At 66.3% G+C, this 56147-nt stretch carries 51 protein-coding genes and 2 pseudogenes (1 of these 53 running past the window's edge); 23 read left to right on the forward strand and 30 right to left on the reverse strand.

Annotated elements, in window-relative coordinates; all coding sequences use genetic code 11:
• Positions 1-276 precede the first annotated feature (276 nt).
• From hpaR to C9J49_RS15265, 8 genes are all read right to left on the reverse strand, one after another.
• The gene (gene hpaR, locus C9J49_RS15230; RefSeq protein ID WP_106488078.1) at positions 277-711 is read right to left on the reverse strand and encodes a homoprotocatechuate degradation operon regulator HpaR; all 435 of its coding nucleotides are present in this window, start codon (positions 709-711) and stop codon (positions 277-279) included.
• A gap of 68 nt (positions 712-779) precedes the next feature.
• Positions 780-2231, reverse strand: a complete 1452-nt coding sequence (gene gabD, locus C9J49_RS15235) for an NADP-dependent succinate-semialdehyde dehydrogenase (RefSeq protein WP_107180934.1) — start codon at positions 2229-2231, stop codon at positions 780-782.
• 13 nt (positions 2232-2244) lie between these two features.
• Positions 2245-3051, reverse strand: coding sequence for a 4-hydroxy-2-oxoheptanedioate aldolase (gene hpaI, locus C9J49_RS15240; RefSeq protein ID WP_107180935.1), 807 nt, complete (start codon positions 3049-3051; stop codon positions 2245-2247).
• 66 nt (positions 3052-3117) lie between these two features.
• Positions 3118-3981, reverse strand: a complete 864-nt coding sequence (gene hpaD / locus C9J49_RS15245) for a 3,4-dihydroxyphenylacetate 2,3-dioxygenase (RefSeq protein WP_106488075.1) — start codon at positions 3979-3981, stop codon at positions 3118-3120.
• Positions 3982-4017: 36 nt separating this feature from the next.
• Positions 4018-4824 (reverse strand): 2-oxo-hept-4-ene-1,7-dioate hydratase, encoded by an 807-nt coding sequence (gene hpaH / locus C9J49_RS15250; protein ID WP_258394083.1) that lies wholly within the window; start codon positions 4822-4824, stop codon positions 4018-4020.
• Complete coding sequence (locus C9J49_RS15255) at positions 4821-5696, reverse strand: fumarylacetoacetate hydrolase family protein (protein ID WP_046079002.1); 876 nt, start codon at positions 5694-5696, stop codon at positions 4821-4823. The genes hpaH and C9J49_RS15255 overlap by 4 nt, the downstream gene beginning before the upstream one ends.
• Before the next feature lie 130 nt (positions 5697-5826).
• On the reverse strand, positions 5827-7335 hold the full coding sequence (hpaE, locus tag C9J49_RS15260; protein WP_046079003.1) for a 5-carboxymethyl-2-hydroxymuconate semialdehyde dehydrogenase: 1509 nt from the start codon (positions 7333-7335) through the stop codon (positions 5827-5829).
• 13 nt (positions 7336-7348) lie between these two features.
• On the reverse strand, positions 7349-7738 hold the full coding sequence (locus C9J49_RS15265; protein WP_046079004.1) for a 5-carboxymethyl-2-hydroxymuconate Delta-isomerase: 390 nt from the start codon (positions 7736-7738) through the stop codon (positions 7349-7351).
• A gap of 165 nt (positions 7739-7903) precedes the next feature.
• On the opposite strand from C9J49_RS15265, the gene hpaA reads away from it, so the two are divergent.
• From hpaA to C9J49_RS15280, 3 genes are all read left to right on the forward strand, one after another.
• The gene (gene hpaA, locus C9J49_RS15270) at positions 7904-8800 is read left to right on the forward strand and encodes a 4-hydroxyphenylacetate catabolism regulatory protein HpaA (protein ID WP_046079005.1); all 897 of its coding nucleotides are present in this window, start codon (positions 7904-7906) and stop codon (positions 8798-8800) included.
• A gap of 84 nt (positions 8801-8884) precedes the next feature.
• Positions 8885-10114, forward strand: coding sequence for a Bcr/CflA family multidrug efflux MFS transporter (locus tag C9J49_RS15275; RefSeq protein WP_046079006.1), 1230 nt, complete (start codon positions 8885-8887; stop codon positions 10112-10114).
• A gap of 208 nt (positions 10115-10322) precedes the next feature.
• Positions 10323-11108, forward strand: a complete 786-nt coding sequence (locus C9J49_RS15280) for a helix-turn-helix transcriptional regulator (protein WP_107180936.1) — start codon at positions 10323-10325, stop codon at positions 11106-11108.
• A gap of 142 nt (positions 11109-11250) precedes the next feature.
• On the opposite strand, the gene C9J49_RS15285 is transcribed toward C9J49_RS15280, so the two are convergent.
• The 5 genes and pseudogenes from C9J49_RS15285 to C9J49_RS15300 form a co-directional block, all read right to left on the reverse strand.
• A complete protein-coding gene (locus C9J49_RS15285) occupies positions 11251-12471 on the reverse strand; it encodes a DcaP family trimeric outer membrane transporter (RefSeq protein ID WP_107180937.1) in 1221 nt (406 codons plus the stop codon).
• 100 nt (positions 12472-12571) lie between these two features.
• A pseudogene (locus C9J49_RS17450) lies at positions 12572-13165 on the reverse strand (aromatic ring-hydroxylating dioxygenase subunit alpha); the annotation flags it as partial.
• A 189-nt stretch (positions 13166-13354) separates the two neighbouring features.
• Positions 13355-13675 (reverse strand): annotated as a pseudogene (locus tag C9J49_RS17455) (Rieske 2Fe-2S domain-containing protein); the annotation flags it as partial.
• A 25-nt stretch (positions 13676-13700) separates the two neighbouring features.
• Positions 13701-14690: a PDR/VanB family oxidoreductase gene (locus C9J49_RS15295; protein ID WP_107180998.1), complete on the reverse strand. Its 990-nt coding sequence runs from the start codon at positions 14688-14690 to the stop codon at positions 13701-13703.
• Between the two features lie 356 nt (positions 14691-15046).
• A complete protein-coding gene (locus C9J49_RS15300; protein WP_107180938.1) occupies positions 15047-16942 on the reverse strand; it encodes an FAD-binding monooxygenase in 1896 nt (631 codons plus the stop codon).
• 515 nt (positions 16943-17457) lie between these two features.
• Between C9J49_RS15300 and C9J49_RS15305 the strand changes: the two genes are divergently transcribed.
• The 4 genes from C9J49_RS15305 (at position 17458) to C9J49_RS15320 (ending at position 21158) form a co-directional block, all read left to right on the forward strand.
• Positions 17458-18510: a TRAP transporter substrate-binding protein gene (locus C9J49_RS15305; protein ID WP_046080355.1), complete on the forward strand. Its 1053-nt coding sequence runs from the start codon at positions 17458-17460 to the stop codon at positions 18508-18510.
• A gap of 44 nt (positions 18511-18554) precedes the next feature.
• Complete coding sequence (locus C9J49_RS15310) at positions 18555-19055, forward strand: TRAP transporter small permease (RefSeq protein ID WP_082090872.1); 501 nt, start codon at positions 18555-18557, stop codon at positions 19053-19055.
• Positions 19052-20368 carry a TRAP transporter large permease gene (locus C9J49_RS15315; protein ID WP_046079012.1) on the forward strand — a complete coding sequence of 439 codons (1317 nt, stop codon included), beginning with the start codon at positions 19052-19054 and terminating at the stop codon, positions 20366-20368. The genes C9J49_RS15310 and C9J49_RS15315 overlap by 4 nt, the downstream gene beginning before the upstream one ends.
• Positions 20369-20444: 76 nt before the next feature.
• Positions 20445-21158 (forward strand): helix-turn-helix transcriptional regulator, encoded by a 714-nt coding sequence (locus C9J49_RS15320; RefSeq protein ID WP_046079013.1) that lies wholly within the window; start codon positions 20445-20447, stop codon positions 21156-21158.
• Positions 21159-21212: 54 nt separating this feature from the next.
• Here the strand turns inward: C9J49_RS15320 and C9J49_RS15325 are convergent, their stop codons facing one another.
• The 6 genes from C9J49_RS15325 to hmgA all read right to left on the reverse strand — a co-directional run bounded on the left by C9J49_RS15325 (position 21213) and on the right by hmgA (position 28240).
• Positions 21213-21572 carry a cupin domain-containing protein gene (locus C9J49_RS15325; RefSeq protein ID WP_046079014.1) on the reverse strand — a complete coding sequence of 120 codons (360 nt, stop codon included), beginning with the start codon at positions 21570-21572 and terminating at the stop codon, positions 21213-21215.
• A gap of 73 nt (positions 21573-21645) precedes the next feature.
• Positions 21646-23148 carry an FAD-binding oxidoreductase gene (locus tag C9J49_RS15330; protein WP_107180939.1) on the reverse strand — a complete coding sequence of 501 codons (1503 nt, stop codon included), beginning with the start codon at positions 23146-23148 and terminating at the stop codon, positions 21646-21648.
• Between the two features lie 28 nt (positions 23149-23176).
• Complete coding sequence (locus C9J49_RS15335) at positions 23177-24823, reverse strand: GMC family oxidoreductase (protein WP_046079016.1); 1647 nt, start codon at positions 24821-24823, stop codon at positions 23177-23179.
• A 372-nt stretch (positions 24824-25195) separates the two neighbouring features.
• On the reverse strand, positions 25196-25840 hold the full coding sequence (maiA, locus tag C9J49_RS15340; protein ID WP_046079017.1) for a maleylacetoacetate isomerase: 645 nt from the start codon (positions 25838-25840) through the stop codon (positions 25196-25198).
• Between the two features lie 11 nt (positions 25841-25851).
• On the reverse strand, positions 25852-26871 hold the full coding sequence (locus tag C9J49_RS15345) for a fumarylacetoacetate hydrolase family protein (RefSeq protein ID WP_107180940.1): 1020 nt from the start codon (positions 26869-26871) through the stop codon (positions 25852-25854).
• A gap of 61 nt (positions 26872-26932) precedes the next feature.
• Positions 26933-28240, reverse strand: coding sequence for a homogentisate 1,2-dioxygenase (gene hmgA, locus C9J49_RS15350; protein WP_107180941.1), 1308 nt, complete (start codon positions 28238-28240; stop codon positions 26933-26935).
• A gap of 124 nt (positions 28241-28364) precedes the next feature.
• Between hmgA and C9J49_RS15355 the strand changes: the two genes are divergently transcribed.
• Positions 28365-28829: a MarR family winged helix-turn-helix transcriptional regulator gene (locus tag C9J49_RS15355; RefSeq protein ID WP_107180942.1), complete on the forward strand. Its 465-nt coding sequence runs from the start codon at positions 28365-28367 to the stop codon at positions 28827-28829.
• Between the two features lie 173 nt (positions 28830-29002).
• Here C9J49_RS15355 and C9J49_RS15360 read toward each other — a convergent pair whose 3' ends face one another.
• The 5 genes from C9J49_RS15360 to serA form a co-directional block, all read right to left on the reverse strand.
• Positions 29003-29839 (reverse strand): IclR family transcriptional regulator, encoded by an 837-nt coding sequence (locus C9J49_RS15360; RefSeq protein WP_046079021.1) that lies wholly within the window; start codon positions 29837-29839, stop codon positions 29003-29005.
• Positions 29840-30027: 188 nt separating this feature from the next.
• Positions 30028-31374: a uracil-xanthine permease family protein gene (locus C9J49_RS15365; RefSeq protein ID WP_052719338.1), complete on the reverse strand. Its 1347-nt coding sequence runs from the start codon at positions 31372-31374 to the stop codon at positions 30028-30030.
• A gap of 74 nt (positions 31375-31448) precedes the next feature.
• The gene (locus tag C9J49_RS15370) at positions 31449-32798 is read right to left on the reverse strand and encodes an 8-oxoguanine deaminase (RefSeq protein ID WP_046079022.1); all 1350 of its coding nucleotides are present in this window, start codon (positions 32796-32798) and stop codon (positions 31449-31451) included.
• Between the two features lie 286 nt (positions 32799-33084).
• Positions 33085-34065 carry a rhodanese-related sulfurtransferase gene (locus tag C9J49_RS15375; protein WP_107180943.1) on the reverse strand — a complete coding sequence of 327 codons (981 nt, stop codon included), beginning with the start codon at positions 34063-34065 and terminating at the stop codon, positions 33085-33087.
• 153 nt (positions 34066-34218) lie between these two features.
• Positions 34219-35469, reverse strand: a complete 1251-nt coding sequence (gene serA / locus C9J49_RS15380; RefSeq protein WP_107180944.1) for a phosphoglycerate dehydrogenase — start codon at positions 35467-35469, stop codon at positions 34219-34221.
• A gap of 282 nt (positions 35470-35751) precedes the next feature.
• Here serA and C9J49_RS15385 point away from each other — a divergent pair, with 282 nt between their 5' ends.
• The 5 genes from C9J49_RS15385 to C9J49_RS15405 all read left to right on the forward strand — a co-directional run bounded on the left by C9J49_RS15385 (position 35752) and on the right by C9J49_RS15405 (position 41025).
• On the forward strand, positions 35752-36054 hold the full coding sequence (locus C9J49_RS15385) for an exodeoxyribonuclease VII small subunit (RefSeq protein WP_035599268.1): 303 nt from the start codon (positions 35752-35754) through the stop codon (positions 36052-36054).
• On the forward strand, positions 36041-36928 hold the full coding sequence (gene ispA, locus C9J49_RS15390) for a (2E,6E)-farnesyl diphosphate synthase (RefSeq protein WP_107180945.1): 888 nt from the start codon (positions 36041-36043) through the stop codon (positions 36926-36928). Before C9J49_RS15385 ends, ispA begins: the two co-directional genes overlap by 14 nt.
• 35 nt (positions 36929-36963) lie before the next feature.
• Positions 36964-38940 carry a 1-deoxy-D-xylulose-5-phosphate synthase gene (gene dxs / locus C9J49_RS15395; protein ID WP_107180946.1) on the forward strand — a complete coding sequence of 659 codons (1977 nt, stop codon included), beginning with the start codon at positions 36964-36966 and terminating at the stop codon, positions 38938-38940.
• On the forward strand, positions 38937-39704 hold the full coding sequence (gene djlA / locus C9J49_RS15400; protein ID WP_046079027.1) for a co-chaperone DjlA: 768 nt from the start codon (positions 38937-38939) through the stop codon (positions 39702-39704). Before dxs ends, djlA begins: the two co-directional genes overlap by 4 nt.
• Before the next feature lie 172 nt (positions 39705-39876).
• On the forward strand, positions 39877-41025 hold the full coding sequence (locus C9J49_RS15405; protein ID WP_107180947.1) for a Na+/H+ antiporter NhaC family protein: 1149 nt from the start codon (positions 39877-39879) through the stop codon (positions 41023-41025).
• Positions 41026-41107: 82 nt separating this feature from the next.
• On the opposite strand, the gene uraH is transcribed toward C9J49_RS15405, so the two are convergent.
• Positions 41108-41515, reverse strand: coding sequence for a hydroxyisourate hydrolase (gene uraH, locus C9J49_RS15410; RefSeq protein WP_046079029.1), 408 nt, complete (start codon positions 41513-41515; stop codon positions 41108-41110).
• A 141-nt stretch (positions 41516-41656) separates the two neighbouring features.
• Here uraH and C9J49_RS15415 point away from each other — a divergent pair, with 141 nt between their 5' ends.
• Together C9J49_RS15415 and C9J49_RS15420 are read left to right on the forward strand one after the other, a co-directional pair.
• Positions 41657-42328, forward strand: coding sequence for a heavy metal response regulator transcription factor (locus C9J49_RS15415; RefSeq protein ID WP_107180948.1), 672 nt, complete (start codon positions 41657-41659; stop codon positions 42326-42328).
• On the forward strand, positions 42328-43707 hold the full coding sequence (locus C9J49_RS15420; RefSeq protein WP_220084877.1) for a heavy metal sensor histidine kinase: 1380 nt from the start codon (positions 42328-42330) through the stop codon (positions 43705-43707). Before C9J49_RS15415 ends, C9J49_RS15420 begins: the two co-directional genes overlap by 1 nt.
• Positions 43708-43832: 125 nt before the next feature.
• Here the strand turns inward: C9J49_RS15420 and C9J49_RS15425 are convergent, their stop codons facing one another.
• From C9J49_RS15425 to ribA, 3 genes are all read right to left on the reverse strand, one after another.
• Complete coding sequence (locus C9J49_RS15425; RefSeq protein WP_046079032.1) at positions 43833-44123, reverse strand: hypothetical protein; 291 nt, start codon at positions 44121-44123, stop codon at positions 43833-43835.
• Between the two features lie 164 nt (positions 44124-44287).
• A complete protein-coding gene (locus tag C9J49_RS15430) occupies positions 44288-44959 on the reverse strand; it encodes a hemolysin III family protein (protein ID WP_046079033.1) in 672 nt (223 codons plus the stop codon).
• A gap of 115 nt (positions 44960-45074) precedes the next feature.
• A complete protein-coding gene (gene ribA, locus C9J49_RS15435; RefSeq protein WP_035599739.1) occupies positions 45075-45710 on the reverse strand; it encodes a GTP cyclohydrolase II in 636 nt (211 codons plus the stop codon).
• Between the two features lie 137 nt (positions 45711-45847).
• Between ribA and hemE the strand changes: the two genes are divergently transcribed.
• The 3 genes from hemE to speE all read left to right on the forward strand — a co-directional run bounded on the left by hemE (position 45848) and on the right by speE (position 48290).
• The gene (gene hemE, locus C9J49_RS15440; protein WP_035599742.1) at positions 45848-46924 is read left to right on the forward strand and encodes a uroporphyrinogen decarboxylase; all 1077 of its coding nucleotides are present in this window, start codon (positions 45848-45850) and stop codon (positions 46922-46924) included.
• Positions 46917-47300, forward strand: coding sequence for a hypothetical protein (locus tag C9J49_RS15445; protein WP_107180950.1), 384 nt, complete (start codon positions 46917-46919; stop codon positions 47298-47300). Before hemE ends, C9J49_RS15445 begins: the two co-directional genes overlap by 8 nt.
• Positions 47301-47369: 69 nt before the next feature.
• Entirely contained in the window at positions 47370-48290 is a 921-nt protein-coding gene (gene speE / locus C9J49_RS15450; RefSeq protein ID WP_107180951.1) for a polyamine aminopropyltransferase, read from the forward strand.
• A 91-nt stretch (positions 48291-48381) separates the two neighbouring features.
• Here the strand turns inward: speE and C9J49_RS15455 are convergent, their stop codons facing one another.
• The gene (locus tag C9J49_RS15455) at positions 48382-48870 is read right to left on the reverse strand and encodes a hypothetical protein (RefSeq protein WP_107180952.1); all 489 of its coding nucleotides are present in this window, start codon (positions 48868-48870) and stop codon (positions 48382-48384) included.
• Positions 48871-49169: 299 nt separating this feature from the next.
• On the opposite strand from C9J49_RS15455, the gene C9J49_RS15460 reads away from it, so the two are divergent.
• Together C9J49_RS15460 and C9J49_RS15465 are read left to right on the forward strand one after the other, a co-directional pair.
• A complete protein-coding gene (locus C9J49_RS15460; RefSeq protein ID WP_046079037.1) occupies positions 49170-49598 on the forward strand; it encodes a host attachment protein in 429 nt (142 codons plus the stop codon).
• A 275-nt stretch (positions 49599-49873) separates the two neighbouring features.
• On the forward strand, positions 49874-52021 hold the full coding sequence (locus C9J49_RS15465) for a methyl-accepting chemotaxis protein (protein ID WP_107180953.1): 2148 nt from the start codon (positions 49874-49876) through the stop codon (positions 52019-52021).
• A gap of 91 nt (positions 52022-52112) precedes the next feature.
• On the opposite strand, the gene C9J49_RS15470 is transcribed toward C9J49_RS15465, so the two are convergent.
• The gene (locus C9J49_RS15470) at positions 52113-52442 is read right to left on the reverse strand and encodes a hypothetical protein (protein ID WP_146613018.1); all 330 of its coding nucleotides are present in this window, start codon (positions 52440-52442) and stop codon (positions 52113-52115) included.
• A gap of 199 nt (positions 52443-52641) precedes the next feature.
• Here C9J49_RS15470 and fliD point away from each other — a divergent pair, with 199 nt between their 5' ends.
• The 3 genes from fliD to C9J49_RS15485 form a co-directional block, all read left to right on the forward strand.
• Positions 52642-53994 carry a flagellar filament capping protein FliD gene (gene fliD, locus C9J49_RS15475; protein ID WP_107180955.1) on the forward strand — a complete coding sequence of 451 codons (1353 nt, stop codon included), beginning with the start codon at positions 52642-52644 and terminating at the stop codon, positions 53992-53994.
• Positions 53995-54217: 223 nt separating this feature from the next.
• Complete coding sequence (locus C9J49_RS15480; protein WP_107180956.1) at positions 54218-55057, forward strand: flagellin; 840 nt, start codon at positions 54218-54220, stop codon at positions 55055-55057.
• Between the two features lie 202 nt (positions 55058-55259).
• Positions 55260-56147, forward strand: partial view of a TDP-N-acetylfucosamine:lipid II N-acetylfucosaminyltransferase gene (locus C9J49_RS15485; RefSeq protein ID WP_107180957.1) — the 5' end (the start) only. Its footprint extends 3081 nt past the window's final position; the window shows 888 of its 3969 coding nt (coding positions 1-888); its start codon is at positions 55260-55262; the stop codon falls past the right edge of the window.

The raw sequence follows: 56147 nt of genomic DNA on the forward strand, positions 1-56147 counted from the left end.
TAGACCGTTGTTTACGTGCCGACTTTTCAGACAGAACCTAGGCCACGCTGCATGTGTTTTCGCGTCGCTGTTGCTATCTCGGATAGACGACCCTTTCCAAGCTCTGACCGCAGCACCGGAACGGGTCTTTCGGTGCTGCCATCCCCATGGAGGCCGACGGATTGAGCCGCAGGGGGCGACGTGGAGGGCGAGCTCCCGTCCTGCCTTTGTCACCCGGCACTGGAAGGCCGCGGCGACTCGAGGCAACGGCGGGGTGGGCGCTAAGCGTGGGAGCGACTATTCCTCGGGATGCAGGTCCTGCACCTTGCGCAGCAGCTGCATCAGCGTCTTGTAGTTGTCGGGGCCCAGCTCCTGCTGGATGCGCTTGTACTGACGCACCATCTCGTCACTCATCTCGTCGAACAGGGCTTCGCCCTGGTCGGTGAGCGTGACGCACAGCCGGCGCTGGTCGGTTTCCGGCTTCCAGCGTCGGACCAGGCCGTTTCTTTCCAGGCGTACCAGCACCCCGGTCAGGCTCGGGCGCAGGATGCAGGCCAGATCGGCCAGTTCACGGCTCTCCAGGGTGCTCTCCGGCGATTGCTTGAGCATGCGGATGACGCGCCACTGCTGCTCGGTCAGGCCGTAGTGGTTGAGCAGGGGGCGAAAGAACCCCATGGCGGATTCCCGGGCCTGGAGCAGGGCGAGGGTCAGCGAGGGAGCGGGTCTGGGCATGGGTGTTGCGGAATCCTTGCGATGAGAGCGGAGCCGGCGATCGCGCCGGCTCCGATGAGCCAAGGGGGTCAGTGGATACCCAGGCACATGTACTTCACTTCGAGATAGTCCTCGATGCCGTAGTGGGAGCCCTCGCGGCCGAGGCCTGACTCCTTGATCCCCCCGAAGGGCGCGACTTCCGTCGAGATGATGCCCTCGTTGATGCCGACCATACCATATTCGAGGGCCTCGCCGACGCGCCAGGCGCGGCCGAGGTTCTGGGTATAGACGTAGGAGGCCAGCCCGAACGGGGTGTCGTTGGCCAGGCGGACGGCCTCTTCCTCGGTGGAGAAGCGGAAGACCGGCGCCAGCGGGCCGAAGGTTTCCTCGTCGGCGACCAGCATCTCGGGGGTGACCTCGCCCAGCACGGTGGGCTCGAAGAAGCCGCCGCCCAGGGCGTGCGAGTCGCCACCGCACAGCAGGCGGGCGCCCTTGTTCATGGCGTCGTCGATGTGCTGACGCACCTTGTCGACCGCCTTGGCGTTGATCAGCGGCCCCTGCTGGGCCGACTCGTCCTCGGCAGCGGCGACCTTGAGGCGCTTCACGGCCGAGACCAGACGCTCGCAGAAGGCCTCGTAGACGCCGTCCTGGACCAGGAGACGGTTGGTGCAGACGCAGGTCTGGCCGCTGTTGCGGAACTTGGAGGCCAGCGCTCCCTCGACGGCGGCGTCGAGATCGGCGTCGTCGAAGACGACGAAGGGCGCGTTGCCGCCGAGCTCCATGCTCAGCTTCTTGATGTCGCCGGCGCACTCGGCCATGAGCCGCTTGCCGATATCGGTCGAGCCGGTGAACGACAGCTTGCGCACGGTGGTGTTACCGGTCAGCTCGCCGCCGATCTCGCTGGCGCGGCCGGTGACCACGTTGAACACGCCGGCGGGCAGGCCGGCGCGCTCGCCCAGTTCGGCCAGCGCCAGTGCCGACAGCGGGGTCTCGGAGGCGGGCTTGAGCACCATGGTGCAGCCGGCGGCCAGTGCCGGGCCCGCCTTGCGGGTGATCATGGCGACCGGGAAGTTCCACGGGGTGATGGCCGCGACCACGCCGATGGGCTGCTTGATCACCACCAGCCGGCGGCCGGCCTTGTCGTGGGGGATCACGTCGCCGTAGACCCGCTTGGCCTCCTCGGCGTACCACTCGATGAAGCTGGCACCGTAGGCGATCTCGCCGCGGCTCTCGGTGAGGGGCTTGCCCTGTTCCCAGCTGAGCAGGCGGGCGAGGTCCTCCTGATGCTCCATGATCAGCTCGAACCAGCGGCGCAGCACGGCCGCGCGCGCCTTGGCGGTCTGGTCGCGCCAGGCCGGCAGGGCGGCGTTGGCCGCGTCGATGGCCTGGCGGGTCTCGGTGGCGCCCAGCCGGGCGACCTCGGTGATGGTGGCGCCATCGGCGGGATTGGTCACCGCGAAGCGCTCGCCGTTCTCGGCGTCGACCCAGCGGCCGTCGACGTAGGCCTGGTGACGCAGCAGAGAGGAATCGTTGAGTTGCACGGTCGGGGTTCCTTCAGTAAACGCTATCGCGAGAGGGGGTGTCGGGCGCCGCAGTGTCCTTGAAGGCGCCGGCGAGCTCCTTGAGCGCGCCCATGAGCAGGCTGGTATCCACGCCCACGGCGACGAACAGGCAGCCCAGATCCAGGTAGCGCTGCGCGAGCTCGCGGTTGGCGGAGAGGATGCCGGCGGCCTTGCCGGCCCGCTGGATGCGGGCGATGCCGTCCTCGATGGCGGCCTGTACGTCCGGGTGGCCCGGGTTGCCGCGATGGCCGAGAGAGGCGCTCAGGTCGGCCGGGCCGATGAACACGCCGTCGACGCCGTCCACGGCGGCGATCTCATCCAGGTTCTCGAGCCCCTCGCGGCTCTCGATCTGCACCAGCAGGCACATCTGTTCGTCGGCCTGGTCCAGGTAGCCGGGGATGCTGTTCCAGCGCGAGGCCCGGGCCAGGGCGCTGCCCACGCCGCGCACGCCCTCGGGCGGATAGCGCATGGCGCGCACCAGCTCCCGGGCCTGGTCGGCGCTGTCGACCATCGGCACCAGCAGGGTCTGGACGCCGAGATCGAGGTACTGCTTGATCAGGGCGGTGTCGCCCACCGGCGGGCGCACGATGGGCTGGACCGGGTAGGCGGCCACGGCCTGGAGCTGGGCGAGCAGGCTGTTCAGGTCGTTGGGGGCGTGCTCGCCGTCGAGCAGCAGCCAGTCGAAGCCGGCGTTGGCGGCCAGCTCGGCGCAGTAGCCGTTGGCCAGGCCAAGCCACAGGCCGATCTGGGGATGCTGTTCGGCGATCGCCTGCTTGAAGCGATTGGCGGGAATCTGCATCACGAACTCCTGGTGGCGCCTGACGGGCCTAGAGACCATCAGGCGCGGTGTCGAGGGGTGAGAGGGTTACCGGGGCAGCGGGAAGATGGCGTTGATCTGGCCGGTACCGGAGCTGCCGAACGGTTCGGTGAGCACTTCCACCGGCTGGTCGTAGTCCTCGCCGCCGAGCAGGCCGAGCAGCATGGCGGTGTCGTGCATGCCGCCCTCGCCGTAACAGTGCTGGGCGTATTCCGGCAGCATGGCGCAGAACTCCTTGAAGCGCCCCTGCTTCCACAGCTCGACGACATGCATGTCGACCTGGCGGTCGAACTCGCGCGTCCAGTTGTGGAGGTTATCGCTGGCATCGCGATCGTCGGAGAAGCGATGCGACAGCGAGCCGGAGGCCAGCACCAGCACCTTGCGGTCGCTCTTCTCGATGGCGCGGCGCACAGCGGCGCCGAAGGTGAAGCTGTCTTCCAGGCGGTGCCAGGCGTTCCAGGCCGCCACGGAGACCACCTTGAAGCGCTGGTCCTCGGGCACGTCCATGTGCATGTAGCGCATCGGGACCAGGGTGCCGTACTCCAGCTCGAGGCTGGGGATGTTGTGCGACAGGGTGCGCACGTCGGCGGCGTTGGCCTCGGCGGCGATCGCCTCGCCCAGCGCCGGGCAGCCCGGATACTGGTATTCCATGTCCTTGATGAAATGCGGCAGCTCGTTGCTGGTGTAGATGCCCTCGAAGCTTTCGCCGGCGTTGACATGGAACCCGCTGTTGACCAGCCAGTGGACGTCGAACACGACGGCGGTATCCGCCCCCAGCTCGCGGGCGCGGCGGCCGATCTCCTTGTGCCCGTCGATGGCGGCCTGACGGCAGCCCTGGTGCTTCCCGGGCAGCTCCGAGAGATACATCGACGGCACGTGTGTGATTTTTGCTGCCAGAACGACTTCACCCATGGTGTGTCTCCAAGGTTGTGGCTTGAGCGGCCGCGGTCACGCGAAGTGCAGGCGCACCGATCCGAAGGGGCCGTAGTCGGCATGAATGTCCGTGCCCGGGGGGCACTCGATGGGGCCGATGAAGGAGCCCGACAGCACCACCTGGCCGGCCTCGATCCGCTGGCCATAGGTGGCCATGCGCCGGGCCAGCCAGATCAGACCGGTGACCGGGTCGTCCAGCACGCCGGCGCCCAGGCCGGTCGCCGCCACCGCCTCGTTCTGCTTGACGATGGTGCCGACCCAGCGCAGGTCGAAGGCATCGGGGGCGTGGCGCTCCTGGCCCATGACGATGCCGGCGTTGGCGGCGTTGTCCGATACCGTGTCGAAGATGGCGCGGGGCCGGCCGGTGTCGGGATCCTTGCGCAGGACCCGGGTATCGAGGATCTCGATCGCCGGCGCCACGTAGTCGGTGGCGGCGAGCACGTCCTCGCGGGTGACCTCGCCTTCCAGCGGCGCCTTCATGACGAAGGCGATCTCGGCCTCGATGCGCGGCTGGATGAAGCGCGTCTCGGGGATGGTGGCGCCGTCGTCGAAACGCATGTCGTCGTAGAGCACCCCGCTGTCGGGGGTGTCGATGCCGAGCGCATCCTGCATCACCTTGGAGGTCAGGCCGATCTTCCAGCCGATGATCTCCCGCCCCTGGGCGAGCTTCTGCTCCATCTGGGCGGCCTGGATGGCATAGGCGTCATCCAGGGTCATGCCCGGGTGGGCGAGCGACAGCAGGCCGATCTGTTCGCGCGTCGCCTCGGCGGCGAGCAGCGCCTCGGCGGCCGAGGCGACCTGATCGGGCGTCAGGGTCATCATTCGTCCTCCACGCCGTTGACCAGCTTGCCGATGCCTTCGGCCTCGACCTCGACCATGTCGCCGGGCTTCAGCCAGATCGGCGGCTCGAAACGGGCGCCGGCGCCGGTGGGCGTGCCGCAGACGATGACGTCACCCGGCACCAGGGTGGTGAAGGTGGAGACGTAGCTGACGATGTAGCGGAAGTCGAACATCATCCGCGAGGTGCGGTCCTGCTGGCGCACTTCGCCGTTGACCCGGGTGGTCAGTTCGATGTCGTCCAGCTGGTCGGCCGAGCGGAAGGGCACCAGCCACGGACCGATGGCGCCGGTGGCATCGAAGTTCTTGCCCTGGGTGACGTTGAACTTGGCATGACGCACCCAGTCGCGAATCGTGCCTTCGTTGCACAGCGTCAGGGCGGCGATGTGCTCGTAGGCCTTCTCGCGGGCGATGCGGCGGCCGCCCTTGCCGATCACGATGGTCACCTCGCCTTCATAGTCGAGCTGTTCGCTCTCGGGCGGGCGCACGATGTTCTCGTTGTGGCCGACGAAGCTGCGCGGGAAACGGATGAACAGCGACGGCTTGCTCGGGGCGGCCTGGCCGTCCTTGTATTCCTCGTTGCGCGAGGGGAAGTTGACGCCGACGCAGAGCAGCTTCTCCGGGTTGGCGATCGGGATCAGGAAGGTCACGTCCTCCTCGCGATAGGAGGGGGCGCGGCCTTCGGCGGCGTGGAGCAGTTCGTCCAGGGCGCCGGCCTCGATGACGTCCTTGAGGCCCGGGAAGCGCTGGCCGAATTCCGGCGTCAGGTCGATGATGCCGTCATCGGTGACCACGCCGTAGCGGTCGGCGCCGTTGGCGTGGAAGGCCGCGAGACGGGCGGGGATGGAGCGGGTCATGAGCATTCTCCTGGCGATCCGTCGAAGCCGGAGTCGCCGCTGTCAGTATTGCCGAGATCGCTGCCTTCGGGCAGCGGCCTGTCGGATCGGGGCGCTGTGCCCCGGGCGTCTGCCCGGGGCTCGCGGGGCATCAGCCGAGCTTCGGCACCTGGTGGACCTGGCGCGGGAAGGCGACGTTGACGGTTTCCATGTAGAAGTCGAAGGACCAGTCACCGCCGTCGCGGCCGATACCGGAGGCCTTGACGCCGCCGAACGGGGCCGGCAGGTGGCGGACGTTCTCCGAGTTCACCCACATCATTCCGGCTTCCAGCTCGTCGGTCATGCGCATGGCCCGGTTCAGGTCGTTGGTCCACAGGTAGGCGGACAGGCCGTACTGGGTGTCGTTGGCCAGGCGCAGGGCCTCGTCCTCGTCCTTGAACGGGATGGCGGTCAGCACCGGCCCGAAGATCTCTTCCTGGGCGACGGTCATGTCGTTGGTGGCATCGGTGAACAGGGTCGGGCGCACGAAGCAGCCTTCCTCGCCGACCTTCTCGCCGCCGGCGGCGATGGTGGCGCCTTCTTCACGCGCCTTGGCGAAGTACGACAGCACCTTTTCCTCGTGCTCGGGGTGGATCAGCGGGCCGACCACGGTCTCGGGGTCGAGCGGGTGGCCGACCTTGATGTTGTTGGCCACCTCGGCGACGCGACGGGTAAAGTCCTCGTAGATCGAGTCCTGAACCAGCAGCCGGGAAGAAGAGGTGCAGCGCTCGCCGTTGAGCGAGTAGATCATGAAGCTGGCGGCGTCGACGGCGCGCTCCAGGTCGGCGTCGTCGAACACGATGACCGGGTTCTTGCCGCCCAGCTCGAAGTGGAAGCGCTTCAGGGTGGGCGCGGCCTGGGCCATGATCATCTGACCGGTGCGGCTCTCGCCGACGAAGGCGATCGCCTTGATGTCCGGATGCTCGGTCAGCGCCTTGCCGGCGTCCTCGCCGAAGCCGTTGACCAGGTTGAGCACGCCCTTGGGCAGGCCGGCTTCCTCGGCGATCTCGACCAGCAGCTTGGCGGTCATCGGCGAGAACTCGGCGGGCTTGTGGACCACGGTGCAGCCGGAGGCCAGCGCCGGGGCGATCTTCCAGGTCGACAGCATGAACGGGGTGTTCCAGGGCGTGATGACGCCCACCGGCCCCAGCGGACGACGCGAGGTCACGTTCATCTGGTTGGCGTTGCGCAGCGCCTGACCGTCCTCGGCCTCCGGCGCCTTGTCGGCGAAGAAGCGGAAGTTGGCGGCACCGCGAATCGCGGCCTTCTCCATGAAGCGCAGGGCCTGGCCGGTGTCCAGGCACTCGGTGAAGGCGATCTCCTCGGCGCGCGCCTCGATCGCCTCGGCGACCCGGATCAGGATGGCGCGACGCTCCTTGCCTGGCATCTTGCTCCAGGTCTTGAAGGCCTTGTTGGCGGCCGCGACGGCGCGGTCGATGTCGCCGGCATCGCCGCGGGTGACCGTGGCCAGGGGCTTGAGGTCGACCGGAGACAGCGTCTCGAAGGTCTTGCCGGAGGCGGACGGCACGGACTCGCCGTCGATGTGGTTCAACACGCCCTCTTCGCGGAAACGTGTCAGGTAGGCTTCGGCGCGTGACAGATTGTCGTTCAGCGTACTCATGGTGTTCCTTCCTTTATTGATGGTTCGAGAGTCGGGCGTGAATCGGGGTGTCCTTCCAGCTCAGGTCCGGGTCGATGACGCGGATCTCCAGCGACAGGGCGAAGTGAGGCGTCGCCAGCGGCGTCGCCAGGGTGGCCTGGACGGCCGTGAAGATGCGATCGCCGGCGGCCTGCAGGGCCGGCTTGTCGCGTCCGGCGCCCACCGACAGGGTCAGGGCGGCGAAGTCGTTGTCGGCCAGATCGTCGGCGACGATGCAGTGGTCGGCGGCGAAGGCGCGCACGCGGATGCCGGCCAGCGGAAAGATGCCCGCCTCCTTCATCGCCGTGTAGGCGGCCCGGCAGACGGCATCGATATCGGCGCGTTCGGCCAGCCCGGGCGAGTATTCGATTCTCAGATGCGGCAAGACCTGGCTCCTCCTGACAGTTGGGGACGGCGACTTAGACGAAAGCAGGAGACGCGGCGATCGCTAAGTCGTTAACATATTCACGTTATAGGTTAACATATTCATGAAGTCAACGGCGCTTTTCACCTCGCGCCAGACGGCTTCGGACGCGAAGGAGGGAGTGCCATGCCGGGTTCGTCGATACCCAACATCGATATCGGTGAGGTCTATGACCAGCGCTACGCTGATGCGGAGGTGCACTACGATGCGCTGGGGCGCATGGCGGAGTTTTTCGGCCACAATTCGCCGGCGCATCGCCACGACCGCTTCTTCCAGGTGCACTACGTCAAGAGTGGCATGGTGCGGGGGTATCTGGACGAGCGGCAGTTCCATCTGCAGGCGCCGATGTTCTTCCTCACCCCGCCGACGGTGACCCACGCCTTCGTCATCGAGGAGGGCTGCGATGGCCATGTGCTGACCGTTCGCCAGCAGCTGGTCTGGGACCTGCTGGAAGAGAGCGGCGAGCTTGGCGACGTGCACGCGGTGACACCGCTGTGCGTGGCCACGGGCCGGCTCGGCGGGCGCCATGCCGCCGAGGTGGCACGCGTGGAGATGCTGTTCGACGAGCTGCGCCGCGAGTTCGACGAGGCGCGGCCCGGTCGCGCCCTGGCCATGCAGACGCTGACCCGGCTGATCTTCATCGGCCTGTTCCGGCTGGCGAGCAGTGCCTTGCCCGCACAGCCGGTGCGTCATGAGGACCTCGCCGTGTTCCAGCGCTTCCAGAGGTTGATAGAAGAGCACTTTGCGCAGCACTGGGTGCTGGCCCGCTATGCCGATGCCCTGGGGGTCACCGAGAGCCGGCTGAACGAGATCTGTCGGCGTACCGCCGGCAAGCCCAGCAAATGGCTGGTCCACGATCGCCTGATGCAGGAGGCGCGGCGGCTGCTGATCTTCACCACGGCCTCAGTCAACGAGATCGGCTACCGGTTAGGTTTCAACGACCCCGGCTATTTCAGCCGGTTCTTTGCCCGCCATGCCGGAGTGACGCCGTCCCGCTACCGGCAAGGCAGCTCGACGCATTGAACGAGTGCCTGCGCCGACGTCACGGGGGCTGGCCACGGGTGCCGAGCCCCGTCTTTCCCGACCCGCAAGGAGCCGAAGGCCCTCATGACCACCTCGAGATATCAAGCTTCTCCCCCGCGTTTTCTCATCGTGCTGCTGGCCGGGCTCGTGGCCTTCGGCCCGCTGTCGATCGACATGTACCTGCCCAGCCTGCCGGTGATCGCCGAGGCCCTGGCAGATAGCGAGGCCCGGGTCCAGAGAACCATCAGCTTTTTCCTGATCGGCTTCAGCGTCGGCATGCTGCTTTACGGCCCCTTGTCCGATCGCCTGGGGCGTCGCCGGCCGCTGCTCTTCGGCATCGGGCTGTATGTGCTGGCGACTCTGGGCTGCTTCCTGAGCCAGTCCGTGGATCAGCTCTTGTTCTGGCGGGCCTTCCAGGCCCTGGGAGGTGCGGCGGCGTCGGTGCTGGCGCGGGCGATAGTCCGTGACCTGTTTCCCGTCGAAGCCGCTGCGGGGACGCTGTCACTGATGCACCTGGTCACGATGCTGGCGACCCTGGTGGCACCCCTGCTCGGCAGCCTGCTGATGGAAGTGGGCGACTGGCGAAGCATCTTTGCCTTCCTGGCGGTATACGCGATACTCAGCGGTCTGGCGGTGATGCTCTGGTTGCCCGAGAGCCATGACGGCCGCTCGCAGGCCTCTCGTCCGGGCGGCTTCCTCAACGGGTATCTGGCCGTGCTGGGCAGCCGCCGCGCCGTCGGTTACATGCTGTGCATGGGACTGTCCTTCGCCGGCATGTTCGCTTACCTGACGGCCTCTCCCTTCGTTTACATCGATTTCTTCGGCGTCAGCCCGCGGCAGTATGCCGGGCTGTTCGGGCTCAACATCGTATCGGTCATCCTCTTCACGTCGCTCAACGCCAGGCTGGTGACACGCATCGGTGCCCAGCGATTGCTGGCCTTGGGCGTCGGCGTTGCGGCCGTGTCGGGAGGGGCGCTGGGAGTGATCACCTTCCATGATTGGGGGGGGCTGCCCGCCATCGTGGTCGGGTTGTTCTTCTTCATCGGCGTGACCGGCCTGCTGGGTGCCAACAGCATCGCCAGCCTGATGGGGCTCTACCCTTCGCTGGCCGGTACCGCCGCCGGGCTGGCCGTCGCCGGCCAGTTTGGTCTGGGGGCACTGATGAGTGCGCTGACCAGTGTGCTGCATGACGGCACGCCACTGGCCATGGGCGTGGTCGTGGCCGGCTGCGGGCTGGGTAGCCTGGTGGGGTTGCTGTTGACCCTGCCTGGCGGAGCCGCGCGACAAGGTGCCATTATCAGTGGTGACGGATGAGTTCGCCGAAGCCCCATCCCGGCGCTGCCGCAGCCGCGTACATGAGGTATCAAGAGAAAGCGATTGGCCGGGCACGCCATGGCAGCCAATGCGTTTGATGGAGGGCAGGGCCGGTGAAGCCCTTGCGCTGACGAGCGGCTGCTTTCAGCCGGTCAAGTCGAAAAGACCGACATAAAAGAATAAAGACACGACGACCCTGAGGCTAGCGATGAGTGATCTGTGGAACAGCGACCCTGGCAGGGCGCAAGATCTGCAACCCTTGACAAGATTGATTGCGAACATGGGGGACGAGTTCTTTTCGTCGTCATTGCTGGAGTGCCTGGAGCATTGGGTTCAGTCCCAGCATTTCTCCATGATCCGGCTGGACAGGCCCCACCCCACGCTGCTGATGGCTGGCACACGGCATCATGATGCCGACCTGGTCTGGCGATGCTGGCAAGCCTATCACCATTACGACTATCAGAATCATGACCCTCTGCTCTTGCGCATGCATGAGGATCACTTGAGAGTGAACCAGCTCCAGGTGGGACACATGCTGGCGGAAGACATTGACTTTCTGCCTTATCGGAAAGCCATTTACCACGACAATGGCATGAACGCGAGGCTGTCGGCACTGAGCCTGGATGCTCAAGGCACCCCCGTGTTGTTCAACCTCTATCGGCATGCCGAAAGCGGATTCTTCAGGGATCAGGAGGTCGAGGCCTTCGAGGGCCTGGCGCCGGCCCTGCTCCAGCTTGTGAAGGGGCACATGGCCATACGCGGTGAAGCGTCCCAGAGTGAACACAATGCGGCAGCGATGCTGCGACAACGGTGTCCGGACCTGACCGACAAGGAGCTGGAAGTCTGTCTGTTGATGCTGAAAGGGATGACGTATGCGGGTATTGCTGCGGAGAGGGGCGTCAAGGAATCGACGGTCAAGACACTACGCAATCGCGCCTTCTCCAAGTTGGGAATCAACTACAGGAATCAGCTGTTTGCCATGATGAGCCATTGACATCCCGGGAACACCCGCTCAGCAGGGAGCGCCCCTCTCGAGGAGAGGGGCTCAGCATGACACGGCATGTCCAGGAAAGCTCCGGAAGGGCTCGCTAGCCCCTTCCTCGGACCCTTCCTTGTCGGGTGGCTATGGCTAGCGGCTACAGTCCAAAGCTGTATTTTGCCGAGAACTGCAAGCGAGACTGGCTGCCGCTTTCCCCATTAACCAGCGTCCTCTCGCCATGCTTGATTTCGGCTCCCAGGGTCAGATCCCGTACCGGCGAGTAAAGGAGGTTGGCCGTTCCACTCCATGAGCTATCCGACAGCTTCTCACCGCTGAGGTCGGCGTGCTCCATGCCAAAACCAACATTCGTTCTCCATTGGCTGTTGAGACGATGTGCGAGGCCGATGTTGAAGCCGACATGATCGACGGCATTCATGCTCGATCCATCATCCGAGATCTCCACATCCGGAGTAAACGCGAGCCCCGTGTACCGGCCGACGCCACTGCCGCCCAGCACCATGAATTTCAGGTCTGTCTCATCTCCGAGGCCGATGTTGCCGGCGGCGCCGAGACCGTAACCCAACTCAGTGTCATCGACCGTTGCCGGGCCAGCAGAAAAGGCATTGTTTACGCTTCCATCGACCTGAAGTTGACGCAAGATGCCAACGAAGGCGAGCTGATAACTTGGATCCATGATGGAGTATCGTGCAACGACATCCGGAAGCAGGCTGTCTGTCGCGTCATCCTTTAGGCTCGCCACCGAGGTGTCCGTTCCTGTCAGCTGGGCTGTTGTAGTAGGGCTTTCCAGGCCAATGGCCCAGGACGCATTTTCATAGCGGACTTGGGGCGTGCGTTGAGAAGGAGTCCCTTCTGATAGAGCGAAGAAGTTCAGCGTCTCCATCATCGCGGGGCCGAACAAGGCCGTGCTCCATGTCTGCCCAAATCCCCAGTTGCCATATTGGAAAAAGGCATGGCGAAGGTTGACGGAAGAACGGTTGGTTGTTGCGGTGCCGTTCAGAACTTCTCTGCCTGGGCCAAAGTCCATTTCCAGAAGTCCGGTAATGGGCGTCCCGGTTCCCACATCTGTTTTGGTGCGAAAAGAAAAGCGCGACTCCTTCGCATGCATGTTCAGGCTTTCGCTGGAATCATCGCCACCGACGGGGGTCGTGGACGGGACATAGAGATCCCGCAGTTCGTCGGCCGCGAACTCGCCGCTACCCGTACGAGTGGCAATGGCATCCAGCTTGACAAAACCTTGCATGGAGATAGTCGTGTTTCCTACCTGGAATCCGTCTTCTTGCTCCATAGCTTGAGCAGGAAGACAGATTCCGAGCCCGGAAATGGCGGCTAACAGTCCGCTGGTCAGTTTCTTGTGCATTGTTCTATTCATGCCTGTCTTGTTGTTGAATTTTAGCTCGAGGCTGTAGCTTGTCGGTTCAGTGATGCCGATGGGGTATCTCGGCACCAAGGTTTACGCTTTATGAAGTTGCCTCGAAATCATTCTCTTCCATGGCGCGCTTCTTGAGGTACGTCCTGGTGGCGATGGCAGGGGCGTCACTGGCGACCGATACCTCGTATACGGATTCGTCGTGCTCTACCAGCCTCTCTTCCAGAATCCCCAGTCCGACGACATCTTCGTGGAAGGCAGCGAAGAGCTGTTCATGCATGAACTCCGTGACCTCCTCATCCTGGGTCGCGAAATCCCGGCCATGAACCAGGAAGTAATGCATGGTGCCGTGGGTTTCGGGTGTCAGGATGTGGGCCGTGCAAATCTGGAATTCCTCCCGCTCCTCCTCCGGGAGCGCCGAGTCATAGAACTTCCCGCTGACACGGTGCAGTGCAGGAGAGATGAACTCGGAGGTGATGATCCGGGCGGCGGTATCGCGATCATCGAGTCCGGTGCTCTTTCCCCAGACAGGTGACAGCGTGGTGGGCACCACATTCCGTGTCAGCTTGTAATTGCCCTCGTCAAGCTGGACTTCATACGGTGCACGCGCATAGTCCGGCGTGCCAATGGTGTCGGCATGCAAATAGGACAGGTGCGTCAGGTCCATGAGGTTCTCATGCATGCTGACATAGTTGCCTTTGTGATAGAGGTAGCCGGACGAGCATTCCCAGTTCTCATCTTCCATCCAGGCCTGTCGCGGGATGCGAGACTCGTCGGCCAGCTCCGGATCGCCCATCCAGATCCACACCACCTGACCCTTTTCCACGACAGGATAGCGATGGATGCCCACGCCCCGGGGGCATTCTTTCTGCGAGGGGACTTCGATCAGATCCCCCTGGCTGTCATAGCGGAAGCCATGATAGCCACAGACGATCGTGTCGCCTTCGAGGTGGCTTTCCGACAGCGGGAAGGAGCGGTGCGGGCAGCGGTCTTCCAGGGCGACCGGGCTGCCGCCCTCCGTCCGGTAGAAGACGACGCGTTTTCCCAGGAGCGTGCGTGCCAGGAGCTCGCGCTGTATCTCGCTGGAGAAGGCGCCGACGTACCACTCGTTGTAAATGAACGGCGTGTCGCGATCCGCCATCCGGCTGCTTGCCTTGCGGGTGCTGGCGATCATTTTCGGTGAAGGACGGGTCATGATGACTCCTCTCGACTTTCGCTAGTTAAAGATCGATTTCCAGTGAGGCGCTTTTGGCACGAGATACGCAGATCAGCATGGTATCTCCGCTGGCCTTTTCTTCTTCCGAGAGGACGAAGTCCCGATGATCCGGTGTGCCGGAGATAACGGTCGTCTCACAGGTGCGGCAGATGCCGGCACGACACGAACAAGGCACCTCGACGCCCTGGTCCTCCAGTGCCTCGAGGATGCTCTCGTCCTGCTGGACACGAATGGTACGTCCACTTTCGCGAAGTATGACGTCGAATCCGTCTTGCGGGGCGTCGTCGCTGCTTTCCTGAACCGGTACTTCGGGGGCACTGAACCACTCGAAATGCACCTGTTCACCGGGGTGATCGGTCATGACCCTCTTGACGTTCTGCATCAGCGGGTCCGGGCCGCAGCAGTATACGTGCTCGTCGGGAGCCATCTGGCTGGCGATGTCGTCCAGCTCAAGGAAGGCACCTGAATGCTCGTCATTGAAGTGGAAGTTGAGCTGTTCCGCGGAGGCTCCCAGCGATTGGAGTTCTTCGTAGAATGCCGCGCGCTGCCGACTGCGGGTCGTGTAAAACAGGCGCCATTCCTTTCCGTTGTTGATGCACCATCTCACCATGCTCAGGATCGGAGTGATGCCAATGCCGCCGGCGATGAAGCAATAGCGCTCGGCAGACGTATCCAGCGGGAAATTGTTGCGAGGCGAGGATACCGTCAGGGTATCGCCCTCACGCACATGGCCATGAATGTAGCTTGAGCCACCGGCGCTCTCTGCACTCAAGCCCACGCCGATCACATAGCGGTGGTTTTCCCGGCTGTCGTTGAGAAGGGAGTAATGGCGGACAAGAGAACCGTTCAACTTGACCTCCAGGTGTGCCCCCGGAGAAAAGCTGGGTAACGGGCGTCCATTCGGGTCGCATAGCTCCAGTACCGTGACATCCTTCGCTTCCGCGATGCGCCGGGTCACCTTCAACTCGAAATGGTCTTTTCTAGACAAGCTCATACTTCCCCCCTGATGCATTCTCGGGCTTCGCCTTTGTTGTGTTTCCCACGATACCGGCTCATGCGAGAAGCCCTGATGGAGCACAAGATGACAAGAAGGCGACGGACTGTCTGTCCCCTGCGGGATGTACGACGAAGGTCGAAGCGGGGCTCTGTCGCCGTACGCATGGGCAAGGGGCCGCATGGGGAAGGAGACCGCATTACGGGGGGCGAGGCGTCAGGCCGTTGTCGTAGGGCCTGACTAACTCGCGGGGAGGGGAGCGGTGCGACGACGGGTGGCGCCCGAGAGGGCGCCACCCAAGACAGGCACGATACCTGGCCGTCAGGGCCGGATGCGGCCTGTGTGAAGCTCGAGCGTCATGCCATGCCCATGGCCTTGTCGAAGAACGCGGCCAGTTCTTCCATGGCGTCCAGGGGCAGCACCAGCGAGACGTATTGATCGGGTCGAACCACGATGACGGCACCCTGACGGTCGATGCCGCGGGCCTCGAAGATGTCCGCCTCGGGATTGATGGCGTAGACCTTCTCGTAGTCGGTCAGCTGGAAGGGGCCGACCTTCGGCATGAAGATGTCGGGGATCGTCGGCCCGTGTTCGACCTCGCCATGGGGCTGCTGGTAGATCGCCTTGACGTCGAACAGGCTGTCAAGGTCGCCGCTCGCCGGGGTGTACTTCACCACCGGCGAGTCCGGGGAGTTCAGCAGCCACCCGGCCCAGGCGGCCAGGCGGGAATCCTCGCCCGGGCGGGCGCTGTCGGCGAAGGCATAGACGCGCCAGCGGCCGTCGGCCGTGGCGTGATGCCCCAGGTGCACGGGGTTGCCGTCGCAGACTCGCATGACCGGCGCCGACTTGAATCGCTTGCCCACCGGGAAGCCGGTCGCCAGAGACTGATGTGCCGTGTTGCCGGTGATCATCGACTCCCGGTACTCGGTCATGAAGCCGGCCGGGAATTCGGCGGTCTTGACGTAAAAGTCCGCCAGCTCCTGGGGATCCTCGAACTCCTCGGCGGGCTTGGCCATCAGGCTGGACCACTCCCGGTCGAAATCGATCAGGTTCTGGGCGACCTCCTGGCGCTCGCTGGAGTAGGTGGCCAGCAGGGCTTCCGGGGCGATGCCGGTGAGCACATGCCCCAGCTTCCAGGCGATGTTGAAGCCGTCCTGCATGGAGACGTTCATGCCCTGGCCGGCCTTGGCGCTGTGGGTATGGCAGGCGTCGCCGGCGATGAAGACGCGCGGCATGCGCGTCCCCTCTTCCTCGGTGGGCACGTCGTCGAACTTGTCGGTGACGCGGTGGCCCACCTCATAGACGGTGTACCAGGCGCAGTCCTTCACCTCCAGGGTGTAGGGATGCAGGATCTGGTTGGCCTTGGCGACGGTGGCTTCCAGGGTGGTTTTTCGAATCTGGCGGTTGTCGTCCTCGGCCACCTCGCCGAGATCGACGTACATCCGGAACAGGTGACCGCCTTCACGCGGAATGAGCAGGATGCTGCCGCCGCTGGCGGACTGGATGGCGCACTTGGTGCGGATGTCCGGGAAGTCGGTCTCCGCGAGCACGTCCATCACGCCCCAGGCGTGGTTGGCCACCTTGCCCAGGTGCTTGCGCCCGATCGCCTTGCGCACGCCGCTGTGCGCTCCGTCGCAGCCCACCACGTACCTGGCCTTGACCGTGCGTTGCTGTCCTTCCTGCTCGCCCGCGACATGCTGCAGCGTCACGGTGATCGGGTATTCCTCGCCATGATCGATGTCGAGCCCCAGGAACTGCAGGCCGTAGTCGGGCTCCAGCCGGGCCGGCGAGTTTTTGGCGAACTCGGCGAAGTAGTCCAGCACGCGGGCCTGGTTGACGATCAGGTGCGGGAACTCGCTGATCCTTCCGCCGTCATCGTCGAGGGCCACGGAGGAGCGAGCGATGTTCGCCGGCCGCTCCGGGTCCGGTGCCCAGAAGGCCATCTCGCTGATCCGGTAGGCCTCCTCGGTGATCCGCCCGGCGAAGCCGAATGCCTGGAAGGTCTCGACGCTGCGGGCCTGGATGCCGTCGGCCTGGCCGATTTCCAGCCGGCCGGGACGGCGGTCGACGATCCGCGTGGTGATATTCGGGAACTGCGCCAGCTGGGCGGCGGCGATCATGCCCGCCGGGCCGCCCCCGACGATCAGCACGTCGACGTGTTCCGGCAGGGTGTCGGGGCGATCGATGCCGCTGCCGGCGGCAGCCTCGATGCGGGGGTCGCCGGAGACGTAACCGTGATGATGGAACTGCATCTTCTCTCTCCTCGTTTGTTCTTCGGGCCGGCCGTCGGGTCGCAGGAGCACACCACCGAGGCTGACCGTGGTGGCCGCTCGAGCGCTTCCGGCTCGAGACAGGCCGGTGTCAGGACATCTGCCATCCTCACTCACCGCTCACGGAGCGCACAGGTGTTTTCCGGAGGAGAAATTGTACTTTTCACGGGGGAGTCTTAGACCTTGGTCGCTCATGGGGGCTTGGCTGGCCTCATCTCGAAGCGACGGTTTTCGGCCAGGTCCGCGATTGTGCCTATAGACATTGGTCTACGGCGGCAGGGGCGCTCACCGGGTATGACTGTTCTTTTCTTTAACATAAGTTGTTGTTTTTATTAGAGTAAATGGCGGCGGCCGGATGGGAGGCAAGGCGTCGGGAGAGCGTTTGACCGGCAGCCCCGGGGCTGCTAAAAAACGTTAAGTTATTAACGTTAAAATATTAATGAAGCCGAGAGCGACGACGCAGGTCGTCATCGATGATCGATGAGAGGCGAGACATCATGAATACAACAAGCAAACGACTGTTCGCGTCACTGACGATGGGCGCCGCCCTGGCATCACCGGCGGTCCTGGCCGCCGATACGGTGACCTTGCGCATCATGCACCCCCTGCCCGCCATGTCCAATGCCCAGCAGGACGTCATCGAGCCCTGGTGCGATGACCTGGAAAGCCGGTCCGAAGAGCGGATCCAGTGTCAGATCTATCCCTCGATGCAGCTGGGGGGCGCGCCTGCGCAGCTGCCCGACATGGTGCGCAATGGCGTGATCGATATCACCTGGACCGCGCTCGGCTATTCGGCCGGGCGTTTCCCGCGCAGCGAGGCGCTGGAGCTGCCCTTCATGCTTCCTGACGGCGGCGTCGATGGCAGCGAGATCGCCTGGGATTTCTACCAGCAACATGCCCAGGAGGATTTCTCGGATTACAAGGTGCTGGCGCTCCACAGCGATGGCGGCGGCAGCATTCATACCGCCGACACCGGCGTCAGCGACATGGCCGACATGGAGGGGCTGCGGATCAGGGCGTCGACACGGATGGCCTCGGAGCTGATCGACGCCCTGGGCGGAACGCCGGTCAGCATGCCGCCGGCACAGATCGCCGACACCCTGGCCAAGGGCGTCATCGACGGTGCCATGGCGGTCTGGGAGGTCGTGCCGCCGACCAAGCTGGACGAAGTGACCCACTATCACACCCAGACGGCCGACGATCAGGCGACGCCTACCGTCACTACCCTGGCGATGCTGATGAATCAGCGCAGCTACGAGCGGATGCCTGACGATCTGCGCCAGATCCTGGACGACCTCAGCGGACGTGAGCTGTCTGTTCGCTTCGGCGAGTCCTGGGATCGGGCTATCGAGTCGGTGCGCAGCGATATCGTCGCCAATGACGATCACACGGTGATCACGCTAGGGGAGGAAGAATACGCCGCCATGCGCGAGGCCTCGCGTTCGATCATCGATGACTGGGCGGCGTCGAACGACGGCGGTATCGACCGGCAGTCGCTGGTCGAGGGGCTGCGGAAGATCGTCGAAGAGAAGGCGCCGGACCTGCAATGAGCAGGGCGCTTCCTGGTGGAACTCGGGTCACGAGGGTAGTGAAGATGGAAAGAGTGTTGCGGCGCCTCTCGATCGGTTTCGCGCTGGCGGGAGGTGCCATCGTCCTGGCGCTGATCGCGATGTCACTCGTCTCGCTGGTCGGCCGCAAGCTGTTCGCCGCCCCGATTCCCGGTGATATCGAGCTGCTGCAGATGCTGATCGCCGTCGCCGTGACGGCCTTCCTGCCCCTCTGCGAGATGAATGACCACCATATCCGGGTGGACCTGGTCGCCGGCCTCTTCAGGCCGGTGGTCAATCGCTGGCTGCTCGCCGTGAGCCATGTGGCACTGGCGGGGATCGCCGCCCTGCTGGCCTGGCGCACGGCGCTGATGGCCGCAGACAGCTACAGCTACGGCTCCACCAGCACCATGCTGGGCGTGCCGCTGTGGATACCGCAGTTCGCCATGGTGCCGGGCCTGGTGCTGCTGGTCCTGAATGCGCTGTATCGAGGCGCGACGAGTGTCCGCGCCCGGCGGTCCGACGACGGTCATGAGGTGAATCCATGAGTGGACTGGAAATCGGGGCAATCGTCCTGGCGGCCCTGATGGTCATGCTGGGGCTGCGCATTCATGTCGGCGTGGGGATGCTCCTGGCGGGGGTGGGCTGCTACCTGATCGTCAACGAGGGCGATACCAATGCGCTGCTCTTCACCCTCAACAACCTGGTCTATGCTCGCTTCTCGAGCTATGACCTTGCGGTCATCCCGCTGTTCGTGCTGATGGGGCAGTTCGCGATCCATGGGGGGCTGTCGCGGGCCCTGTTCCGGGCCGCGGCGGCCTTCATCGGCCACTGGCGAGGCGGGCTGGCGATGTCGGCGGCCGGCGCCTGTGCCGGTTTCGGTGCCATCTGCGGGTCGTCGCTGGCGACGGCGACGACGATGAGCCAGGTCGCCCTGCCCGAGCTGGAACGCCACCATTACGACAAGCGCCTGGCCGCCGGTACCGTCGCCGCGGCGGGCACCCTGGGCATCCTCATTCCGCCGTCGGTGCCCTTGATCATCTACGCCGTGCTGACCCAGGAATCGATCGCCAAGCTGTTCATGGCCGCCGTGGTTCCCGGGCTGATCGCCATGCTGGGCTACATGGTGGTGATCCGGCTGGTCGCGACTCGCACCATGCGCGACGCCCCGCGGGCGCCGCGGCATGACTGGCGCGAGCGGCTGGACGCCCTCTGGGAAGTGGTGCCGGTCATGCTGATCTTCGTCGTGGTCATCTTCGGCATCTACGGCGGCTGGGCCAACCTCACCGAGGCGGCCTCGATCGGTGCCGCCGCCTGTGGTGGCTACGCCTTCGTGCGGGGCGGCATGCGCGGCGCGGGTTTCTATCGGAGCCTGATCGGCACCGCCGAGGCGACGGCGATGATCTATCTGGTGGTGCTGGGGGCCGACCTGCTCAACAGCGGGCTCGCGCTGAGCCAGCTGCCCGTCGAGCTGGCCGACTGGGTGATGGGCAGTGGCCTGGCACCGCTGAGCGTCCTGCTGTGCATCCTGGTGGTCTACCTGCTGCTCGGCTGCGTGATGGACTCCCTGTCGATGATCCTGCTGACGATCCCGATCTTCTACCCCATCGTCCTGGGGCTGGACCTGTTCGGCCTGGATGCCACGGGCAAGTCGATCTGGTTCGGCATCATCGCGCTGATGGTGGTGGAGATCGGCCTGATCACGCCGCCCATGGGCATGAACCTGTTCATCGTCCAGAAGTACGGGGCCGGGACGTCGCTGGGCACCGTCAGCCGCGGCATCGTGCCCTTCCTGGTCGCGGATGCGCTGCGTATCGGGCTGCTGGTGAGCATCCCGGCGCTTTCCTTGCTGTTTCTCTAGCGAGCGAGGCGGGCCCTCGATGGTGGTGTGTCGGGAAGCCGTGGCCAGGAACAAGAATGCGCGTTGCGAGGTGGAAATGAAGAACATGCTCTCTCAGCCGTCCAGCCTGTCCTCGCTCCAGGACGAATGCCTGAAAACCCTGGTCGATGTCTTCGATGTGCCGCGGGCGGCATCCTATATGGTGGATCGCCGCTCTCGGATGTTCGGCCTGAAGCATCACGGCGTTCAGGCGGGCATGCAGAGGGATTACATCGACCACTTCCAGCATCACGATCCTCTTCATCCTCACCATGTCAGGCGTCATGCCGACGGGGTCCTGCGTTCCAGCGAGGCGGTCTCGCTGAAGGAAAGGCAGGAGAATCCTTACTATGCCGACTTCTTCAAGCGTTGGGGGATTCTGGAGACGGTGGAAGTCTATCTGCATGTCGGCGGACGCATAGCGGCGGGGATGACGCTCTTCATGGGGCCCCATCGAGGATCGCTGTCGAGCGCGGACATGAAGAAGGTGGAACGTCTGCAGGGCTTCATGCAGTTCTCGCTGGTGGCCTGCCTCGAGGCGCCCCGTCAGCGTGATCTTGGCGACATCTGTGACGAGTTTCACCTGACGCCCAGGGAGCGGCTGGTCGTGGAGCTGGTGCTGCAGGGGCTGCCCAACAAGCGCATGGCGACGGATCTCTGCTGCAGCCTTTCCACGATCAAGACGCATCTTCAGCACATCTCCGAGAAGATGCAGGTCAACGGCAAGGCGGAGATCGCTTCCTTGCTCTATTCACAGCAACGGTGCCACTGACATCGTTCGGCCGCCCGGCGTTCAGGCATCGAAGGCCGGGCGGTCTCTGATCGATCAGAAGATCGCCAGATAGTGCTTGATCATCTCATCGGACTCGATGATCCACTCCAGATTCTCTCCCTTTGCGATGTACCAGGCCTCTCCAGGTTCGAAGGTTCTGCGTTCACCGCTGACGTTATCCATCAGCGTGACGCGGCCCTTGACCAGGGTGGCATGTTCGGCAAAGTCGTGATCCACCTGGAACCGACCCCGGGTGCAGGCGAAGATGCCAAGGATCTGGGGGTCGCCTTCCTGTCCCACCAGGGCGGCACCGCTGGCTTGAGGGTCTCCTTCCAGTACCTTGGCCCCCAGGTTCGCGACGCTGCCGAAGGTGGCAAGCGCGGTATTGTTGGCCGTTTCGTTGAGCACCAGCATGTTGTCTCTCCTCGTGTCGTGCTGAGTTGGTGGATCGTCCATGCCGAGACATGGCATCCGCGTCCGGGTCGGGTCAGTGAAGCTTGGCCTCGATCTGGTGCCAGCACTTTCCACCAGTGACCCAGAGTGCATTGAGGGGGCGAGCGGCGAGTATCCTCGAATGCTTGACTCTGGAAAGGATGTCGAAATGGCCCGCTTCACCGCTGATGGCCTTGGCCAGTGACTTGGCGATCAGGTGGGAGGGCGCCACGCCGAAGCCGGCGTATCCCTGGGCGAAGAAGATGTTCGGGTGGCCGGGCAGCTGGCCGACCTGTGGAAAGAGGTTGGCGCCCAGTGCCATGCGACCGCTCCAGGCGTGATCCACCCCGATATCGGCAAGTTGCGGGAACACCTTGCGCAGGTTCTTGCGAAGGTGCCCTTCCAGGTCTCTCGGCAGGTATTCGAGGAAATGCGTGGCGCCGCCGAACAGCAGCCGGTTGTCCGCGCTAAGACGGTAATAGTCGATGACGGGGCGGTTGTCGCATATCGCGGCGCGTGCCGGCATGAAGGCCCGTATCTGGTCATCGGTCAGGGGTTCCGTCGCGATGCTGAAGGCATTCGTGGTGACGAAGCGCTCGTCCAGGTGCGACTCGAGACCGTCCAGATAGGCATTGCAGGCATAGACCAGCGTATTCGCGGTGACCTTGCCGCCGGACGTATGCACGACGACCTTGTTGCCTTTCTCGACCCGCTCTACGGCCGTGTTCTGATAGAGGCGGACGCCGAGCGCCTGGGCTGCCATGGCCTCGCCCTGAACGAGATTGAGGGGGTGCAGATAGCCTGATCCTCGATCCAGCAGCCCGCCGACGTAGGGTTCGCCGCGGACCACCTGATGCAGTGCGTCGCCCTCCAGCAGTCGCGTCTCGAAGGGATAGTCCTGCTGCTTCAGGAAGTCCTGCATTTCCTTCAAGGCGGAAAGCCGCTTCTGATCGTAGGCGACCGTACAGTATCCCCAGTTGAAGTCGCACTGGATATCGTACTTGTCGATACGCCCCTTTAGCGTCTGGACGGCCTCCAGCCCCATGCCGAAGAGCTGCGAGAACTCATCGGAGGAGAGGTGTTGCTTGATGAGCTCCGGTTCATGCCCGACGCCGCAGATCACCTGCCCGCCGTTGCGTCCGGAACCACCCCAGCCGATCTCATTGGCTTCCAGAAGCACCACGTCGATCCCGCGCTCTGCCAGCTCGATGGCGGTATTGACCCCGGTGTAGCCGCCGCCGATGACACAGACGTCCGCCGTTTGATCCGAGGTCAGGGAGGCGGCATCCAAATCATAGTTGGTCGTTGTCTTGTAGTAGTTTCCTGAATCTTTCATCGTGATACCTGTGAAGCCGGATGTGACGCGGTTGAACCTCTCAAGCTCGTCATGATTCTGAAACGGCACATCCACCTCGAGGTATCGGCCATATGGCTGATGTCCCGCAAGGCACCCCCCTGTCGACGCCGCCCCTGCATTGGCATCGACCGGCACCGAGTCCCTCGACGCCTGGAGCACGTTCCATGGGGGCGACATGCGTTCATCTGGCCGCAGCGGCATGTCGCGATTCCCCTGGCCCCGGGGCGGCTTACGCGCTCAGGGGATGGTCGGCCTGACGGGCGTCATCGATGACGATGGCGGCCGCCTTCTCGGCGACAGCGATCGTCGGCGCATTGGTATTGCCACGAGGCAAGGCGGGGAAGACGGAGCAGTCGATCACGCGAAGCCCCTCGATGCCATGTACCTTGAGCCGGGTATCGACGACGGAAGAGGCGGGAGATGGCCCCATGCGGCAGGTGCCGGACGGGTGATACGTGGTCTTGCAGTACTGGCGGACGAATGCCTCGACCTGCGCCGAGGTGGTGCTCGGGGAATCGATGATGGCCTCCGCTCCGGGTGGAGAGAAGATGTCGTCGACGAGACCGGCGAGCGAGGTGTCCTTGAGGAAGGCGAGGCCGGCCTTGAGCGCGCGGGCCTGAGCCTCGAGGTCTTCCGGGTCTTCCAGGAAACGGGCGTCGATCTCCAGAGGGGCGTCCGGGGATGGCGCCGTCAGGCGAACCTGGCCGCGCGAGCTTGGCTGAAGGTGCCCCACCTTGAGCGTTATGCCATGGGTCTTGCCTTCACCAATGCCGTTGGGGTCGTCCCAGGTATCGAGAGCCGGCAGGAAGTGGATCTGCGTATCGAACCGCCCCTCTCCCTGCGTATCGAGAAAGGCGCCGGCCTCCAGGATGTTGGACGTCATCAGTCCCCGCCGGAACATCAGCCATTCGCCGCCGTGTCGCAGCGCCTTCAGGCCGCGATCTTCTCCATACAGCGAGAGGGGGTCCTTGAGGGTGGCGTTGATGGAGAGGTGAAGGTGATCCTGCAGGTTGTCACCAACGGGCAGGGAGGCCCGGCAGTCGACGCCGAGGTCGTCCAGGTGCGAGGCATCGCCGATGCCCGATAGCATCAGGATGCGTGGACTACCGATGGCGCCCGCGGACAGAATCACTTCACGGTCTGCGTGGTAGTGAACCTCTTCTCCCCCCTTGATGCTCGCCACCAGTCCTGTCGCCCGATTGCCCTCGAAGAGGAGCCGTTGTACCTGCGCGGAGGTGATGACCGTGAGGCGGGCGCTATGCTTGACCGGCTCGAGATAGGCCTTGGCGGAACTGCAGCGCTCTCCCTTGAAGGTGGTGGTCTGGTAGTAGCCGACGCCCTGGCGAAGGTTGTCGTTGAAGTCGTTGACATAGGGAAGGCCGATTTCCTGCCCCGACCGAATGAAGGCCTGGGTGAGGGGATGACGATAGCGGTTCTCGCTGACCTTCAGCGGCCCCTGTGTGCCGTGCAGCTCGGAAGAGAGGGACTCGTTCCCTTCCGACTCGATGAACCAGGGAAGAAGGTCATCGTAGCCCCAGCCTTCGCAGCCGTATTCACTGACCCAGCGGTCATAGTCTTCCCGGTGCCCGCGAATGTAGACCATGCCATTGACGGAGCTGCTGCCACCCAGCAGCTTGCCTTGCGCGATGGACATGCTGCGGTTGCCCGTCGCGGGGTGAGGGGCCGTCATGTACTCCCATGTCTTGATCGGAATCGCCTTGCCGACGGCGGCGGGCATTCTCACCAGCAGAGAGCTGTCTTGTCCGCCGGCTTCCAGCAGCAGCACACGGGCATCGGTTTGCTCTATCAGCCGGTGAGCCAGGACGCATCCTGCCGACCCGGCACCCACGACGATATAGTCGAAATGCTTGCTCATCTTGTCTCTCCCTGAGTTCGGGCATCGTGGAGATGCCTCCCGGATTCCCAGGGAGACGCTAAGGGATGTATGGGGATTTTATTGACCCTACCTGCCAGCGCCTTGACTCAGCGTGCCATCGGGAAAATTATCCTTTTCTTATAATCGGTTAGGCGAATGAGACTTTGGTGGTGCGGCGATCACTCCTGCCAAGGGGCTGTCACGCACGCTGGGATGCCGCCGATGCATGGCGGATGGTGGGGGAGGCGTGTGGAGAAGATGGAGAAGATGGAGAAGATGGAGAAGATGGAGAAGATGGAGAAGATGGAGAAGATGGAGAAGAGCGTCGCCTGAACGACGCCCTTCATCCTTCATCCCTGGCGCATTTCGAGCTCAGCGCGCGTCCGGCTGCTCGCCCGGGGCGGCGCGCCGGAAGGCATCCAGGGCACGGGCATTGTCGGCGATGCGTCGGATGCGCGGGTAGGCCGAGAGGTCACACTCGAAGCGCTCGGCGTTGAACACCTGGGGCACCAGGCAGGCGTCGGCCAGGGTCGGGGCGTCGCCGTGGCAGAACTCGCCGCTGCCGGCCTCGCGGCTGAGCATGGCTTCCAGTGCCGTGAAGCCCTCATGGACCCAGTGGTGATACCAGGCCAGCCTGGCCGCGTCGTCGACGCCGAGCTCACCGGTCAGGTACTTGAGCACCCGCAGGTTGTTCGGCGGGTGCATCTCGCAGGCCACCAGCTGGGCCAAGGCGCGCACCCGGGCGCGCTCGGCGGGATCCCCGGGCAGCAGGGCCGGCTCGGGGTGAACCTCTTCCAGGTACTCGCAGATGGCCAGCGACTGGGTCAGCCGCAGGCCGTCGTCGGTGACCAGCGTCGGCACCAGGCCCTGGGGATTGTCGGCCAGATAGCCTTCGCCGCGCTGCTCGCCGGCCACCAGGTCGACCGGGTCCTGGTCATAGGCCAGCCCCTTGAGGTTCAGTGCGATGCGCACCCGGTAGGCGGCGGACGAGCGGAAATAGCCGTAGAGCGTGGTCATGGCCGGTCTCCTCAGTTCGCCTCGTGCTTCACGACCCGCTGGTCGATGGCGCCGAAGATGCTCTGGCCCTCGCGGTCGAACATCTCGATGCGCACCCGGTCGCCGAAGTGCATGAAGGGGGTGCGGCTCTCGCCGTGGAGGATCTTCTCGACCATGCGCACCTCGGCCAGGCAGCTGTAGCCCACGCCGCCGTCGGCCACCGGCTTGCCGGGGCCGCCGTCGGCATCGGGATTGGACACGGTGCCTGAGCCGACCACGGCGCCGGCGCCCAGGTGGCGGGTGCGGGCGGCGTGGGCGACCAGCTCGGGGAAGCCGAAGATCATGTCCGGGCCGGCCTCGGGCTCGCCGAACTTCTCGCCGTTCAGGTGCACGGTCAGCGGCAGGTGGACGCGGCCGTCCTGCCAAGCGTCGCCCAGCTCGTCCGGGGTCACGCAGATCGGCGAGAAGCTGGAGGCCGGCTTGGCCTGGAAGAAGCCGAAGCCCTTGGCCAGCTCGCCGGGGATCAGGCCGCGCAGGCTGACGTCATTGACCAGCATGATCAGCTTGATGTGGCCGGCGGCCTGCTCCGGCGTCACCGCCATCGGCACGTCGTCGGTGATCACCGCGAGCTCGCCCTCGAAGTCGATGCCGTGGTCCTCGCTGACGGCCTCGATGTCCTCGGTGGGCGCCAGGAAGCTGTCGCCGCCGCCCTGGTACATCAGCGGGTCGGTCCAGAAGGTCTCGGGCATCTCGGCGTCGCGGGCACGGCGCACCAGCTGCACGTGGTTGAGATAGGCGGAGCCATCGGCCCAGTGGTAAGTGCGCGGCAGCGGCGAGTGCAGGGCGGCCATGTCGAGGTCGAAGGCGCCCTCGGCGCGACCGGTGTTGAGCGCGGCGTAGCGCTCCTCGAGGCGCGGGGCGAGCTCGTCCCAGCGCTCGATCGCCTGCTGCAGGGTGGCGGCGATATCGGTGGCGCGCACGGCGCGGGTCAGGTCACGGGAGACGACGATCAGTTCGCCGTCGCGGCCGACGTTCAGGGTGGCGAGTTTCATGGGGCGTTCCTGTTATTGAGATCGTGTGAGTGCGTTGTCGGGGTAATGGCGACGGTGGAACTCAGCGCTTGTCCGGATCGAAGTGCGAGGCCAGCCCCTGCCACACGTCGACGTAGTCGCGCTGGCGGAAGTCCGCCGCCAGCGCCGTCTCGGTGGGCTGGAAGACGTAGCGGCTCTCGAACATGAAGGCCAGCGTATTGCCCTGATACTGGGGCTCGAGTTCTGCCTGGGTGGCCTTGTCGAAGGTCTCGGCGTCGGGGCCGTGGGGCGACATGGCGTTGTGCAGGCTGGCGCCGCCGGGCAAGAAGCCCTCCGCCTTGGCGTCGTATTCGCCGTGGATCAGGCCCATGAACTCGCTCATCAGGTTGCGATGGAAGTAGGGCGGGCGGAAGGTGTCTTCGGCGACCATCCAGCGCGGCGGGAAGATCACGAAGTCGATGTTGGCGGTGCCGGCGGTATCCGACGGCGAGGTCAGCACGGTGAAGATCGACGGGTCGGGATGGTCGAAGCTCACCGTGTTGACGGTGTTGAAGTTGGCCAGGTCGTACTTGTAGGGCGCGTAGTTGCCGTGCCAGGCCACCACGTCCAGCGGCGAGTGGTCGAGCCGGGTGCGCCAGAAGCGCCCGGAGAACTTGGCCACCAGCTCGATGTCGCCCTCGACCTCTTCAAAGGCGGCCACCGGGGCCAGGAAGTCGCGCGGGTTGGCCAGGCCGTTGGCGCCGATCGGCCCCAGGCCCGGCAGCTCGAAGGGGCTGCCGTAGTTCTCGCAGACGTAGCCGCGGGCCTGCTCGCAGCCGCTGGCCAGGCGCACCTGGAACTTGACCCCGCGCGGGATCACCGCGATCTCGCCGCCGCCGATCTCGAGCTCGCCGAACTCGGTGCGCAGCCGCAGGGCGCCGAGCTGGGGCACGATCAGCAGCTCGCCGTCGGCGTCATAGAAGAAGCGCTCGGTCATGTCGCGGTTGCAGGCGTAGAGATGCACGCCGCAGCCGGTCTGGGTGGCGGCATCGCCGTTGACGGCGACGGTCAGCAGGCCGTCGAGGAAGTCGGTGGGCGCCTCGGGCAGCGGCAGCGGGTCCCAGCGCATCTGGTTGGGGTCGGCGGCGGGTCGCGCCGGCGGCGCGGTGGCCACGCGGCCGGCGTCGAGCGGCTCGTAGGCGCTCTGCGCCACCGAAGGGCGGATGCGATACAGCCAGCTGCGCAGGTTGTGGGAGCGCGGCGCGGTGAAGGCCGAGCCGGAGAGCTGCTCGGCGTAGAGGCCGTAAGGGCAGCGCTGGGGCGAGTTCTGGCCCTCGGGCAGCGCGCCCGGCAGCGCCTCGCTGGCGAAGTGGTTGCGAAAGCCCGGCTGATGGTCGAGCGGTGTTGTCATTGTGTTGCCCTCGCGGGATATGGTTTCAAATGAAACTATATGGGCAGACTAGCCCCCATTGGTTTCATATGCAACCATCACGCGACCTTGGTAGTACGCCCGACACCGCCCCGACGAGATGCCCATGACGCCTGATGATGCCCCCGCGGAACGCTTCGACCTCGACCACTTCCTGCCCTATCGCCTCAACCACCTGGCCGACCGCATCAGCCAGGCCCTGGCGCGCCTCTACGAGACCCGCCACGACCTGACCGTGGCCCAGTGGCGGGTGCTGGCCTGGCTGCATCACAAGGAGGAGCTGACCGCCAAGCAGATTCGCGAGGCCACACGCATGGACAAGGCGCGGGTCTCGCGGGCGGTGCAGGGGCTGGAGGCGCGGGAGTTGATCCGCCGGCGGCCCTCGCCGGAGGATCAGCGCCGCCACGAGCTCCGGCTCACCGCGGCGGGCGAGGCGCTGCTGGCGGCGCTGATTCCCGAGGCGCGGGCCTGGGAGGCGGCGCTGGTGGCGCCGCTGTCGATCGACGAGTATCGCCAGCTGTTCGAGCTGATGAGCCGGCTGGAGAGCCAGCTGACGAAGCTGGAGTCGTAGGCGATGCCTGAAAAGTGGCTGCGCTCGGCTATACGGCGTTAAAAATCAGCTCGTGCGCGAGCCCGGTCAAAGTCCTCATTTACACCCCGTAAACTCTGGCTTCTCGCTGATTTTTGCCTTGTCTATCCTTCGCTCGCTGACTTTTCAAACACCGCCTGGGGAAAGCGGTTGGATCAGGCCGGCAGTTCGTCGGCGGCGGGAATGCGGCCGCCCAGCCGGGCGGTGATCTCCTCGGCGGCTTCGCGGATCTGCGCGCCGAGCTCGTCCAGGCGCTCCTCGGGGATCCGCGCCTTGGGGCCGGAGACCGAGATGGCGGCCAGCGGAGTGCCCTGCTCGTCGTGGATGCAGGCGGCCACGCACTGCAGGCCGATGGCGTGCTCCTCGCGGTCGCAGGCGTAGCCCTGGCGGCGGATCTCGGCCAGGCTCTCGCGCAGCGTCACCGGGTCGTGGAGGGTGTTGACGGTCACCCGTGCCAGGCCGCGTTCGTCGAGCACCCGCTCCAGCTCGTCGTCGGGCAGCCAGGCCATCAGCGCCTTGCCCACGCCGGAGGCGTGCAGCGGCGCCCGGGAGCCCAGGCGGGTGATCATGCGCATCATCTGCGGCGATTCGCTCTGGGCCAGGAACACCGCGGTGCTGCCGTCGCGCACGCCGAGGTTGGCGGTCTCGCCGGTCTGGGCGGTCAGCCGGCGCAGGAAGGGCCGGCTGGCGGCGACGAAGTCGCGGGCCTCGAGGAAGCTGTTGCCGATGCGGAAGGTCTTGACGTCGATCTTCCACAGCCCGAGCTCGTTGTCCTGGGTGATGAAGCCCTGGCTCTGCAGGGCCTGGAGCAGCCGATGGGTGGTGGAGGGGGCGAGGTCGGCCTGCTCGGCGATCTCGGACAGCGCCAGGCCGCCGGGATTGCCCGCCAGGCGCTCCAGCAGGTTGAGTCCGCGCACCAGAGACTGGCTGTGACCGCCGCTGCCCTTGCCGCTTGCCGGGCGTCCCGCCGTTCTGCGCTTGCCTTCACTCACTGCCTGATCTCCTGCTGCGACTGCTCGAGTAGTCGTTCAGCATACCGCGTCGGGCGAGAACTGTCTTGCCAGCGGAAATGGTTTCCAACTTGCCGGCCTGAGCGGAAGGAACAAACGAGAAGGCCGCCTCGGGCGAAGCGGCCGGGAGTGCGCCGTGGAATGGCGGGGAAAGTGAAACGGCCCGCGCGTCAGACGTCGTTGCGGAACACGCGGTCGCTGCCGGGCAGCACCAGGTTGAGCACGATGGCGCACAGCGCGCCGGGGATCAGCCCGGACTCGATGATCGCCTGGACGTTGTCGGAGAGGCCGGCGTAGAGCCCTTCCTGGGCCGGCAGGCCGATGGCCGCCGACAGCGAGACGCCGATGATCACCATGTTGCGGCGGTTGAAGGGGATGTGGGACAGCATCTTGATGCCGGCGCTGGCGATCATGCCGAACATGATCAGCACCGCCCCGCCGAGCACGGCGTTGGGGATGCTCGAGATCAGCCCGCCGAGCTTGGGCAGCAGCCCCGCCAGCACCAGGAAGACGCCGCCGATGGCCACCACGAAGCGGCTGACCACGCCGGTCAGCGCCACCATGCCGACGTTCTGGCTGAAGCTGATCTGCGGGAAGGCGTTGAACAGGGCGGCGAACACGCTGGCCAGGCCGTCGGCCATCACCCCGCCGGAGAGCTCCTTGGCCGTGGGTTCGCGGTCGAGGCCCCCGGCGGTGGTGCCGACGATGTCGCCGATCGACTCGGCGCAGGTCACCACCGCCAGCAGCACCACCGGCAGGATGGCGGCCAGGTGGAACTCGAGGCCGATGGTCAGCGGCATGGGCAGCGAGACCCAGTCCGCCGAGGCGATCTGGCCGAAGTCGACCAGGCCGAAGGCGGTGGCCGTCGCGTAGCCCGCGACCAGTCCGATCAACGGCGCGGCCTCGGACCAGATGCCGCGGCCGAACTGGTGCAGGCCCAGGGTGACCAGCAGCACCAGCGCCGCCAGCAGCAGGTTGTGCAGGGCGCCGAAGTCCTCGGCGCCGAAGCCGCCGCCGGCGTAGGCGAAGCCCACCGGCATCAGCAGGGTGCCGAGCATGATCACGAAGGTGCCGGTGACCACCGGCGGGAACAGGAAGCGGAACCAGGGCAGGAAGAGCCCCACCAGCGCCATGGCGATGCCGCCGCACAGCGCCGCGCCGAGCGCGGCCGGCAGGCCCATGCCCACGGCGATGGGAATCAGCACCGGCACGAAGCCGAAGCTGGTGCCCATGACGATCGGCAGGCGGGCGCCGATCGGCCCCAGCCCCAGCGACTGCACCAGGGTCGCGATGCCGGCGACGAACATCGCCGCCTGGATCATGAAGGCGGTCTGGTCCTCGGGCAGGTCGGCGGCGCCGGCGATGATGATCGGCACGGTGACGTTGCCGACGAACATCGCCAGCACGTGCTGCAGCCCCAGCGGAATGGCCCGGCGCAGGGGCGGCATGGTATTGACGTCGTGGGTGCTGCGCACCCGTGGTGTAGCCGCCTCGCCGGCGGTTTCGGGGGTCGACATGGTGGTGGCTCCTGTTGTCGTTGTTGAAGCGGAAACCCTGTGATGTGTCCTGTCGCTTTACGGTTTACCGTTCGCTACGCCCTCAGCGCCCGGGCCGCGCGGTCGTGGCGGGCTATCAGGTCGTCGAGGTTGACGCCCAGTGGCCGGCCCTCGGCCACCCGCCACTGTCCGGCGACCATCACCCGGTCGGCGCGGTGGGCGCCGCACAGCAGCAGGGCGGCGACGGGATTCTCGGCGCCGGAGAAGCGGGCCTCGTCGAGCCGGAACAGCGCCAGGTCGGCCTGCTGGCCGGGCGCCAGGCCGCCGATGTCGTCGCGGCCCAGGCAGCCGGCCGAGCCGCGGGTCGCCCAGCGGATCACGTCGTCGTGGCTGACCTCGCTCGGCGCGTAGCGCAGCCGGCCGAGCAGCAGCGCCTGGCGCATCTCCTCGGCGAGGTTGGAATGGTCGTTGGAGGCCGAGCCGTCCACCGCCAGGCCCACCGGGCAGCCGGCGGCCTCCAGCTCCAGGGTGCGGCACAGCCCCGAGCCCAGCACCATGTTCGACGACGGGCAGTGGGCGATGCCGGTGCCGGCGGCGCCGAGCCGGGCGATTTCGCCGTCGTCGAAGTGGATGCCGTGGGCCAGCCAGGTGCGCGACGAGAGCCAGCCGGTGGCCTCCAGATAATCCAGCGGGCGCATGCCGAACAGCCGCTCGCAGTAGGCGGTCTCGTCCTCGGTCTCGGCCAGATGGGTGTGCAGGCGTACGTCCCTGGCCTCGGCCAGCCGCGCGCTCTCCTGCATCAGCTCGCGACTCACCGAGAACGGCGAGCAGGGCGCCAGGGCGATGGTGGTCATGGCGCCGTCGCCGCGCTGGTGATAGGCGTCGATCAGTCGCGCGCTCTCGTCGAGGATGGTGCGCTCGTCCTGCACCACCGACTGCGGCGGCAGGCCGCCGTCGTCGCGGCCCACGCTCATCGAGCCGCGGGTCAGGGCGGCGCGCACGCCGAGCCGGCGGGCGGTCGCCACCTGGACGTCGATGGCGTTCGTCAGCGCGCCGGAGAACACGTAGTGATGGTCGGCCACGGTGGTGCAGCCGCTCATCAGCAGCTCGACCATGGCCAGCTCGCTGGCGACTTCCAGCTGCTCCTCGGTGAGGTTGGCCCAGACGTCGTAGAGCGTCGTCAGCCAGGGGAACAGTTCCTTGTTCAGCGCCGGCGAATAGGCGCGGGTCAGGGTCTGATAGAAGTGATGGTGGGTGTTCACCAGGCCGGGCAGCAGCACGTGCTGCGAGGCGTCGAAGCTGGCATCGATCGGCGTGGCGGGCGTGGCGCCCGCCGGCACGGCCTCGACGATGCGCTCGTTGCGGATCACCACCCCGCCGGCGGCGGCGGGATCGCTGCAGGCACGCGGGTGGCGAATCCACAGGGTCTGGGCATTGGCGGTCATGTTGTCCTCCCGAGGGTGCGGTGGACAACAAAGGGTTACCCAAGCCCCGTCAGGCATCGGAGCGGAGTCTTGGTTCAGGTGCCTTTGTTGTGTTGTGTACGGCGTCTGTGTCGCATGCCAGAACAGTATTGTGTACAACCCGGGGCGCTGTCGAGCCCGTCTCACGACGAAAGTCTTAGAGGGTCTAACGGAGCCGGGCGTTTTCGCCCGGCCAAAAAAACCGCCGCGTCGAGGACGCGGCGGTGGCGAGAGGCAAGGCCGGCGGCGTACGGGGCGCCGTGACGGCTCAGTGGGTGTCGTCGTCGGTCTGCCGGGCCGTGGCTTTCATCTGCCTCGGATCGCGGCCCAGCGGATGGGGCTCGCCGCGCTCCTTGGCCAGGCGGATCTGCTTCTGGCGCTCGCGGGCGGCGGCGCGGGTCTTCTCCGGCAGCGAGTCGAAGCAGTGCGGGCAGCTGACGCCGGGCTCGTAGGTCTCGGCCTGCTGGTCCTCGGCGGAGATCGGCATGCGGCAGGCGTGGCACTGGTCGTACTCGCCCTCGCTGAGGTCGTGGCGCACGGTCACGCGGTTGTCGAACACGAAGCAGTCGCCGCGCCACATCGATTCGTCCTCGGGCACCTTCTCGAGGTAGTTGAGGATGCCGCCCTTGAGGTGGAAGACCTCCTCGAAGCCCTCGTTGAGCATGAAGCTGGAGGCCTTCTCGCAGCGGATGCCGCCGGTGCAGAACATCGCCACCTTCTTGTGGCGGCTCGGGTCGTAGTGCGCCTTCACGTACTCCGGAAACTCGCGGAACGACTTGGTCTGCGGGTCGACGGCGCCCTCGAAGGAGCCGATGGCGACCTCGTAGTCGTTACGGGTGTCGATCACCAGCACCTCGGGGTCGGCGATCACCGCGTTCCACTGCTCGGGATCGACGTAGGTGCCGACGGTGTCGTTGGGGTCAACGCCGTCCACGCCCATGGTCACGATCTCGCGCTTGAGCTTGACCTTGGTGCGATAGAAGGGGTGCTCGTCGCAGAAGGATTCCTTGTGATCGACGTCGGCCAGGCGCGGGTCGCGGGCCAGCCAGGCGAGCAGGGCGTCGATGCCCTCGCGGGTGCCGGACACGGTGCCGTTGATGCCCTCGCGGGCCAGCAGCAGGGTGCCTTTCACGTCGTGCTCGAGCATGGCCTGGCGCAGGGGCTCGCGCAGGTCTTCGAAATCGTCGAGGGTGACGAACTTGTACAGGGCGGCAACGACGATGCCCCCCGCGGTCTGAGGTGTGGTCATGGTGATCTCCTGGTTGTCGTCCTCGCAAAGGACGGACCGGGTTGGGGTGGCGGCATTCTACCCCTCCGCCGACGCGTGCGCATCCCGGGCTCGGACGCAACGACCCCGGCGCGGGGCCGGGGTCGTCAGCGGGGCGAGAGGGCTGTCGGGCGATCAGCCCTCGAAGCTGGTCTCGGAGTAGAGCACCCGCACGCGCTTGGTGTGGGCGACCTGGCTCAGGGCATCCAGCGCCTTCTGGCCGTAGTCCTTGTTGACGTCGATCACCACGTAACCGATGCGATCGTTGGTCTGCAGGTACTGGCCGAGGATGTTGATGTCGTTCTCGGACAGCACCTTGTTGATCTCGGACATCACGCCCGGCACGTTGTCGTGGATGTGCAGCAGGCGATGCTTGCCCGGATGCGACGGCAGCGCCACCTCGGGGAAGTTGACCGAGGTGATGGTGGTGCCGTTGTCGGAGTAGGTCACCAGCTTCTCGGCGACCTCGATGCCGATGTTCTCCTGGGCCTCCAGGGTGGAGCCGCCGATGTGCGGGGTGAGGATGACGTTGGCCAGGCCGCGCAGCGGGCTGACGAACTCCTCGTTGTTGCCCTTGGGCTCGACCGGGAAGACGTCCACGGCGGCGCCGTTGAGGCGGCCGGCCTTGAGCGCCTCGGCCAGGGCCTCGATCACCACCACGCTGCCGCGGGAGGCGTTGATCAGGATGCTGCCCGGCTTCATCAGCGCGATCTGCTCCTCGCCGATCATCCAGCGGGTGGAGGGCAGGTCCGGCACGTGCAGGCTGACGATGTCGGCGCGGGCCAGCAGCTCTTCGAGGCTACCCACCTGGCGGGCGTTGCCCATGCCCAGCTTGGTCACCACGTCGTAGTAGATGACGTCGAAGCCGAGCGATTCGGCCAGCACCGAGAGCTGGGCGCCGATGCTGCCGTAGCCGACGATGCCGAGCACCTTGCCGCGAGCCTCGTGGGAATTCTTGGCCGACTTCAGCCAGCCGCCCTCGTGGGCACGGGTGCTCTTCTCGGGGATGCCGCGCAGCAGCATGATCGATTCGGCCAGTACCAGCTCGGCCACCGAGCGGGTGTTGGAGTAGGGCGCATTGAAGACCGGGATGCCACGCACCAGGGCCGCGTCCAGGTCGACCTGGTTGGTGCCGATGCAGAAGCAGCCCACGGCCACCAGTTTCTCGGCGGCGCTGAACACGCGCTCGTTGAGCTGGGTACGGGAGCGGAGGCCGATGAAATGGACGTCGCGGATCTTCTCGATCAGCGTTTCCTCGTCCAGCGAGGTCGGCAGGTGCTCGATGTTGGTGTACCCGGCGTTGAGGAAGTGGTCCACCGCGCTCTGGTGGATGCCCTCGAGCAGCAGGATCTTGATCTTGCTCTTGTCCAGGGACGTCTTGGCCATGGTCGAATCAACCCTTCTACGGTGCGCGCCGCATACCGCTCAGGCCGGTGCTGGAGCCCTCCGGAAGGGCGGAAGCCTGAACCGCTGTCGGCTCGAAATGAGGTGGCTCATGCTACCACAGCGCGGAAATCCCAGGATGAAAATGCTGCGTCGCCGACTTGAGCTACGTGCATGATGAGGCGCGCAGCGGGACCGTCGGCCGGGATGCTCGGGGCAGACGACCCCCGGGGGGGAGCGTGTATACTGTCGCCCTCATGGTGGGAGCGACCGACGAGGAAAGCCATGGCGGAACAGCAAAGCCGTCCCCCGGACGAGGCCGATGGCCGGACCAGTGACGAGTCCGCGCCGGCGGACTTCGCCGCGACCGTCGAGCGCCTGGAGGCGCTGGTGGAGCGGCTGGAGTCCGGCGAACTGACGCTGGAGGGTTCGCTGGACGCCTTCGAGCAAGGCGTGCGCCTGACCCGTGACGCCCAGCGCCGCCTCGACGAGGCCGAACTCAAGGTCCGTACCCTGACCGAAGGCGAGGGCGGCGGCATCGACCTGCAGCCCTTCGCCCCGCCCGCGGAGGACGATGGTGAACGCTGACACTCTGGTGGCGCGACTGGCCGCCGATCGCGCACGGGCCGATGCCCGCCTGGAGACGCTCTTCGCCCGCCCGGCGGTCGCCGATGCCCGCCTCGAGGCGGCGATGCGCCACGGCGTGCTGGTCGGCGGCAAACGGCTGCGGCCGGTGCTGGTCTACGCCGCCGGCCGCGCCCTGGGCGCCGCCGATACCGAGCTGGACGCCCCGGCCGCGGCCCTGGAGCTGGTCCACGCCTACTCGCTGGTCCACGACGACCTGCCGGCGATGGACGACGACGATCTGCGCCGTGGCCAGCCCACGGTGCATCGCGCCTATGACGAGGCCACGGCGATCCTCGCCGGCGACGCCCTCCAGGCGCTTGCCTTCGAGGTGCTGGCCGAGACCGCCCATCCGCGGCTGCCGGCGATGATCGCCACCCTGGCCCACGCCGCCGGCCGTGACGGCATGGTCGCCGGCCAGGCGCTGGACCTCGCCGCGGTGGGCGGCCACCCTGACGTCACCGCGCTGGCCACCATGCATCGCCACAAGACCGGCGCGCTGATCCGCGCCGCGGTGCGCCTGGGGGGACTGGTCGCGGTGACCGAGGACGATCCCCGGCTGGCCGCCATGGAACGCTACGCCGAGGCCATCGGCCTGGCCTTCCAGGTCCACGACGACGTGCTCGACGTCACCGGCGATACCGCTACCCTGGGCAAGGCCTCCGGCGCCGATGCCGCCCGCGCCAAGCCCACCTACCCGAGCCTGCTGGGCCTCGAGGGCGCCCGCGCCCGGGCCGATGAGTTGGTCGAGGAAGGCGTGGCGGCGCTGGCGCCGCTGGGCGAAGCCGCCGCGCCCCTGGCCGAGCTGGCCCGATACATGATCGAGCGTGACCACTGAGGCGGCCTCCGGCCGCCCTGACAGATAGAGTCTTCATGAAGCTGTTCGATGACATTCCGCGCGAGCGTCCGGCCACGCCGCTGCTCGACACCCTGGAAACGCCGGCCGCCCTGCGTGCCATGGACGACGCCCAGCTTGCCCGGGTGGCCGACGAACTGCGCGCCTACCTGCTCTACAGCGTGGGCGTCTCGGGCGGCCACTTCGGCGCCGGCCTCGGCGTCGTGGAACTCACCGTGGCGCTGCATCATGCCCTGGAAACGCCCCACGACCGTCTGGTGTGGGACGTCGGCCACCAGGCCTATCCGCACAAGATCCTCACCGGGCGCCGCGAGGCCATGACCGGCATCCGCCAGTACGGCGGGCTGGCCGCCTTCCCGCGGCGCGCCGAGTCCGAGTACGACACCTTCGGCGTCGGCCACTCCAGCACCTCGATCTCCGCGGCGCTGGGCATGGCGCTGGCGTCCCGGGCCCGCGGCGAGAACCGCCGCGCCTGCGCGGTGATTGGTGACGGCGCCCTGACCGCCGGCATGGCCTTCGAGGCCCTGGCTCACGCCGGCCACGTCGACGCCAATCTGCTGGTGGTGCTCAACGACAACGAGATGTCGATCTCCGAGAACGTCGGCGGCCTGGCCAGCTATCTGGCGCGCATCCTCGCCAGCAAGCCCTACACCAGCATGCGCGAGGGCGGCAAGAAGGTGCTCTCGCACCTGCCCGGCGCCCTGGAGCTGGCGCGGCGCACCGAGGAGCACATGAAAGGCATGGTCAGCCCGGCCACGCTGTTCGAGGAGATGGGCTTCAACTATATCGGCCCCATCGACGGCCACGACCTGCCGACGCTGGTCCACACCCTGCGCAACATGCGCGACATGGACGGCCCGCAGTTCCTGCACGTGAAGACCCGCAAGGGCCGCGGCTTCCTGCCCGCCGAGGCCGACCCCATCGGCTACCACGCCATCACCAAGCTGGAAAAGGGTGAGCCGGAGAAGAAGGACACCCCGCCGCCGCTCAAGCCGGCGCCCGCGCCTGCGCCCGAGCCGGAACCCAAGCCCAAACCCAAACCTAAAAAGTACTGCAACGTCTTCGGCGACTGGCTGTGCGACATGGCGGCGGCGGACGAGCGGCTGATCGGCATCACCCCGGCGATGCGCGAGGGCTCTGACCTGATTCGCTTCTCCCAGGAATACCCGGAGCGCTACTTCGACGTGGCGATCGCCGAGCAGCACGCGGTGACGCTGGCCGCCGGCATGGCCTGCGAGGCCATGAAGCCGGTGGTGGCGATCTACTCCACCTTCCTGCAGCGCGGCTATGACCAGCTGATCCACGACGTGGCGGTGCAGGAACTGGACGTGACCTTCGCCATCGACCGCGCCGGCCTGGTCGGCGAGGACGGCCCGACTCACCACGGCGCCATGGACCTGTCCTTCCTGCGCTGCGTGCCGGGCCTGGTGGTGCTGGCGCCGGCCGACGAGGCTGAGTGCCGGGCCATGCTCAGTGCCGCCTACCATCACGACGGCCCCGCGGCGGTGCGCTATCCGCGCGGGACCGGCCCGGGCAGCGAGATGCCCGAGCACCTGGAACCGCTCGCCATCGGCGAGGCCGAGCCCCGGCGGCGCGCCGGCGGCGAGGGCCCGAAGGTCGCCCTGCTGGCCTTCGGCAGCCTCAACGGCCCCGCCGCCGAGGTGGCCGAGCGACTCGACGCCACCCACCTGAACATGCGCTCGGTGAAGCCGCTGGACCGCGACGCGGTGCTGGCCGCCGCCGCCGAGCACGACCTGCTGGTGACCCTGGAGGAGAACGTGGTCGCCGGCGGCGCCGGCAGCGGCGTCAATGAGCTGCTGATGGCGGAGGGCCACCGCGGCGCGGTGCTCAACCTGGGGCTGCCCGACGCCTTCGTCGAACACGGCAAGCCCGCCGAGCTGCTGGCCGAGTGCGGCCTCGACGCCGACGGCATCGAGGCGGCGATCCGCCGCCGGCTGGCGGGCGATGCGACCGAATCGGGAGAAGCCCCATGAGAATGATGATCTTCATCGGCGCCCTGCTGGGCTTCCTGGTCGGCGGCCCCATCGGGCTGCTGGTCGGCGGCGGCCTGGGCTACTGGCTGGCGCGCCGCCTGCGCAAGAGCATGCTCGGCAAGCTGGCCGGCATCCAGGCGCAGTTCCTCGAGTCGACCTTCGCGGTCATGGGCTGCCTGTGCAAGGCCGACGGCCGGGTCTCCGAGGACGAGCTCGAGGCCTCGCGCACCCTGTGGGACCGCCTGCGCCTCAACGAGCAGCAGCGCGCCAAGGCCCGGGCCGACTTCACCCGCGGCAAGGCGGCGGACTTCGATCTGGACGCGGAGCTGGCCAAGGTGCGCCAGATCGTCGGCGCCCAGCCGGCGCTGCGTCAGGTGTTCCTGCAGGTGCAGCTGGCGGCGGTCGCCGCCGACGGCCAGATGCACCCCGCCGAGCACGAGATGCTGATGCGGGTGATGCGCGGCCTGGGCTGCTCCGAGGAGGAGATCGCCCGCATCGAGGCGATGCTCCGCGGCGGCGGTGGCGCCGGCGCCGCGGCCGAGTCCGGGCCGACCCTCGAGGAGGCCTACCAGGTGCTGGGCGTGTCGTCCGAGGCCAGCGACGCCGAGATCAAGAAGGCCTATCGCCGTCTGATGAGCGAGAACCACCCCGACAAGCTCGCCGCCAAGGGCATGCCGGAGAGCATGCGCGAGGTGGCCAAGGAGCGCACCAGCGAGATCGGCAACGCCTACGAGCGCATCCGCAAGGCCCGCGCCGCTGCCTGACCGCACGCACCTCACCAGGCACCATCACCACAAGCCCTCGGCCTCGGTCGGGGGCTTCGTGCATCGGCCGGGAGGCGAGATCGTGCTTGCCGGATCGTCGCGCGCCCCCTAGGATGCGCGGCGCCTCGCCGTGACCGCGGCGAGCGACACGACGATCCCGGAGATTCCCCTGATGTCATTCGGAGCCTTTTCCCTCCTGCCGCCCGTGCTGGCTATCCTGCTGGCGCTGGTGACGCGCAACGTCATTCCGGCGTTGTTCTGTGGTGTCTGGCTGGGCGCCACCATGCTGGCGGGCGGCACCCAGCTGACGACCATGGGGCTCGAGGGCTCCGAGTACCTGATCTACCTGTCGTCGATCCCGCTCAACTTCTACGCCTGGCTGGCGCTGGGGCTGATCGTCTTCCTGGTCGTCACCCAGGGCGATTACGGCCCGATGGCCCGGGCCGAGCAGCGCGCCCGTACCACCGGCGAGGTGATGGCCGAGGGCGCCAACCCGCCTTCCGGCCACGAGGTCGAGGAGATGGTCTCGGTGCCGGAACACCAGGCCCGCAAGCGCAACATGCTGGTGCCGATCGGCGTGCTGGTGGGGATGATTCCCCCGCTGTTCCTGTGGACCGGAGGCTACCCCGAGAACGATCTGGTCACTGCCGTGGGCGAGGCCGACGGCGGCCAGTCGATTTTGATCGCCACCTTCGTGGCGGTGGCCGTGGGGCTCGTCATGGGCATGGCCCAGAAGCTGTTCGACTTCCGCGAGGCCATGGAGATCGTGGTCGACGGCATCAAGAGCATGACCCTGGTCTACATCATCCTCACCCTGGCCTGGTCGATCGGCAGCGTGACCACCGAGCTCGGCACCGCCGACTACCTGGTGACCCTGGCCGAGGCCAGCATCGCGCCGAGCCTGGTGCCGGTGCTGCTGTTCCTGATCGGCGCCCTGGTGGCCTTCACCACCGGCACCTCCTACGGCACCTTCGCCATCCTGATCCCCATCGCCATGCCGGTGGCCATGGCCATGGACCTGCCGCTGGCGCTGGCCATCGCGGCGGTGCTCAGCGGCGGCATCTTCGGCGATCACTGCTCGCCGATCTCGGACACCACCATCCTGTCCTCGGCGGGGTCGTCCTGCGACCACATCGATCACGTGCGCACGCAGCTGCCTTATGCGATCACCGCGGGCCTGGCCGGCATCCTGGCGTTCTTCGTCGCCGGCCTGTCCGGCAGCGCCCTGATCGGCGGGGCCACCGGTGCCGTCGCGATGGTGGCCACGGCCCTGGTGCTGCGTCGCTGCTGGGGCCTGTCGGCCGAGCGGGCCGGTGCCTGACCCCGCCGAGCGCTCGCACGTCCACATGCGAAGAAGCCCCCGACCTCGGTCGGGGGCTTCTTGCATTCGGGGCCGGCGCCGCTTAGCTGCCGCGATAGGTGGAATACCCATAGGGGCTAAGCAGCAGCGGGATATGGTAGTGCTGGTCGGTGTCGGTCACCTCGAAGGGCACCGGGATCTCGGGGAAGAAGGTCCGGGTGTCGTGATCGGCGAACCAGTCGCCGGTCTCGAAGGTCACGCGGTAGACGCCCGGGGTGAAGGCCCGGCCGTCGGGATAGAGCGCCGAGATGCGGCCCGACTCGGCGGTGGTGCCGGTGGCCAGGGCCTCCCAGCCGCTCTCGGTGCGCTGCTCGAGCTGGACCTCGACGCCCGGCGACGGCTGGCCGGACTGGATGTCGAGCACGTGCACGCTGAGCGGATTGTCGGCGGCCAGGGCCGGGGCGGCGGCGCACAGGCCGAGGGCGGCGATCAGCGTTCGGGAAAGGCGCATGGAAAGCTCTCCTGTGGGGATGGAGACGCCAGCCTGACAGCGTCTCGCCGTCGCCTCCCTGACGGCGAGATGACGACTTTGTAATGGGCAGCCCGCGCGCGACGGGCTAGCCTGTGGCGTCATTTCACGAGGGCCCGATCGATGCGCATCCTGATGGTGGAGGACGAGAGCAAGACCGCCGACTACCTGGCCCGGGGGCTGGGCGAGGCCGGCTATCGGGTCGAGGTGGCCCGGGACGGGCTGGACGGCCGCCACCTGATCGAGGAGGCCGACTTCGACCTGATCATCCTCGACGTCATGCTGCCGGGTCTCGACGGCTGGGAGCTGCTGCGCCTGATCCGGCGCAGCAGCCAGGTGCCGGTGCTGTTCCTGACCGCTCGGGACGCCGTGGAATATCGGGTCAAGGGGCTGGAGCTGGGTGCCGACGACTACCTGGTCAAGCCGTTCTCGTTCGTCGAGCTGCTGGCCCGGGTGCGGACCCTGCTACGCCGTGGCCCACCCCGCGAGCGGGAGCGCTTCCAGGTGGCCGACCTGCACATGGACGTGCTGAAGCGGCGGGTGACCCGGGGCGAGTCGCGGCTGTCGCTGACCAACCAGGAGTTCGCCCTGCTGCAGCTGCTGCTCGAGCGCGAGGGCGAGGTGCTGTCGCGGACCCTGATCGCCGCCGAGGTATGGGGGATGAACTTCGACAGCGACACCAACGTGGTCGAGGTGGCCGTGCGGCGGCTGCGGGCCAAGGTGGACGATCCCTTCCCGCGCCGGCTGATCCACACCGAGCGCGGCATGGGCTACGTGCTGGAGGAACGCCCGTGATGCGCGTGCCGGCCTCCCTGTCGCTGCGGCTGTCGCTGCTCTTCGCCCTGGTGACCCTGCTGCTGCTCGGCGGCCTCGGGGCCTATCTCTATCACGCCCTGGGCCAGCAGATCGCCTGGCGCGACGACCGGATGCTGCAGGGCCGTCTCGAGCGCATGGAGGCGCTGCTGGACGACGGCGAGAGCATCGCGGCGCTGCGCCGCCGGCCGCTGCTCTACGCCAACATGCTGGGCAATCGCGAGAGCCTGCTGTGGATGCTCGATGCCCGGGGCGCGCCGCTGATCGAGGTCAACCCGCCGGGCCTGCCGGTGCCCGCGCTGCCGTCGGCGCCGGAGGGGCGCCTCGACGAGCATCCCGCCGTCGCATCGACGCGGCTGGCCTGGCGCAGCGTCGAGCACGACGGGCGCCGCCTGACCCTGGTGGCCGGCAAGACCCTCGAGGAACGCGAGCGCATGCTGGCCGCCTATCGGCTGCGGCTGTGGCTCGCCATGGGCGCGGGCGCGGTGCTGGCCTGCGGGCTGGGCTGGGTCGTCGCCCGGCGCGGACTGCGTCCGGTCAGGCGGCTGGCCGAGCGGGCGCGCACCATCGACGTGGCGCATCTGCATCAGCGGCTGGAGGCCAGCGACGAGGCGGCGGAGCTGCGAGAGCTGAGCCGCGCGCTCAACCAGATGCTGGCGCGTCTGGAGGAAGGCTTCGCCCAGCTGTCGCGCTTCTCCGAGGACCTGGCCCACGAGATGCGCACGCCGCTGGGCAACCTGCTGGGGGCGACCCAGCAGGTGCTGCAGCGGGAACGCTCGCCGGAAGAATATCGCCAGCTGCTGGGTTCCCACGTCGAGGAGTACGAGCGCCTCTCGCGCATGATCGAGACCATGCTGTTCCTGGCGCGCACCGAGCAGCCGTCGAGGACGCTGCCGCGTGAGGCGATCGAGCTGCGGGCGCTGGTCGAGCCGCTGTGCGACTACTTCGAGGGCATGGCCGAGGACGATGGCCGCGCACTGATCAACTGCACGCAGGGGCGGGTGACGGCCAACCTCGACCTGCTGCGCCGGGCGCTCGCCAACCTGATCGACAACGCGCTGCGCCATGGCGACGGCGGCACCGAGATCCGGCTGGTATCGCTCGCGGAGGACGGGTGGCGGCGCATTGGGGTGGTCAGCCACGGGGCGCCGATTCCCGATGCGCAGCGGGAGCGGCTCTTCGAGCGCTTCTATCGCGGTGATCCAGCACGGTCGCGGCCGGCGGGCACCGGCGGCCTGGGGCTGGCCATCGTGCGCTCCGTGGCGCAGCTGCACGGCGGGGAGGCCTGGTGCGAAAGCGACGCGGCCGCTACCGTCTTCTGGCTCAGTCTGCCGGTGGACGGCGGTCGAGCCGCCAACTGAGCGCTCTGGCAGCTTGTGCCAGCACAAAAAAGCCCCCGACCGAGGTCGGGGGCTTCTTGCATCGGGACGCCGGGATGCGGTCGCGATCAGGCTAGCGGCGGACGGCCGGGGGCGAGGTTCCTTCCTCAGCCCTGAGTGGCCTGGCGGGCCAGCTCGGTAGCATTGTCGCTGGAGGCGATGTGGGTCTGCTGCTGGCGAGCGTTCAGCCGCAGGCGCGCCTGGGCCATGGCCTCGCTGGCGCCCCAGGTGGCGACGACGTCTTCCTGGCTGGCGTCCTGCGCCGCGGCGCCCTGGGCGGAAGCGGTGGACAGCGGCTGCTGGTTCAGCGTCAGGGCGCGCTCGGACGCGTTGTCGGCCTGGGCGGCGAGGGGCAGGGCGGCGAGCAGCAGGCTGGCGGCGATCATCTTGGTCTTCATGGGGGACTCCTCTCTCGAATCGGTATCTGGTACGTGTGGCATCCGGTGTGTCCCGGGCCGTTCGATGTGGAGAATAATAGTAGCATGCTAAATGTAATCAAAGACACATTTAGCTATGGCAGCGATAAGATCGGCCTATCCGACGATGTCGAATGGATGGGGCGTCAGCCCGAATAGGGCAGCACGTCGACGACCACGGCGGCGAAGTGGCAGGCGCTGCCGCCCATCACGCACAGGTGCCAGGCCGCGTGGTTGAAGGGGATGGCGCGGACGGCGAAGAACACCAGGCCCAGCGAGTAGGTCAGCCCGCCGCCGACCAGCAACGCGAGGCCGGTGGCGGTGAAGGCGGTGGGCAGTTCACCGGCGGCCAGCACGATCAGCCAGCCCATCAGCAGGTAGTTGCCCATGTGTAGGCCGCCCAGCGTGAAGGGACGCATGAGTTTCAGGCCGATGCCGGCCACGGCCAGGGTCCAGATCACCGCCAGCAGCGGCGTGCCGACGGAGTCGCGCAGGTTGACCAGCAGGAAGGGCGTGTAGGTGCCGGCGATCAGGGCGTAGATCGCGCAGTGGTCGAGCATGCGGAAGGCGCGCTTGAGGCCGGGATGGCGCGTGCCGTGATAGAGGGTGGAGGCGGTGTAGAGCAGCACCAGGGTGGTGCCGTAGAGGGAGACCGCGGTGAGCTTGTAGGGGCCGTCGTTCAGCTCGCGGCTGCCCAGGGCGATCAGCGTCACCAGGCCGGCGACGCTGAGCAGCGCGCCCACGCCATGGCTGACGCTGTGCAGCAGCTCCTCGAGGAGCGAATAGCCGGGGTCGTCGCGGGGCGAGGGTCGAGGCATGACGGGCACCTCCCATTGTCCTTCGACGGCGGCGTCGAAGGGGAGGTTCCCGTCAGTTCACTCCGCTGAGACGGTGTCCGAACGTCGGCGAGCGCAGACGCGGCTCAGGCAAAGCCTAGGACTTGCGTTCGATATCCACGTCGCTGGCCTGGGTGAAGTCGTCCAGGGCCATCATGTGGCCGAGCTTGCCGGCCTTGGTGGAGAGATAGTGCTCGTTGTGCGGGTTGAGGCCGGTGGTCAGGCTGACCCGCTCGCTGACCTCGACGCCGACCCGGGTCAGGGCATCGACCTTGCGCGGGTTGTTGGTCATTAGCCGGAGCGCGCCGATGCCCAGCCGTTCGAGCATCGGCAGGCAGAGGTCGTAGCGGCGCAGGTCGGCATCGAAGCCGAGCTGCTCGTTGGCTTCCACGGTGTCGGCGCCCTGGTCCTGCAGGTGGTAGGCGCGGATCTTGTTGAGCAGGCCGATGCCGCGGCCTTCCTGGCGCAGATACAGCAGCACGCCGCGGCCCTCGGCGGCGATGCGCTTGAGCGCCTCCTGCAGCTGATAGCCGCAGTCGCAGCGCATCGAGAACAGGGCGTCGCCGGTCAGGCACTCGGAATGCACACGGCCCAGCACCGGCGCGCCATCGTCGACGTCGCCCAGGGTCAGGGCGATGTGATCCTTGCCGGTGGCCTCGTCTTCGAAGCCGTGCATGGTGAAGGTGGCCCAGGGAGTGGGCAGCCGGGAGGCGGCGATGTAGCGAATCGTCACGGTGTACCTCGATGCATGACCATGGCGTGGCCGATGGGTATTCCCGCATTCTATCAGGACGATGACGGGCTCACGAGCAGCCCGTGCGGTTCCGATGGGGTACAATGTCGCCACATTTTCCGTGGATGAGCGCCCGCATGGAACTCAAGAACGATCGCCTTCTGCGCGCCCTGGCGCGGCAGCCCGTGGACCGCACCCCGGTGTGGATGATGCGTCAGGCCGGCCGCTACCTGCCGGAATACCGTGAGGTACGGGCCCAGGCCGGCAGCTTCATGGACCTGTGTCGCGATCGCGATCGCGCCTGCGAGGTCACCCTGCAGCCGCTGGAGCGCTATCCGCTGGATGCCGCCATCCTGTTCTCGGACATCCTCACCATCCCCGACGCCATGGGCCTGGGGCTCTACTTCGAGACCGGCGAGGGACCCAAGTTTCGCAAGCCGGTGCGCACCGCCGAGGCGGTGGACGCGCTCACCGTGCCCGACGCCGAGCGCGACCTCGACTACGTGATGAACGCGGTCTCGACCATCCGCCGCGAGCTGGGCGGCCGGGTGCCGCTGATCGGCTTCTCCGGCAGCCCCTGGACGCTGGCCACCTACATGGTGGAAGGTGCCTCCAGCAAGGACTTCCGCCACGTCAAGGCGATGCTCTACGACACGCCGGATACCATGCACCGGCTGCTCGACACCCTGGCCCACGCGGTCACCGACTACCTCAACGCCCAGATCCGCGCCGGCGCTCAGGTGGTGCAGATCTTCGACACCTGGGGCGGGGCGCTCTCGACGCCGGCCTACCTGGAGTTCTCGCTGCGCTACATGGAGCAGATCGTCGCCGGGCTGATCCGCGAGCACGAGGGTCGCAAGGTGCCGGTGATCCTGTTCACCAAGAACGGCGGCCAGTGGCTCGAGGAGATGTCGGCCTCCGGCGCCGATGCCCTGGGACTGGACTGGAGCACCGAGCTGTCCGTCGCCCGGGAGCGGGTCGGCCATCGCGTCGCCCTGCAGGGCAACCTGGACCCCAACGTGCTGTTCTCGCGGCCGTCGGCGATCCGCGCCGAGGTGGCGCGCATCCTCGACAGCTACGGCGAGGGCCCCGGCCACGTGTTCAACCTCGGTCACGGCATCAGCCAGTTCACCGACCCGGATCACGTCAGCGCCTTCATGGACGCCCTGCACGAGCTGAGCCCGGCCTATCATCAACGCATCGCCCATGACTGAGCCGGCTCGGCTCACCGCCCTGCTGCGGCGCTGGCACGACCGGCGCCGCCTGTGGGCCGGGCTGGCGCTGGCCGCCGCGCTGACGGTGGCCTGGGGCAGCCTGGTGCCGGGCGATGCGCTGCCGCGCTCGCTGCCCTGGGACAAGCTCAACCACTTCCTCGGCTATGCCGCCATCGCCGGGCTGAGCGGGCTGGCCGGGCTGCGCCTGACACTGGCCTTCGCGGCGGCGGCGCTGTTCGGCGTGGCGATCGAGTTCGCGCAGATCGCGGTGCCCGGGCGCTTCGGCGGCGATCCCGCCGATATCCTGGCCAACGCCCTGGGCGCCGGCTGTGCCGTGCTGGTGCTGTGGGGGCTTCGCCGCCGTATCATGCGCTAGATGCTGACGCTTCTGCCGGCCGCCGCGGCGGTCATGGTTTCCTTTTACTCGTCATCCTGAGGGTTTCCGATGAGCTCCTCTCTTGATACCGGCCCCGACGCTGGCCTCGATTCAGGCCCCGACGCTGGCCTCAATCCCGGTGATTCCGGCTGGTTCACCGAAGTCTTCGACAGCCACGGCAGCGCCTTCTCGCTGAAGGTGTCCGAGAAGCTGCACGAGGTGCAGAGTCCCTATCAGTACCTCGAGGTCTACGCCACCGAGACCTTTGGCCATCTGATGGTGCTCGACGGCTGCGTGATGCTGACCGACCGCGACAACTTCCTCTACCACGAGATGATCGCCCACCCGGCGCTGTTCACCCACGCCGACCCGAAGCGCGTGGTGATCATCGGCGGCGGCGACTGCGGCACCCTGCGCGAGGTGCTGCGCCATCCGGGGGTCGAGAAGGTCACCCAGATCGATATCGACGAGGAAGTGACCCGGGCCTCCGAGCGCTTCTTCCCGGCGCTCGTCGCGTCGAACGACGACCCGCGCGCCGAGCTGCGCTTCGCCGACGGCGTGAAGTGGATCGAGGAGGCGGACGACGACAGCATCGACGTGCTGATCATCGACTCCACCGACCCGGTGGGCCCCGCCGAGGGCCTGTTCAAGACCGACTTCCTGCGCCGCTGCCATCGCGTGCTGCGCCCGGGCGGCGTGCTGGTGCAGCAGAGCGAGTCGCCGCTCTATCACAGCGGCTCGATCATCCGCGAGCTGCGCCATGACATGCGCGAGGCCGGCTTCGATAGCGTGGCCACGCTGCCCTTCCCGCAGCCGGTCTATCCCTCCGGCTGGTGGAGCGTGACCCTGGCCGGCAAGGCGACCGACGTGGGCAGCTTCCGCGAGGTGGAGGCCGCGGCCAGCGAGATGCCGCTCGACTACTACACCGTCGAGGCCCATCGCGGCGCCCTGGCGCTGCCGCCTTTCATGCGGCGGCTGTTGGACGACTGACGCTGGCGTGTAGCGCTCATAGCAATGAACCCCGGCCAAGGCCGGGGTTCGTCGTTTCAGGGCGGGGCGACCGCTGTGCGGCAGACAGCGCCTACAGCCGCGGCTCGTTGGCGGGGGCCGGTTCCGCGTGGCCGCCGGCCAGGTCCAGGCTCGGCTCGTCGTGGCGACGCGGTGGCGGCGCCTGGCGCGCCACCCGGGCCGGGCTCAGCACCGCGTCTTCGGCGTCGACCTCGCGGCCGCCGGTCACCCGGGCGTGCTGTCGATCGTGGACCGCGGGTCGGCGCTCGACCGATCGGGTGACCACCGCGCCGGCGGAGAAGCCGGCGCGCTGGGCGGCCAGGTGATGGGGCAGCAGCCACAGCTCGGCCAGCAGGCGCAGGGCGACCATAGCCAGCAAGATGACGCCGCCGCCCAGGGTCAGCTCGGGCCAGGCCGACAGCCAGTCGGTCTCCGCCAGCCAGGGCGTGTGCGGCGCCAGCCACAGGCCACCGGCCGCCAGCAGGCCGAGCTGCAGGACGGCGTGGCAGAACAGCAGGGTGCGGCGCGGCAGGGGATGCCGCGGGAACAGGAAATGGCGCATATCGAGTCCTCCGGGAGTCGGCCGTCGGGAGGCCGGGCAGTCGTGCCGGCGCTCCGTGCCGGCGAGGGCGGCATCCTACCCCAGCCGGCGGCCGCGCGGCAGTGTCCGCGGATGCCGACGCCTGGGAGCCTGTCGGGCTTGACGCTGATCTATTGCAAATCCCGGGCCTTCGGCCGACGTCATTCGATCGCTCTCGCTCCTGGTGTCGCCGTTTGACGCTGGGCGTCTGCTTGCCAATGCTGTGGGGATGGGAACGGAGTCTTCCTCCCGCTCATTCACCGCGTTGGCAAGGAGCGACTATGACGACCTATATCGTGGTGGCCGATGCCGCCAGGGCCCGGGTGTTCACCCGCGACGCCCTACAGCTGGAAGAGAAGGACAGCCTGGTGCACGCCGAGGGTCGCCTGCACGAGGGCGACCTGGTGACCGACCGCGAAGGCGACGTGCACGAATCGTCCGCCACCGCCGCCCGTTCCGCCGGCGGCGAGAGCACGGCCTCCGACCATCACGAGGTCCTGTTCGCCCGTGAGGTGGCCGACCGCCTCTACCGGGCGCGGGTCGAGAACACCCTGGAGAAGCTGATCCTGGTGGCGCCGCCGCGCTTCCTGGGGCTGCTGCGCGACAAGCTCGACGGCCCCACCGCCAAGACGGTCATCCACTCCCTGGCCAAGGATCTGACCAAGGCCAGCGTCGAGGACATTCGCGAGGCGGTGAGCGACCTGCGCTGAGCCGGCGGCGACACGCGGCGACGGTTTTCCGCCCGGGGACGTCAAGTCTCCGGGCGGTTTGCCGATAGGGGCAGGGAACGGCGTTATCCCGCGTCGTCACAACGAACAATGGCTCGGCGCGGCCACGCGCCGGCATCGCACTTCCTTGTCCCGATACGCGAGAGTTCCCATGACCCCTCATGTCCCGATGCGCGGGGTGGCCCGGCCGCCTCGCCGACCCCTGCCGAGCGTCCGCCTCACCGGCGCCTCTTCGCCAGAACGCCAGGAGGCCGGCCATGCAGTTTAAGTCCCTGCGTACCCATGTCGCACTGCTGGTAGGGCTGTGCATCCTGCTGGTGGCGGCGGTGCTGGTCGGCTATGCCACCGTGTCCGCCTCACGCTCCCAGGCGCTGGTGGCTGATCAGGCCGGCGAGCTGCTGGAGGAGAACGCCGAGCAGCGCCTGCGGGCGCTGGCCGAGGCCCGCAGCGAGGAGATCCAGGGCGAGCTCGAGGGTGCCCTGGCGGTGGCCCGCGGCCTGGCCAACACCAACGCCCTGATGGGCAAGCAGGACGACGAGGGCCGGCCGCGTCTGACCATGGGGCGTCGCGAGCTCTCCAACCTGACCCGCGACGCCGTGGTCGAGAATCCCGACCTGCTCGACGCCTTCATCGGCTGGGAGCCTGACGCCTTCGGTGCCGACGCCTACTTCGCCGACATCGAGGACGGCGGCTACGGTGACGACGGCCGCTTCATGCCCTGGTGGTATCGCACCGCCGACGGCGATATCCGGGTGCTCGCGCTGGGCGACGGCATGGAGAGCGAGGAGCTCGACGATCTGGGCATCCGCCAGGGCGAGTACTATCTGTGCCCCAAGGAGACCGGGCGCACCTGCATCATCGATCCGCACTATTACGACTACGACGGCGAGCGCAAGCTGGTCACCTCCTTCAACGTGCCGATCCAGGTCGACGGTGAGTTCCGCGGCGTGGCCGGCGTGGACTTCGACGTGGCCTTCCTCCAGGGCCTGCTCACCGAGGCCAACCAGGGGCTTTACGACGGCGTGGGCGACATGGCACTGGTGGCCTCGCGCGGCATTCTCTCCGCGGCCACCCAGGCGCCCGACGCGCTGGGACGCGCGGCCGCCGACTCGCTGGATGAATCGACCCGCGAGCCGCTGGCCGCCGCCGCCAACGGCGAGACGGTCTATCGCTTCGACGAGGAAGCGGGCCGCTTCGAGCTCTATCGCCCCTTTACCGTCGGTGATGTGCCCGACCCCTGGGTGCTGGCGATCCGCCTGCCCGAGGACGCCGTGCTGGCAGGGCTTAATCGCCTCGAGGGGCAGCTTGCCGACCAGCGCCAGGCCGACTTCTGGGGCATGACCCTGGTCGGCCTGATCGTGGCTGGCCTTGGCCTGCTGGCAAGCTGGCTGCTGGGCAGCAGCATCGCCCGCCCGCTGCGCCTGCTGGCCGATCGCATGCGCGAGATCGCCTCCGGCGACGGCGACCTGACCCGCCGGTTGCCGATCCGCGGCCGCGACGAGAAGGCCGAGCTGGCGCGCCAGTTCAACGCCTTCGCCGACAAGGTCAACGACGTGCTGGTCGACGTGCGCGACAGCAGCGAGTCGGTCAACGTGGCGGCCACCGAGATCGCCCAGGGCGGCCAGGACCTGTCGCGGCGCACCGAGAACGCGGCCTCCAGCCTGCAGCAGACCTCGGCCTCGATGGAGGAGATCACCGGCACCGTCGAGCAGACCGCGGATTCCTCGCGACAGGCCAGCGGCCTGGCCAGCTCGGCCAGTGAGGTGGCGCGCCGCGGCGGCGAGGCCATGGGCCAGGTGCGCGAGACCATGCAGGGCATCACCGAGTCGTCGCGCCAGATCGCCGAGATCGTGAAGATGATGGACAGCATCGCCTTCCAGACCAACCTGCTGGCGCTCAACGCCTCGGTGGAGGCGGCCCGGGCCGGCGAGCAGGGCCGCGGCTTCGCGGTGGTGGCCGGCGAGGTGCGCCAGCTGGCCAGCCGCAGCGCCGAGTCGGCCAAGCAGATCCGCGAGCTGATCGACACCTCGGCGACCCGTACCGAGGAAGGCGAGCGCCAGGTGCAGGTTGCCGGCGAGACCATGGAGGAACTGGTGCAGAGCGTCACTCGCGTGGCCGACGTGCTGGGCGAGATCACCAGCGCCACCGGCGAGCAGAGCGACGGCATCGGCCAGGTCAACGTGGCGGTCTCGGAGCTGGACAACATGACTCAGCAGAACGCCGCCCTGGTCGAGGAGTCCACCACCGCCGCCGAGCACCTCAAGGCCCAGGCCGAGCACCTCGCCGATCTGGTCGGCGGCTTCACCCTGGCCCAGCGCTCCACCGGCGGCGCCCCGGCCCTCGGCGGTGGTCAGGCACGCCCCGCGGCGCTGCCGCACACGCACAGGGAGGAAGAGCCGGCCTGAGGTGTCGGAGCCTTTCGCCCCCTCTCCCGAACGGAAAAGCCCGGCCATATGTGCCGGGCTTTTTGGTGTCTGAAGCCAAGGCGGGGCCGCGTCAGGTGGCGAGCTCCTGAGCCCAACGGTAGAGCGTACGGGCGCTTTCGACGGCCACGGTCTCGTGCGCATCGAGCGTCAGCGAGGCGTTGCTGTTTCCTCCGCCCTGCCGTGCGGCCTTCATCTGCTGAGCGTAGCGCGACATCAGATGCTCGAGATTCATGCGTATCATGGTGAGCTTCAGCTCGAACTCGGCCTGAAGCTCCTCCAGGCCGACACGCTCGGCGGCATTCGCGCAGCGCTCGATGCGGTCTTGCAGCGTGTTGTCCACAAGCCGCCTGGTGGCCTGGAGTCTGGGGATAAGGTCGTGGGCGGAGAGAATTTCGGGCATGGAGGCTGCCTGATGCGGAAGTGGCGCTTCAGCCATCGGCGGGATGCCTGATGGCTTTAGATGTCCACCAGGTCAATTCCAGTACCAAGCCGATCTCGATGCATGTCTTGGGAACATTTGGTCAGGGCCCTAAAGTGCTTCATGCTGCTGCCGATACATCAGGAAGATTCCTTACAGCACTCATCAAGAGGCGATTACCATGCCAGCCATTTCAGCACTCGGCGTCGGGTCCGGTCTTGATCTCAATGGCCTGCTCGATCAGCTGCGCTCCTCCGAGCGTCAGAGACTCGTTCCGATCTCGGAGCAGAGAACGGAAGAGCAGGCGAAGATCTCGGCCTATGGCAGGCTGCAATCCGGCCTCGAGAAGCTGCAGGGCGCGGTGGATACGCTCAATGATGCTTCCACCTACACCAATCTCACGGCGAATGTGCAGGGCGATGGCATGACGGCTTCCGTCGGCGAGGAAGCCAGCGCCGGGCGCTACGAGATCACCGTGAACCAGACCGCGCGCGCTGGTAGCTTGGCCAGCCAGGGCGTAAGTGATCCCAGCGCGGCGCTGGTCGGTGCAGGCGGGGACACCCTGACGCTCACCTTCGATGGTCGCAGCGATAGCACGGTCACTCTTGCCGAAGGGGATTCCCTCGAGGACATCCGCGATGCCATCAACGCGGATGATGCGGCAGGCGTCGATGCCTCCATCATCAACGATGGCGCCAACTCGCGTCTGGTGCTCAGCTCGCGTGAGAGCGGCGCTGATGCGGGGATCGAGAGCATGTCCTTTGCCAATGCGTCCCTGACTGGTGATACCAACACGAAGCAGGCGGGCCGAGATGCTTCGCTCGATATCAACGGAATCCAAGGCATCACCAGCTCCACGAACCGGGTGGAAGATGCCATCCAGGGGGTAACGCTGGAGCTGGATCCATCTTCCGCGGGAGAGACACTGAGTCTCGGAGTTGAGGCGGATACCGAGTCGCTGAAGGAGTCGGTGCAGGCGTTCGTCTCGGCCTACAACGAGATGAAGTCCACCGTGGGTCGCATGACCGATGCTACGGGAGATGTAGAGACCGCGGGTGAGCTGGTCGGCGATCGCACGGTACGTACCATCGAGTCGCGTCTCAGCCGGGATCTCACCAACCCCATCAGCGGCGGCGACATGGAGATCATGTCAGCGGTGGGCATCTCTCTAGATGATAGCGGTCGACTTGAGTTGGATGAGGACAAACTGGACGAGGTGATCGCCGACAACCCCGAGGGCTTGCAGGGCTTCTTCGCCGGCACGACCGAGGAGGGCGGCTTCGCCGGTCGCCTCGGTGGCAGCCTCGACAACATGCTCGACAGCGACGGCATGGTCCAGCGTGCCATCGACAGCTCCGAGGGGCAGGTCGAGCGCATCGAGGACCGCTTCGATCGTACCGAGCAGAGCATCGAGCGCACCGTGGAGCGTTACCGCAGCCAGTTCAGTCAGCTGGATGGGCTGATCGCGCAGATGAATTCCACCAGCGCCTATCTCTCGCAGCAGCTTGCCGGGCTCAATACGCAAAGCAGCTAATGTTTTTGGATTGAACTGATATCGCCCCGGCCTCGTAGCCGGGGCGATGTGTTCTGGTCAGTAAAAAAATCCTTGCTTGCCCCTAAAGTTTCCTCGCCTGACACCGTTATAGGGAGTAACGGCCAACGGCGCCGTTGTGGCAGGGCCCAATGCCGGGCCGTCGATCAAGACCCGAAACGGGCCTCCGCCACTGGAGCCCTCAACAGCTAGGAAGGTAATCACCATGTCCGTGATCAATACCAACATCACTTCTCTGATCGGTCAGAACAACCTGCGTTCTTCCCAGGATATGCTGGCCAAGGCCCAGGAGCGTCTGTCCTCCGGCATGCGCATCAACAGCGCCGCTGACGATGCCGCTGGCCAGGCCATCGCCAACCGCATGACCGCCCAGATCACCGGTATGAACCAGGCCAGCCGCAACGCCAGCGACGGTATCTCCCTGGTGCAGACCATGGAAGGTGGCCTCGATCAGATCAGCGATAACCTGCAGCGTATCCGTGAACTGTCTGTTCAGGCGGCCAACGATACTAACTCTGATGAAGATCGTGCATCCATTCAGCTGGAGATCAAAGAGCGCTCGGACGAGATTACCCGTATCGCCAAGTCGACCAGCTTCAACGACACAAAACTTCTGGATACGGCCCAGACTCTGAACATGCAGATCGGTGCCAACACGAATGCTGGTGTCGACGATATTAGCGTCGATACTACTAATATGCAGGCAACTGCGATTGGTTCTACTGGTACTAAGATTGACGATATTGATGTTGCGGGCACCTTCGGTGACGCGCAAACAGCGATTGACGCGGTGGATTCTGCGCTGCAGCAGGTCGACGATGCGCGGGCCACCCTGGGTGCGACCCTCAACCGCTTCGACTCCGTGGTTCAGAACCTCGAGACCAACAGCACCAACCTGACCGAGGCCCGCTCCCGCATCGAGGATGCCGACTACGCGCAGGAGGTCTCCAACATGACCAAGGCCAACATCCTCCAGCAGGCCGGCACCTCCATGCTGGCCCAGGCCAACCAGACGCCGCAGAGCGTGCTGTCCCTGCTGGGCTAAGCATCGCCCGGCATCACGGCCTGACGCCGTGGACACAAGAGGCCGACCCTTCGGGGCCGGCCTCTTTACGTTTCAGGGCCTAAAGTATCGGAAAAGTGGCCTCTCTCGAGGGGTATTCGGGCGAGTGATCGGGGCATGTCGTCGCTATCGTGGTCAGCATCCCGCGAGACCCTTCGAAATCGACCGGCAAGGTGGTGTGCCCATGGCCAGGAAAAAGACAAGTCGTCCATTGAACAACCAGCGTCCACAGGCCTCGCAAGGCCTCAAAAAAGCCGATGTGGCTGCCTTCGAATCAGCATTTGCTAGGAAGGACTATTCTCTTGCTCTAGAGATTGCCCAGATATTGGTTCAGCGGTCCCCGGACTTTCCAAAGGCATATGAACTTAAGGCCAATGCCTTGGGAAGGCTAGAACGCTTTGCTGAAGCCGCAGATGCAATGCAAAGTATGTTGAATGCTCAGATGTCACCTCCTGATTCACACCAGCGGCTGAAAATGGCGCAGTACCTGGTGTTTGCAGGGCAAGCAGAAGCTGCGGTTGTTCATCTAGAAGACGTGGTTGAACTTCAGCCCGATAGTGTGGTGCCGAAAGTCTGGTTGAGTCGGGCGTTATTTCAGCTGGGGGAGAAGAAGAGAGCTTTAGAGATCAATGATACGGCTCTTGAGATAAGTGCTAAGGATGAGGAGGCACTTATTTGGAGGGCCAGGATTCTAGAAGGCCTGAAGCGCCATGATGAAACATTGGAAGTCCTTGAGGAGTTGCATGAAATAAGTCCTTTGAAGAAAGGTGTGCATAATCATATGGCCACCCTTTTTGTGAAAGAGAGTAGTTATGATAAGGCTGAGTATCATTACAAGAAAGAACTAGATGTAGACCCAGATAATAGTAAGGTAATGGCAAATTTATTCACTGCTAGCCATTACAATCCAAAGTATACGCCTCAAGAACTTTTTGATCAGGCGCGTCAGTGGGGGAGCACATTTTCTCCGCAGCGAGTTCAGCCCGCTGATACTGTTCGAAAGTATGATAAGAAGCTAAGAGTTGCTTTCTTGTCTGGTGGCTTCAGGATGCATCCGGTCGGTCAGATGACT

It is taken from the genome of Halomonas sp. SL1 (assembly GCF_003030865.2).
GTDB classification, from domain to species: Bacteria; Pseudomonadota; Gammaproteobacteria; order Pseudomonadales; family Halomonadaceae; genus Halomonas; species Halomonas halophila.

Coding starts and splice junctions, on each gene's coding strand:
- C9J49_RS15365 (WP_052719338.1), bottom strand. CDS start 31,374: ATGTCGACCCCCGAAACCGCCGGCGAGGCGGCTACACCACGGGTGCGC.
- C9J49_RS15345 (WP_107180940.1), bottom strand. CDS start 26,871: ATGAAACTCGCCACCCTGAACGTCGGCCGCGACGGCGAACTGATCGTC.
- C9J49_RS15375 (WP_107180943.1), bottom strand. CDS start 34,065: ATGACCACACCTCAGACCGCGGGGGGCATCGTCGTTGCCGCCCTGTAC.
- hpaD (WP_106488075.1), bottom strand. CDS start 3,981: ATGGGTGAAGTCGTTCTGGCAGCAAAAATCACACACGTGCCGTCGATG.
- C9J49_RS15320 (WP_046079013.1), top strand. CDS start 20,445: ATGAAGAACATGCTCTCTCAGCCGTCCAGCCTGTCCTCGCTCCAGGAC.
- uraH (WP_046079029.1), bottom strand. CDS start 41,515: ATGCGCCTTTCCCGAACGCTGATCGCCGCCCTCGGCCTGTGCGCCGCC.
- speE (WP_107180951.1), top strand. CDS start 47,370: ATGAGCTCCTCTCTTGATACCGGCCCCGACGCTGGCCTCGATTCAGGC.
- C9J49_RS15445 (WP_107180950.1), top strand. CDS start 46,917: ATGACTGAGCCGGCTCGGCTCACCGCCCTGCTGCGGCGCTGGCACGAC.
- C9J49_RS15460 (WP_046079037.1), top strand. CDS start 49,170: ATGACGACCTATATCGTGGTGGCCGATGCCGCCAGGGCCCGGGTGTTC.
- C9J49_RS15285 (WP_107180937.1), bottom strand. CDS start 12,471: ATGCACAAGAAACTGACCAGCGGACTGTTAGCCGCCATTTCCGGGCTC.
- C9J49_RS15255 (WP_046079002.1), bottom strand. CDS start 5,696: ATGACCCGCTCCATCCCCGCCCGTCTCGCGGCCTTCCACGCCAACGGC.
- C9J49_RS15330 (WP_107180939.1), bottom strand. CDS start 23,148: ATGCCGCTGCGGCCAGATGAACGCATGTCGCCCCCATGGAACGTGCTC.
- C9J49_RS15405 (WP_107180947.1), top strand. CDS start 39,877: ATGTCATTCGGAGCCTTTTCCCTCCTGCCGCCCGTGCTGGCTATCCTG.
- C9J49_RS15385 (WP_035599268.1), top strand. CDS start 35,752: ATGGCGGAACAGCAAAGCCGTCCCCCGGACGAGGCCGATGGCCGGACC.
- fliD (WP_107180955.1), top strand. CDS start 52,642: ATGCCAGCCATTTCAGCACTCGGCGTCGGGTCCGGTCTTGATCTCAAT.
- C9J49_RS15480 (WP_107180956.1), top strand. CDS start 54,218: ATGTCCGTGATCAATACCAACATCACTTCTCTGATCGGTCAGAACAAC.
- hpaE (WP_046079003.1), bottom strand. CDS start 7,335: ATGAGTACGCTGAACGACAATCTGTCACGCGCCGAAGCCTACCTGACA.
- C9J49_RS15335 (WP_046079016.1), bottom strand. CDS start 24,823: ATGAGCAAGCATTTCGACTATATCGTCGTGGGTGCCGGGTCGGCAGGA.
- C9J49_RS15280 (WP_107180936.1), top strand. CDS start 10,323: ATGAGTGATCTGTGGAACAGCGACCCTGGCAGGGCGCAAGATCTGCAA.
- C9J49_RS15420 (WP_220084877.1), top strand. CDS start 42,328: ATGCGCGTGCCGGCCTCCCTGTCGCTGCGGCTGTCGCTGCTCTTCGCC.
- C9J49_RS15325 (WP_046079014.1), bottom strand. CDS start 21,572: ATGCTGGTGCTCAACGAAACGGCCAACAATACCGCGCTTGCCACCTTC.
- hpaI (WP_107180935.1), bottom strand. CDS start 3,051: ATGCAGATTCCCGCCAATCGCTTCAAGCAGGCGATCGCCGAACAGCAT.
- C9J49_RS15430 (WP_046079033.1), bottom strand. CDS start 44,959: ATGCCTCGACCCTCGCCCCGCGACGACCCCGGCTATTCGCTCCTCGAG.
- djlA (WP_046079027.1), top strand. CDS start 38,937: ATGAGAATGATGATCTTCATCGGCGCCCTGCTGGGCTTCCTGGTCGGC.
- ispA (WP_107180945.1), top strand. CDS start 36,041: ATGGTGAACGCTGACACTCTGGTGGCGCGACTGGCCGCCGATCGCGCA.
- C9J49_RS15295 (WP_107180998.1), bottom strand. CDS start 14,690: ATGAGCTTGTCTAGAAAAGACCATTTCGAGTTGAAGGTGACCCGGCGC.
- C9J49_RS15415 (WP_107180948.1), top strand. CDS start 41,657: ATGCGCATCCTGATGGTGGAGGACGAGAGCAAGACCGCCGACTACCTG.
- maiA (WP_046079017.1), bottom strand. CDS start 25,840: ATGACCACGCTCTACGGCTATTTCCGCTCGTCCGCCGCCTACCGGGTG.
- hpaH (WP_258394083.1), bottom strand. CDS start 4,824: ATGATGACCCTGACGCCCGATCAGGTCGCCTCGGCCGCCGAGGCGCTG.
- C9J49_RS15470 (WP_146613018.1), bottom strand. CDS start 52,442: ATGCCCGAAATTCTCTCCGCCCACGACCTTATCCCCAGACTCCAGGCC.
- hpaA (WP_046079005.1), top strand. CDS start 7,904: ATGCCGGGTTCGTCGATACCCAACATCGATATCGGTGAGGTCTATGAC.
- serA (WP_107180944.1), bottom strand. CDS start 35,469: ATGGCCAAGACGTCCCTGGACAAGAGCAAGATCAAGATCCTGCTGCTC.
- hpaR (WP_106488078.1), bottom strand. CDS start 711: ATGCCCAGACCCGCTCCCTCGCTGACCCTCGCCCTGCTCCAGGCCCGG.
- C9J49_RS15315 (WP_046079012.1), top strand. CDS start 19,052: ATGAGTGGACTGGAAATCGGGGCAATCGTCCTGGCGGCCCTGATGGTC.
- C9J49_RS15370 (WP_046079022.1), bottom strand. CDS start 32,798: ATGACCGCCAATGCCCAGACCCTGTGGATTCGCCACCCGCGTGCCTGC.
- hmgA (WP_107180941.1), bottom strand. CDS start 28,240: ATGACAACACCGCTCGACCATCAGCCGGGCTTTCGCAACCACTTCGCC.
- C9J49_RS15425 (WP_046079032.1), bottom strand. CDS start 44,123: ATGAAGACCAAGATGATCGCCGCCAGCCTGCTGCTCGCCGCCCTGCCC.
- C9J49_RS15305 (WP_046080355.1), top strand. CDS start 17,458: ATGAATACAACAAGCAAACGACTGTTCGCGTCACTGACGATGGGCGCC.
- hemE (WP_035599742.1), top strand. CDS start 45,848: ATGGAACTCAAGAACGATCGCCTTCTGCGCGCCCTGGCGCGGCAGCCC.
- C9J49_RS15300 (WP_107180938.1), bottom strand. CDS start 16,942: ATGCAGTTCCATCATCACGGTTACGTCTCCGGCGACCCCCGCATCGAG.
- C9J49_RS15465 (WP_107180953.1), top strand. CDS start 49,874: ATGCAGTTTAAGTCCCTGCGTACCCATGTCGCACTGCTGGTAGGGCTG.
- C9J49_RS15310 (WP_082090872.1), top strand. CDS start 18,555: ATGGAAAGAGTGTTGCGGCGCCTCTCGATCGGTTTCGCGCTGGCGGGA.
- C9J49_RS15275 (WP_046079006.1), top strand. CDS start 8,885: ATGACCACCTCGAGATATCAAGCTTCTCCCCCGCGTTTTCTCATCGTG.
- C9J49_RS15355 (WP_107180942.1), top strand. CDS start 28,365: ATGACGCCTGATGATGCCCCCGCGGAACGCTTCGACCTCGACCACTTC.
- C9J49_RS15455 (WP_107180952.1), bottom strand. CDS start 48,870: ATGCGCCATTTCCTGTTCCCGCGGCATCCCCTGCCGCGCCGCACCCTG.
- dxs (WP_107180946.1), top strand. CDS start 36,964: ATGAAGCTGTTCGATGACATTCCGCGCGAGCGTCCGGCCACGCCGCTG.